Source organism: Mesorhizobium sp. M1342, assembly GCF_040317955.1.
Lineage (GTDB): Bacteria > Pseudomonadota > Alphaproteobacteria > Rhizobiales > Rhizobiaceae > Mesorhizobium.
Window position 1 is genome coordinate 139458 of record NZ_JAMYLI010000009.1, and the last position, 55134, is coordinate 194591.

General features: G+C 62.8%; 55 protein-coding genes, 1 pseudogene and 1 riboswitch (2 of these 57 running past the window's edge). Of the genes and pseudogenes, 30 read left to right on the forward strand and 26 right to left on the reverse strand.

Annotated elements, in window-relative coordinates; genetic code table 11:
• On the reverse strand, positions 1–293 hold the beginning of the coding sequence (locus tag NKH06_RS11540) for a hypothetical protein (RefSeq protein ID WP_352441719.1). The gene continues 727 nt to the left of window position 1, outside the view; only the first 293 of its 1020 coding nucleotides appear in the window; its start codon is at positions 291–293; its stop codon lies off the left edge, out of view.
• 90 nt (positions 294–383) lie between these two features.
• On the opposite strand from NKH06_RS11540, the gene NKH06_RS11545 reads away from it, so the two are divergent.
• The 5 genes from NKH06_RS11545 (at position 384) to NKH06_RS11565 (ending at position 6260) form a co-directional block, all read left to right on the forward strand.
• Positions 384–1037: a hypothetical protein gene (locus tag NKH06_RS11545; RefSeq protein WP_352441720.1), complete on the forward strand. Its 654-nt coding sequence runs from the start codon at positions 384–386 to the stop codon at positions 1035–1037.
• Positions 1034–2260 (forward strand): cytochrome P450, encoded by a 1227-nt coding sequence (locus NKH06_RS11550; RefSeq protein WP_352441721.1) that lies wholly within the window; start codon positions 1034–1036, stop codon positions 2258–2260. The genes NKH06_RS11545 and NKH06_RS11550 overlap by 4 nt, the downstream gene beginning before the upstream one ends.
• A gap of 158 nt (positions 2261–2418) precedes the next feature.
• Positions 2419–3426, forward strand: coding sequence for an iron ABC transporter substrate-binding protein (locus NKH06_RS11555; RefSeq protein WP_023811123.1), 1008 nt, complete (start codon positions 2419–2421; stop codon positions 3424–3426).
• Positions 3427–3600: 174 nt separating this feature from the next.
• Entirely contained in the window at positions 3601–5181 is a 1581-nt protein-coding gene (locus NKH06_RS11560; protein WP_352554458.1) for an ABC transporter permease, read from the forward strand.
• Positions 5178–6260, forward strand: coding sequence for an ABC transporter ATP-binding protein (locus NKH06_RS11565; protein ID WP_352893103.1), 1083 nt, complete (start codon positions 5178–5180; stop codon positions 6258–6260). The genes NKH06_RS11560 and NKH06_RS11565 overlap by 4 nt, the downstream gene beginning before the upstream one ends.
• A 13-nt stretch (positions 6261–6273) precedes the next feature.
• Here NKH06_RS11565 and NKH06_RS11570 read toward each other — a convergent pair whose 3' ends face one another.
• The 4 genes from NKH06_RS11570 to ugpB form a co-directional block, all read right to left on the reverse strand.
• Entirely contained in the window at positions 6274–7341 is a 1068-nt protein-coding gene (locus NKH06_RS11570; RefSeq protein WP_352554422.1) for a sn-glycerol-3-phosphate import ATP-binding protein UgpC, read from the reverse strand.
• Positions 7342–7348: 7 nt separating this feature from the next.
• Positions 7349–8197: a sn-glycerol-3-phosphate ABC transporter permease UgpE gene (gene ugpE, locus NKH06_RS11575; RefSeq protein WP_352893104.1), complete on the reverse strand. Its 849-nt coding sequence runs from the start codon at positions 8195–8197 to the stop codon at positions 7349–7351.
• A gap of 9 nt (positions 8198–8206) precedes the next feature.
• Positions 8207–9091 (reverse strand): sn-glycerol-3-phosphate ABC transporter permease UgpA, encoded by an 885-nt coding sequence (ugpA, locus tag NKH06_RS11580; protein ID WP_027038135.1) that lies wholly within the window; start codon positions 9089–9091, stop codon positions 8207–8209.
• A 194-nt stretch (positions 9092–9285) separates the two neighbouring features.
• Positions 9286–10596: a sn-glycerol-3-phosphate ABC transporter substrate-binding protein UgpB gene (ugpB, locus tag NKH06_RS11585; RefSeq protein ID WP_352893105.1), complete on the reverse strand. Its 1311-nt coding sequence runs from the start codon at positions 10594–10596 to the stop codon at positions 9286–9288.
• A gap of 360 nt (positions 10597–10956) precedes the next feature.
• Between ugpB and NKH06_RS11590 the strand changes: the two genes are divergently transcribed.
• The gene (locus NKH06_RS11590; protein ID WP_128304647.1) at positions 10957–13389 is read left to right on the forward strand and encodes a sensor domain-containing diguanylate cyclase; all 2433 of its coding nucleotides are present in this window, start codon (positions 10957–10959) and stop codon (positions 13387–13389) included.
• Here NKH06_RS11590 and tlpA read toward each other — a convergent pair.
• A complete protein-coding gene (gene tlpA, locus NKH06_RS11595) occupies positions 13386–14075 on the reverse strand; it encodes a thiol:disulfide interchange protein TlpA (protein ID WP_128304648.1) in 690 nt (229 codons plus the stop codon). The two genes, NKH06_RS11590 and tlpA, sit on opposite strands and share 4 nt — an antisense overlap.
• Before the next feature lie 35 nt (positions 14076–14110).
• Between tlpA and argH the strand changes: the two genes are divergently transcribed.
• The 6 genes from argH (at position 14111) to NKH06_RS11625 (ending at position 21461) form a co-directional block, all read left to right on the forward strand.
• On the forward strand, positions 14111–15511 hold the full coding sequence (argH, locus tag NKH06_RS11600; RefSeq protein ID WP_128304649.1) for an argininosuccinate lyase: 1401 nt from the start codon (positions 14111–14113) through the stop codon (positions 15509–15511).
• A gap of 118 nt (positions 15512–15629) precedes the next feature.
• Positions 15630–15836 carry an LPS translocon maturation chaperone LptM gene (gene lptM, locus NKH06_RS11605; protein WP_023811112.1) on the forward strand — a complete coding sequence of 69 codons (207 nt, stop codon included), beginning with the start codon at positions 15630–15632 and terminating at the stop codon, positions 15834–15836.
• A gap of 64 nt (positions 15837–15900) precedes the next feature.
• Entirely contained in the window at positions 15901–17169 is a 1269-nt protein-coding gene (lysA, locus tag NKH06_RS11610; protein WP_352893109.1) for a diaminopimelate decarboxylase, read from the forward strand.
• Positions 17170–17208: 39 nt separating this feature from the next.
• Positions 17209–18150 carry a threonine/serine dehydratase gene (locus tag NKH06_RS11615; RefSeq protein ID WP_128304651.1) on the forward strand — a complete coding sequence of 314 codons (942 nt, stop codon included), beginning with the start codon at positions 17209–17211 and terminating at the stop codon, positions 18148–18150.
• A gap of 238 nt (positions 18151–18388) precedes the next feature.
• The gene (locus tag NKH06_RS11620; RefSeq protein ID WP_352893110.1) at positions 18389–20977 is read left to right on the forward strand and encodes a TIGR02302 family protein; all 2589 of its coding nucleotides are present in this window, start codon (positions 18389–18391) and stop codon (positions 20975–20977) included.
• Between the two features lie 112 nt (positions 20978–21089).
• Positions 21090–21461, forward strand: a complete 372-nt coding sequence (locus tag NKH06_RS11625; RefSeq protein ID WP_023811108.1) for a glyoxalase superfamily protein — start codon at positions 21090–21092, stop codon at positions 21459–21461.
• Here NKH06_RS11625 and NKH06_RS11630 read toward each other — a convergent pair.
• A complete protein-coding gene (locus NKH06_RS11630; protein WP_127269182.1) occupies positions 21440–22321 on the reverse strand; it encodes a LysR family transcriptional regulator in 882 nt (293 codons plus the stop codon). The two genes, NKH06_RS11625 and NKH06_RS11630, sit on opposite strands and share 22 nt — an antisense overlap.
• 221 nt (positions 22322–22542) lie before the next feature.
• Here NKH06_RS11630 and NKH06_RS11635 point away from each other — a divergent pair, with 221 nt between their 5' ends.
• The gene (locus NKH06_RS11635; RefSeq protein WP_352893130.1) at positions 22543–23490 is read left to right on the forward strand and encodes a DMT family transporter; all 948 of its coding nucleotides are present in this window, start codon (positions 22543–22545) and stop codon (positions 23488–23490) included.
• On the opposite strand, the gene NKH06_RS11640 is transcribed toward NKH06_RS11635, so the two are convergent.
• The 3 genes from NKH06_RS11640 to NKH06_RS11650 all read right to left on the reverse strand — a co-directional run bounded on the left by NKH06_RS11640 (position 23491) and on the right by NKH06_RS11650 (position 25271).
• The gene (locus NKH06_RS11640; protein ID WP_164892982.1) at positions 23491–23862 is read right to left on the reverse strand and encodes a response regulator; all 372 of its coding nucleotides are present in this window, start codon (positions 23860–23862) and stop codon (positions 23491–23493) included.
• A gap of 198 nt (positions 23863–24060) precedes the next feature.
• Positions 24061–24603: a hypoxanthine phosphoribosyltransferase gene (gene hpt / locus NKH06_RS11645; protein ID WP_023811104.1), complete on the reverse strand. Its 543-nt coding sequence runs from the start codon at positions 24601–24603 to the stop codon at positions 24061–24063.
• 23 nt (positions 24604–24626) lie between these two features.
• Positions 24627–25271, reverse strand: a complete 645-nt coding sequence (locus tag NKH06_RS11650) for a hypothetical protein (RefSeq protein ID WP_128304656.1) — start codon at positions 25269–25271, stop codon at positions 24627–24629.
• A gap of 192 nt (positions 25272–25463) precedes the next feature.
• Between NKH06_RS11650 and ftsE the strand changes: the two genes are divergently transcribed.
• The 3 genes from ftsE (at position 25464) to NKH06_RS11665 (ending at position 27970) form a co-directional block, all read left to right on the forward strand.
• Positions 25464–26123 (forward strand): cell division ATP-binding protein FtsE, encoded by a 660-nt coding sequence (ftsE, locus tag NKH06_RS11655; protein WP_010911739.1) that lies wholly within the window; start codon positions 25464–25466, stop codon positions 26121–26123.
• Positions 26116–27111 carry a cell division protein FtsX gene (locus NKH06_RS11660; protein WP_352441733.1) on the forward strand — a complete coding sequence of 332 codons (996 nt, stop codon included), beginning with the start codon at positions 26116–26118 and terminating at the stop codon, positions 27109–27111. The genes ftsE and NKH06_RS11660 overlap by 8 nt, the downstream gene beginning before the upstream one ends.
• Positions 27112–27244: 133 nt before the next feature.
• On the forward strand, positions 27245–27970 hold the full coding sequence (locus NKH06_RS11665; RefSeq protein WP_128304658.1) for a YdcF family protein: 726 nt from the start codon (positions 27245–27247) through the stop codon (positions 27968–27970).
• Here NKH06_RS11665 and NKH06_RS11670 read toward each other — a convergent pair whose 3' ends face one another.
• Together NKH06_RS11670 and NKH06_RS11675 are read right to left on the reverse strand one after the other, a co-directional pair.
• Positions 27971–28603 (reverse strand): pyridoxamine 5'-phosphate oxidase family protein, encoded by a 633-nt coding sequence (locus NKH06_RS11670; protein WP_023811100.1) that lies wholly within the window; start codon positions 28601–28603, stop codon positions 27971–27973.
• Positions 28604–28627: 24 nt separating this feature from the next.
• A complete protein-coding gene (locus tag NKH06_RS11675) occupies positions 28628–29098 on the reverse strand; it encodes a nuclear transport factor 2 family protein (protein ID WP_352441734.1) in 471 nt (156 codons plus the stop codon).
• A gap of 116 nt (positions 29099–29214) precedes the next feature.
• Between NKH06_RS11675 and NKH06_RS11680 the strand changes: the two genes are divergently transcribed.
• Both NKH06_RS11680 and NKH06_RS11685 read left to right on the forward strand, forming a co-directional pair.
• On the forward strand, positions 29215–30117 hold the full coding sequence (locus tag NKH06_RS11680; protein WP_128304660.1) for a LysR family transcriptional regulator: 903 nt from the start codon (positions 29215–29217) through the stop codon (positions 30115–30117).
• Between the two features lie 119 nt (positions 30118–30236).
• Complete coding sequence (locus NKH06_RS11685) at positions 30237–31037, forward strand: lysophospholipid acyltransferase family protein (protein WP_352441735.1); 801 nt, start codon at positions 30237–30239, stop codon at positions 31035–31037.
• Between the two features lie 25 nt (positions 31038–31062).
• Here NKH06_RS11685 and NKH06_RS11690 read toward each other — a convergent pair whose 3' ends face one another.
• From NKH06_RS11690 to NKH06_RS11700, 3 genes are all read right to left on the reverse strand, one after another.
• Positions 31063–31686 carry a LysE family translocator gene (locus NKH06_RS11690; protein WP_352441736.1) on the reverse strand — a complete coding sequence of 208 codons (624 nt, stop codon included), beginning with the start codon at positions 31684–31686 and terminating at the stop codon, positions 31063–31065.
• Between the two features lie 90 nt (positions 31687–31776).
• Positions 31777–32724 (reverse strand): aldo/keto reductase, encoded by a 948-nt coding sequence (locus NKH06_RS11695; protein ID WP_023811096.1) that lies wholly within the window; start codon positions 32722–32724, stop codon positions 31777–31779.
• Positions 32725–32845: 121 nt separating this feature from the next.
• Complete coding sequence (locus tag NKH06_RS11700; RefSeq protein ID WP_352441738.1) at positions 32846–33367, reverse strand: gamma-glutamylcyclotransferase; 522 nt, start codon at positions 33365–33367, stop codon at positions 32846–32848.
• A 141-nt stretch (positions 33368–33508) separates the two neighbouring features.
• Between NKH06_RS11700 and NKH06_RS11705 the strand changes: the two genes are divergently transcribed.
• A complete protein-coding gene (locus tag NKH06_RS11705; RefSeq protein WP_352441739.1) occupies positions 33509–34507 on the forward strand; it encodes a DUF2125 domain-containing protein in 999 nt (332 codons plus the stop codon).
• 7 nt (positions 34508–34514) lie between these two features.
• Positions 34515–35438: a sugar kinase gene (locus tag NKH06_RS11710; protein ID WP_352441740.1), complete on the forward strand. Its 924-nt coding sequence runs from the start codon at positions 34515–34517 to the stop codon at positions 35436–35438.
• A gap of 7 nt (positions 35439–35445) precedes the next feature.
• Here NKH06_RS11710 and NKH06_RS11715 read toward each other — a convergent pair whose 3' ends face one another.
• On the reverse strand, positions 35446–36381 hold the full coding sequence (locus NKH06_RS11715) for a prephenate/arogenate dehydrogenase family protein (protein WP_023811092.1): 936 nt from the start codon (positions 36379–36381) through the stop codon (positions 35446–35448).
• A 6-nt stretch (positions 36382–36387) separates the two neighbouring features.
• Positions 36388–37497, reverse strand: coding sequence for a histidinol-phosphate transaminase (gene hisC / locus NKH06_RS11720; RefSeq protein ID WP_352441741.1), 1110 nt, complete (start codon positions 37495–37497; stop codon positions 36388–36390).
• A gap of 136 nt (positions 37498–37633) precedes the next feature.
• Positions 37634–37711, forward strand: a riboswitch (SAM riboswitch).
• Between the two features lie 114 nt (positions 37712–37825).
• Here hisC and metX point away from each other — a divergent pair.
• From metX to NKH06_RS11740, 4 genes are all read left to right on the forward strand, one after another.
• Positions 37826–38995, forward strand: a complete 1170-nt coding sequence (metX, locus tag NKH06_RS11725; protein ID WP_013529386.1) for a homoserine O-acetyltransferase MetX — start codon at positions 37826–37828, stop codon at positions 38993–38995.
• 58 nt (positions 38996–39053) lie between these two features.
• Positions 39054–39668 carry a methionine biosynthesis protein MetW gene (metW, locus tag NKH06_RS11730; protein ID WP_352441742.1) on the forward strand — a complete coding sequence of 205 codons (615 nt, stop codon included), beginning with the start codon at positions 39054–39056 and terminating at the stop codon, positions 39666–39668.
• On the forward strand, positions 39617–40471 hold the full coding sequence (locus NKH06_RS11735) for a Stf0 family sulfotransferase (protein WP_352723189.1): 855 nt from the start codon (positions 39617–39619) through the stop codon (positions 40469–40471). Before metW ends, NKH06_RS11735 begins: the two co-directional genes overlap by 52 nt.
• A gap of 163 nt (positions 40472–40634) precedes the next feature.
• On the forward strand, positions 40635–41642 hold the full coding sequence (locus tag NKH06_RS11740; RefSeq protein WP_245273210.1) for a glycosyltransferase family 2 protein: 1008 nt from the start codon (positions 40635–40637) through the stop codon (positions 41640–41642).
• 30 nt (positions 41643–41672) lie between these two features.
• Here NKH06_RS11740 and NKH06_RS11745 read toward each other — a convergent pair.
• Positions 41673–42022, reverse strand: a pseudogene (locus NKH06_RS11745) (DUF1330 domain-containing protein).
• 368 nt (positions 42023–42390) lie between these two features.
• Between NKH06_RS11745 and NKH06_RS11750 the strand changes: the two are divergent.
• On the forward strand, positions 42391–43326 hold the full coding sequence (locus NKH06_RS11750; RefSeq protein WP_352893114.1) for a glycosyltransferase family 2 protein: 936 nt from the start codon (positions 42391–42393) through the stop codon (positions 43324–43326).
• Positions 43327–43396: 70 nt separating this feature from the next.
• Here NKH06_RS11750 and NKH06_RS11755 read toward each other — a convergent pair whose 3' ends face one another.
• From NKH06_RS11755 to NKH06_RS11765, 3 genes are all read right to left on the reverse strand, one after another.
• Complete coding sequence (locus NKH06_RS11755; protein WP_352441745.1) at positions 43397–44200, reverse strand: DUF1194 domain-containing protein; 804 nt, start codon at positions 44198–44200, stop codon at positions 43397–43399.
• A gap of 86 nt (positions 44201–44286) precedes the next feature.
• Positions 44287–46113: an ABC transporter ATP-binding protein/permease gene (locus NKH06_RS11760; protein WP_352441746.1), complete on the reverse strand. Its 1827-nt coding sequence runs from the start codon at positions 46111–46113 to the stop codon at positions 44287–44289.
• Between the two features lie 132 nt (positions 46114–46245).
• Positions 46246–47028 (reverse strand): class I SAM-dependent methyltransferase, encoded by a 783-nt coding sequence (locus tag NKH06_RS11765; protein ID WP_352441747.1) that lies wholly within the window; start codon positions 47026–47028, stop codon positions 46246–46248.
• 195 nt (positions 47029–47223) lie between these two features.
• Here NKH06_RS11765 and gloB point away from each other — a divergent pair, with 195 nt between their 5' ends.
• Positions 47224–47991: a hydroxyacylglutathione hydrolase gene (gene gloB / locus NKH06_RS11770; protein ID WP_128304700.1), complete on the forward strand. Its 768-nt coding sequence runs from the start codon at positions 47224–47226 to the stop codon at positions 47989–47991.
• Between the two features lie 19 nt (positions 47992–48010).
• Entirely contained in the window at positions 48011–48451 is a 441-nt protein-coding gene (locus NKH06_RS11775; protein ID WP_128304672.1) for a cupin domain-containing protein, read from the forward strand.
• 13 nt (positions 48452–48464) lie between these two features.
• Here the strand turns inward: NKH06_RS11775 and NKH06_RS11780 are convergent, their stop codons facing one another.
• Genes NKH06_RS11780 through NKH06_RS11790 form a run of 3 tightly spaced genes read right to left on the reverse strand, consistent with a single transcriptional unit; the run spans position 48465 to position 50936 of the window.
• Positions 48465–49139: a lysoplasmalogenase family protein gene (locus tag NKH06_RS11780; protein WP_128304673.1), complete on the reverse strand. Its 675-nt coding sequence runs from the start codon at positions 49137–49139 to the stop codon at positions 48465–48467.
• Positions 49136–50113 carry an aromatic amino acid exporter YddG gene (yddG, locus tag NKH06_RS11785; RefSeq protein ID WP_352798706.1) on the reverse strand — a complete coding sequence of 326 codons (978 nt, stop codon included), beginning with the start codon at positions 50111–50113 and terminating at the stop codon, positions 49136–49138. Before yddG ends, NKH06_RS11780 begins: the two co-directional genes overlap by 4 nt.
• A 34-nt stretch (positions 50114–50147) precedes the next feature.
• The gene (locus tag NKH06_RS11790) at positions 50148–50936 is read right to left on the reverse strand and encodes a DUF3108 domain-containing protein (RefSeq protein ID WP_023811078.1); all 789 of its coding nucleotides are present in this window, start codon (positions 50934–50936) and stop codon (positions 50148–50150) included.
• Positions 50937–51208: 272 nt separating this feature from the next.
• Here NKH06_RS11790 and rpmB point away from each other — a divergent pair, with 272 nt between their 5' ends.
• From rpmB to NKH06_RS11805, 3 genes are all read left to right on the forward strand, one after another.
• The gene (gene rpmB, locus NKH06_RS11795; RefSeq protein ID WP_013529373.1) at positions 51209–51505 is read left to right on the forward strand and encodes a 50S ribosomal protein L28; all 297 of its coding nucleotides are present in this window, start codon (positions 51209–51211) and stop codon (positions 51503–51505) included.
• 183 nt (positions 51506–51688) lie between these two features.
• Positions 51689–52369 carry a queuosine precursor transporter gene (locus NKH06_RS11800; RefSeq protein WP_352441749.1) on the forward strand — a complete coding sequence of 227 codons (681 nt, stop codon included), beginning with the start codon at positions 51689–51691 and terminating at the stop codon, positions 52367–52369.
• Between the two features lie 59 nt (positions 52370–52428).
• A complete protein-coding gene (locus NKH06_RS11805; protein WP_352441750.1) occupies positions 52429–53100 on the forward strand; it encodes a spermidine synthase family protein in 672 nt (223 codons plus the stop codon).
• Here the strand turns inward: NKH06_RS11805 and NKH06_RS11810 are convergent.
• Together NKH06_RS11810 and cobT are read right to left on the reverse strand one after the other, a co-directional pair.
• Positions 53075–54139 (reverse strand): esterase-like activity of phytase family protein, encoded by a 1065-nt coding sequence (locus NKH06_RS11810; RefSeq protein WP_352441751.1) that lies wholly within the window; start codon positions 54137–54139, stop codon positions 53075–53077. The two genes, NKH06_RS11805 and NKH06_RS11810, sit on opposite strands and share 26 nt — an antisense overlap.
• Positions 54136–55134: the 3' portion of a cobaltochelatase subunit CobT gene (gene cobT, locus NKH06_RS11815; RefSeq protein ID WP_352441752.1), read on the reverse strand. Its footprint extends 903 nt past the window's final position; only the last 999 of its 1902 coding nucleotides appear in the window; its start codon lies off the right edge, out of view; it ends in the stop codon at positions 54136–54138. Before cobT ends, NKH06_RS11810 begins: the two co-directional genes overlap by 4 nt.

The following is a 55134-nucleotide window of genomic DNA, read 5'->3' on the forward strand; positions in this document are numbered from 1 at the left end:
AACAGCATACGCAATAGATCGAAACGCTGAAGGCTTTTTCGCGGATGGTTGAGTTGAAACAGATCAGGCTGCTGCGACTCCATTCGCTGGCTGAGATTGGAGCATGCTTCAATCTCTGCTTCGCTCAGTCGGTCCAAATCCGTCCAAAGAACGGTGCCTCTGGAAATCTCAAGCAGATGCGCCCGTTCGTCATAGGGGACAAAGCGCACAGAATCCTGCAAATCAGTTCGAAAATAGAGTAGCAGGCTTGCCAGGGTATAGGCATGCAAGCGATGGCAAACATAGAAGATCATGAGACAACCCGCCCCTACTCATGCACCCATCAACAGCTGGTATCAGAAAATTATCGATTCGATATCGCAACTACGAGCGGCCTTTCGACGATGAAGATGATCGTAGTTCAACAACTTGTGGCAGACGACGTTCCGGGCATGGCCGCGATGGAGGCCGCAGCCTGGGGACGACTCGGTGCCAGCGAAAAAACAATTCACCACCGGCTTTCGCTCGGGCATACAATGATCCTGGCCATGGTTGAGAACCTTGTTGCCGGCGCGATCTGCTTCGTGGAAACCAGCCAAGATCCGCACGATACGGGAAGGTTCCCCAAGACCTTCTCCGCCTACTCTTCGCTTGTCAGGAGCCAACCTGCACGGTCACTCTACGTTTACAATCTTGGTGTGCGACCCGAATTCCGCGGCACCGACATGGCACGCCGCCTGTTGTCGCAAATGTCTGACCATGGCCGGCAGGTCGGTGCGCGTTGGTTGGTCGGCGACGGACGTTGCCCGTCCTACGCGGGAGCACAGGACGAGTTGCCCGACAAGGTTCGGCCGGATCCGGAATTTCGTCGGACCATCGACGATTGGCACCGGACCGGTGTCATGCCTTCGGTGGAATCCATAACGAGGGATCCGCTACTGCGGTTCTATAACCGTGTTCTCCGGTGCGAATTTCTACATCTCGCGTCCGATTTTCTACCTGAAGACATGAGTTCCGGCGGATTTCGCGTTATCTTTGCTGTCGATCTTGCCCGATGACAGATCAAGCTGATCTATTTGACCCCATTGCCCATGGCAGCGATGCGTTTCCCGAATTCGCCCGTCGTCGGAGTTCAGGAGGCGCCAGTTGGGGCAAACCTCCTTATCCCGAGGTCGGTGAAGCCTTCTACGTGTTCAGCCATGCGCTTGTTTCCCAGGCCTTGAAACACCCGCTGTTGCTGCAGGCACCGCCGGGCGCCTATCAGGAGGTCAGGCAAAAGATCAGCGCCAATCCGGCCCTGGACCTGTTGACCCGTTCCATGCTGCTGTCCGACCCGCCGCGGCACATGCGCCTGCGCCGCCCATTGGCTGGTTCGCTAAGCTTTTCCTCCAGCAACGGGCTGTTCGACCGGCTTGCGGCCAAAGCGTCGGAACTTACGCAGGCAGCTGTACAAAAACCGGAGTTCGACGCGGTTCGTGATATAGGCCTGCCGCTATCGTTTTCAGGCCTGGAACAGATCCTTGGTATCGACATGGACGATCCCTGGCGGATTGGCGCCGACGCACAGCTTATGGCCAACGCCCTGGAAATAAGGGCCGGCGGCGTAGACGAAGACGCAAACGATGCCTGCCGCCGATTGGAGGCATGGGTATCCAGCGTGATAGAACACGGTACTGTGCGCCCAAACGGTATTTCAGCTCAGATGCTTGCCGAAGTCGAGGCTGGCCGCTGGCTGAGAGACGATGTCATTGCAAACATCGTATTCCTGCTCTTTGCCGGGCAGGCGACAGTCGTCGATACCTTCGGCAATGCGCTGGTCGCGCTTGCACGCTTCCCAGAACAGCTTTCGCTGCTTGAAGATGGGAAAGTCAGTTGGTTTTCAGCAGCCGAAGAGCTGCTCCGTTTTTGCGCTCCGGTTCACTATGCCGGAGCGCGTATCGCCGCGGAAGATTTGCAGTTTGGTGGCGCAACCATAAAAGCCGGGCAGGCCGTCGTACCCGTGCTGGCGAGCGCCAATCGAGACATTTCTGTTTTTCCGGCGGGCGACCGGTTGGATTTGGGTTCCGGCATTTCGTCGGCCCTTGCCTTTGGCACCGGACTGCATGCCTGTCTGGGTCAACACGTCGCCCGGTTAGAAATGGCTGTACTGCTGGAGGCCTTGTTCACGCAGGCCAAAGGCTGGTGCTTGGATCTTCCCAGGGTCGTCAGGCGGCATTCGGTGCTTTTCCACGGTCTGCAAGCCGCCCCATTCATCCGGTCGGCCTATCAACCATCGGGTTGAATTCGGCACGCCATTCGCGTCACTTCATCACTTGGAATTGTGAGCCCGATATCAAGCGTTTGTGCTTCAGCGGCCGATTGAAGCAGATCACCAATGTTGACTAAGGCTGTCAGGTATCGGTAGGTGAGCCGGTGCCAACCGAACTTTAGGACAATGACATGAAATACGCTCTTTCCACCCTCGCCGGCGCCACCGCGCTGGCAATCATGCTGATCGCCAGCCCGTCGATGGCGGAAGATGATGGCATCATTGTCTACAACGCCCAGCACGAAAGCCTGACCAAGGCGTGGGCCGAAGGCTTCACCAAGGAGACCGGCATCAAGGTCACCGTGCGCAATGGCGGCGACAGCGACTTCTCCAACCAGATCGTCGCTGAGGGCACTGCTTCGCCGGCCGACGTGTTCCTGACGGAAAACTCGCCGGCCATGGTGCTGGTCGAGACGGCCGGCCTGTTCGCGCCGGTCGACGCCGACACGTTGGCACAGGTTCCCCAGGACTATCAGCCGGCCAGCGGCAAATGGGTCGGCGTCGCAGCGCGCAGCACGGTCTTTGCCTATAACAAGACCAAGCTGACCGCCGACCAGTTGCCCAAGTCGATGCTCGACCTCGCCGATCCGAGCTGGAAGGGCCGTTGGGCCGCCTCCCCGTCAGGCGCCGATTTCCAGGCCATCGTCAGTGCCCTGCTCCAGCTCAAGGGCGAAGCCGCTACCGCCGACTGGCTGAAGGCGATGAAAACCAACTTCACCGCCTATAAGGGCAACAGCACGGTGATGAAGGCGGTCAATGCCGGCGAGATCGAAGGCGGCGTCATCTATCACTATTACTACTTCGGCGATCAGGCCAAGACCGGCGAAAACAGCAAGAATGTCGAGCTGCACTATTTCAAGAACCAGGATCCGGGCGCGTTCGTCTCGATCTCCGGCGGCGGTGTGCTGGCCTCGAGCAAGCATCCGAAGGAAGCCCAGGCCTTCCTGAAATGGCTGACAGGCAAGGGCGGCCAGGACGTGCTGAAGACCGGCGATTCCTTCGAATACGCGGTCGGCAAGGGTGCGGAGTCCAACCCGAAGCTGGTGCCGCTCGTCGATCTGCAGGCACCAAAGGTCGACGCCACGACGCTGAACTCCAAGAAGGTCACCGACCTGATGACGGCAGCCGGCTTGCTTTAGTTGCCATTCGTCCTAAAAGGACACCCGACCACGCTCCCGCGGGAATTCGCCTTCCGCGGGAGTGATTTTGTTTTTCGAGATGGCATTCGTCGATGACGACACGCTGTGTTCCCGACCGTGATCGCGGTCCTTCAATTGCTGCCGCTGGACGGCAGCGGCACGGCGTCTGACCTGATGCAGTCCGCGGTCGATCTCGCGCGTTCGGGCCTGCCTTCGGGCACAGGCCGAAGGGCCCGGCGACGCGCACCGCTTTGGCTGGTCCTCGCCGCCATCTTCGTTGCGCTGCTGGCGCTGGTGCCGCTCGCCTTCATCATCTGGATCGCGGTGCAGACCGGCTGGGAAACCGTCTCGGCGCTGGTCTTCCGGCCGCGTGTCGGCGAGCTTCTGGTCAACACTGTCCTGCTGGTCGCGCTCTCCGTGCCGATCACCATCGTGCTGTCGGTTGCGCTGGCCTGGCTGACCGAACGCAGCGACCTGCCGGGCGCCCGGCTCTGGGCCTGGCTATGCGTGGCGCCGCTCGCCATCCCGGCTTTCGTGCACAGCTATGCCTGGATCACCATGGTGCCGGGACTGCACGGCCTGTGGGCCGGCGTGCTGGTTTCCGTGATCGCCTATTTCCCGTTCCTGTATCTGCCGGTGTCGGCGGCATTGCGCCGTCTCGATCCCGCCCTCGAGGACGCCGCCGCCGCACTCGGCCTTGGGCCCCGGCGCGTGTTCTGGCGGGTCGTGCTGCCGCAATTGCGGCTCGCCATCTGCGGCGGCTCGCTGCTGGTCGGCCTGCATCTGCTGGCCGAGTACGGCCTCTATGTCTTCATCCGCTTCGACACCTTCACCACGGCGATCGTCGACCAGTTCCAGTCGACCTTCAACGGACCGGCCGCCAACATGCTGGCCGGCGTGCTGGTCAGTTGCTGCTTCGTGCTGCTCGGCCTCGAAGTGCTGGTGCGCGGTGAGGAGCGCTATGCCCGCGTCGGCTCAGGTGCGGCGCGCCATCAGCAACGCACGAGCCTCGGACGCGCCACCATCCCTAGCCTGCTCTTGCTTGTCGTCACCACGCTTTTGGCGCTCGGCGTGCCGTTCGTCACCATCGGTGGCTGGCTTGCCGCCGGCGGCGCCGCTGTCTGGCGCTTGGACGAAATCGGCCTGGCGCTTGGGCAGACGCTGTTCCTGGCGCTCGCCGGCGCCTTGCTGGCCACCGTCGCCGCCATGCCGATGGCCTGGATCTCGATCCGCGCGCCGGGGCCATTGCAGCGCCTGCTGGAGGGCTGCAACTACATTGTCGGCTCGTTGCCCGGCGTCGTCATTGCGCTGGCGCTGGTCACCATCACCGTGCGCATCGCGCTGCCGCTCTACCAGACCCTGTTCACGATCCTGGTGGCCTATGCGCTGATGTTCCTGCCGCGCGCGCTGGTCAGCCTGCGGGCGTCGATCGCGCAGGCGCCGGTCGAACTCGAACGCGCCGCTTCCAGCCTCGGCCGGCCGCCGCTGCAGGCGCTGTGGTCGACGACGATCCGCCTGTCGGCGCCTGGTGCCGCGGCCGGCATGGCGCTGGTGGCGCTCGGCATCATGAACGAACTGACCGCCACCCAGATGCTGGCGCCCAACGGTACCCGCACGCTGGCGATGGCGTTCTGGTCCTACAGTGGTGAGATTGATTATGCCTCCGCGGCACCTTACGCCTTCATCATGGTGGCGATGTCGCTGCCCTTGACCTGGCTGCTCTATGTCCAGTCGAAACGGATGGCCGGACGATGAGCTTTCTCGAAATCAGCGGCCTGCACAAGCAGTACGGCCCGGTGTCGGCCCTTGCCGGCGTCGACATGAACGTCGCCAGCGGCAGCCGCACGGCGATTGTCGGTCCTTCCGGCTGCGGCAAGACGACCCTGCTGCGGCTGATTGCCGGCTTCGAGGCGCCGGACCAGGGGCACATCACGCTCGACGGTACGATATTGGCCAGTGGCGGCGCTGCGGTGCCGGCATATCGGCGAGGCATCGGCGTGGTGGCGCAGGATGGTGCCCTGTTTCCGCATCTGACCATTGGCGACAATATCGGTTTCGGTATGGGCCGCAGCGAGGACAAGCGCGCTGAGCGCATTGTCGAGCTCGCCTATATAGTCGGGCTCGACAAGGCGATCCTCAAACGTCGCCCGCACGAGCTTTCCGGCGGCCAGCAGCAGCGTGTGGCACTCGCCCGCGCCATGGCGATGAAGCCTCGGCTGATGCTGCTCGACGAGCCGTTCTCGGCGCTCGATACCGGCCTGCGGGCCTCGATGCGCAAGGCGGTGGCCGAGCTGCTGGAGGCCGCCGGCATCACCACCATCCTGGTGACGCACGACCAGGCCGAGGCGCTGTCCTTTGCCAGCCAGGTCGCGGTGATGCGCGACGGCAAGTTCTCGCAAATCGGCACGCCGCGCGAGCTCTATCTCAAGCCGAAGGACAGGATGATCGCCGAATTCCTCGGCGACGCCATCATCCTGCCGGCCAAGATATCAGATGGATTCGCCAACTCGCCGCTCGGCCGCATCGCGGTCGACACCAATGACAGCCGCGATATCGCCCGCATCATGCTTCGCCCGGAGCAGATCGCGCTGAAGAGAACCTCGCGCGAGGGCATGTCCGGCACCTCGGACATGCTGTTCGGAGAAGTGACGGAATCCGAATTCGCCGGCTCGATGTGCACGGTCGCGGTGCGGCTCTTGAACAATGCCGATCCGCCCGATGCGGCCGCGATCGGCAACACGCCGCTGGTCCTGCGCAAACCGGGCATGGACGCGCCGGCGGTCGGCGAGATCGTCCGGCTGACCGTATCGGGAAAGGCGCATGTCTTCGCCTGAACGCCGTATGCGGTTAACCGACGCGCTTTCCTGCCTGATCGAACCAGTGCAGCTTTTCTGCCTTGGCAACCACGCGCAATTGGTTGCCAACCGTGGCGGTGGCGCGACCCGCGACACGCACGACGATGCGGTTGCCGCCTGCCGCACAGTGAAGGAAACTTTCAGCGCCTACCGGTTCGACTGCCTCGACCAGCGCCGGCAGGACGAGCGCGCCGGACGGCGCCTCCGCATTGAAGGTGACGTCGGCATCCTCGGGCCGAAAACCGAGGGTCGCAGCTCTTGCCTCCCGAGGTGCGAAAGCGATCGCCGTGCCGTCTGCGAGCACCGCGCCCGACGCGCCTTCGGTCAGTGCCAGGAGATTCATCGGCGGCGCGCCGATAAAGGAAGCGACGAAGGTCGAGGCCGGTCTTTCGTAGACGTCGAGCGGCGCCCCCATCTGCTCGACCAGTCCGGCATTCATGACGACGAGAATGTCGGCCAACGTCATCGCCTCGAGCTGGTCATGCGTGACATAGACCGACGTGACGCCAAGCGAGCGTTGCAGGTTCTTTATCTCGACGCGCATCTGGCCACGCAATTTGGCATCGAGATTGGAGAGCGGCTCGTCGAACAGGAAAACCCTCGGGTTGCGCACAATGGCACGACCCATGGCGACACGCTGGCGCTGGCCGCCGGAAAGCTCCCGCGGGCGGCGGTCGAGCAGCGCCGAAAGTTCCAGTATTTTCGCCGTCGCGCGGACCCGGCTGTCGATCTCGTCTTTCGGCGTGCCGCGGTTGCGCAGCCCATAGGCCATGTTGTCGTAGACTTTCATATGCGGATAGAGCGCGTAGTTCTGGAACACCATGGCGATGTCACGCTCGGTTGGACCGATTGAGTTTACGATCTTGCCGTCGATCGCAACTGTTCCCGAGGAGATGGTTTCGAGCCCGGCGATCATCCTGAGCAGCGTGGACTTACCGCAACCCGATGGGCCGACGAGCACGCAAAGCTGCCTGTCGGGAACTGCGATTGAAACGCCCTTCACGGCCTCGAAACCGCTGGGGTAGACCTTCTTCACATCCTTCAGATCGACGGTCGCCATCAGCTTCTCACTTTTCGGAATCGACCAGGCCGCGAACGAACCAGCGTTGCATCAGCACCACGATCAGGATCGGCGGCACGATGGCCAGCATCGCTGTAACCATGACCAGGTGCCATTGCGTATCGGCATCGGCGAAGGAGACCATCTTTCTGAGCGCGATGACGATCGTGTTCATGTTGCTGCTGTTGGTGACGAGCAGCGGCCACAGATACTGCGTCCAGCCATAAATGAAGAGGATGACGAACAGCGCCGCGATGTTTGTCCGCGACAGCGGCAACAGGATATCGAAGAAAAAGCGCCATGGCCCCGCACCGTCGACACGCGCCGCCTCAACCAGCTCACCTGGAATGGTCATGAAAAACTGTCGAAACAGCAATGTGGCGGTGGCCGAGGCGATCAGCGGGATGATCAAGCCGGCATAGGTGTCGATCATGCCGAGATCGACCATCACCTTGTAGGTCGGCAGGATGCGCACCTCAACGGGAAGCATCAGGGTGATGAAGATCAGCCAGAAGAAGACCATGCGCAGCGGAAAACGGAAGAACACGATCGCATAGGCCGACAGGATCGAGATGAAAATCTTCCCCACCGCGATGCCGAGCGCCATGACCGTGGTGTTGAGCAGCAATCGACCGACGCTGACGCCGCCGATGCGACCGACACCGCCGAACAGCGCCTCGGTGTAATTGTTCCAGAACTGATCGCCGGGCAGGAGCGGCAACGGCGGCCTGAGGATCGTTTGCAGCGGCTGCGTCGAGGCAACGAACGTGTAGTAGATCGGGAAGGCAACGATCAATATGCCGAGGATCAGCACGGCGTGGGCGATGACGGTGCGGAGCGGTGACTGGCCGATCATCGCTCGCCCTCAGCCGTAATGGACTTTGCGTTCCACATAGCGGAACTGGATGGCCGTGAGCGAGATGACGATGACCATCAGGATGACCGACTGCGCCGCCGAGTCACCGAGGATCAGATTGACGAAGCCGTCATTGTATACCTTGTAGACCAGCGTCTCAGTCGTCTTGCCCGGACCGCCTCCGGTGACGGCATGGACGATGCCGAACGTGTCGAACAGGGCATAGACGGTGTTGACGACCAGCAGGAAGAAGGTCGTCGGCGCAAGCAGCGGGAAGACGATGGTCCAGAATCGCTTGGTCTCGCCGGCGCCGTCCATGGCCGCCGCCTCGATCAAGGCTTTCGGCACCGCCTGCAGGCCGGCGACGAAGAACAGGAAATTGTAGCTGATCTGCTTCCAGGCAGCGGCGGACACCAGCAGGATCATGGCGTGGGTGCCGTTGAGAAGTGGATCCCAGGCGATGCCGAAACTCCTCAGCATGTAGGCCAGCGACCCGATCGACGGGTTGAAGAGGAACAGCCACAGCATACCGGCGATCGCCGGCGCCACTGCGTAGGGCCAGATCAAGAGCGTGCGGTAAAGACCTTTGCCGCGCACCACCTTCTCTGCCATGACCGCAAGCAGGAGCGCCACGCACATGGCGACGATAGCGGTCGCAAGGGAAAACACCACCGTGACCTTGATCGAGTTCAGGTAGGCCGGATCGGCAAGCACTTTCCTGAAATTGGCGAACCAGACGAACTTGGTCCTCAGTCCGAACGGGTCCTGCCTGAGCATGGATTGGTAGAACGCCTGACCGGCCGGCCAGTAGAAAAAAACGAGCGTGATGGCCAGTTGCGGCGCCACAAGCAGGTAGGGAAGGACCTTGTTGGGAAACACGACGCGAGGGGTCATGGAGCCACTCCGAGGTGATGAGGCGGGCGGCACCATGTGGCACCCCTCTTCGCCAAGATGGCTTTGATGAGCGTTTCGGCGTTGGCGTCATCGAGCATTGGCGAAATCGCAAGGGACGGCAAAACTCCCCTCGCCGAGGGGAGACGCCTGGCAGGACAGGTGGGTGCGCCGTAGAGCAAGGACCTGCGCTCGCTCTAATTCCCCAGCGCTTCCTTGATCGCCGCATTGCCACGCGTAACCGCATTGTCGAGCGCCTGCTGTGCGGTTTGCTGGCCGGCGAGCATCTTCTCGAACTCCTCGTTCTGGATATCGCGCACCTGCGGCAGGTTCGGCAGACGTACGCCCTTGGAATTGTCGGTCGGCGCCTTACCCGTCATCTGCAGGATCGGGGTCTCGCGACCGACGTTCTTGTCATAGAAACCGGACTTCTTGGTCGCTTCATAAGCCGCCAGCGTCACCGGCAGGTAACCCGACTTCTGGTGCAGGTATTCTTGCACCTCGGTCTTCGACAGGTAGGCGAAGAAGGCCGCGACGCCCTTGTATTCCTCGTCGGATTTATCAGCGAAAACCCACAGGCTGGCGCCACCCGGCGTCGTGTTCTGCGGCGCGCCCTTGGCGTCGCTGTCATAGGGCAATTGGCCGATGCCGTAATTCATGCCGGACTTGACGATATCGCCAAGTCCGCCGGAGGATTCGGTCATGATCCCGCATTCGCCCGCAAGGAATATCTGCTTGGCTTCCGAGGTGCGGCCGCCATATTTGAAGGTGCCGTCCTTGGCGAGGTCTGCGAGCGCTTGGAAATGGTTGACGAAAATCGGCGCATTGATCTTGAGCTCGACATCGCCGCCGGCCAGACCGTTCTGCTGGGTGGCCCATGACACGTCATTCCAGGCCGCGAAATTCTCCAGATGGATCCAGGTCAGCCAGGTCGAGGTGTAGCCGCAGGCGGCTGCGCCGCTCGCCTTGATCTTCTTGGCGTCTTCCCACACCTCATTCCAGGTCTTGGGTGAGCTGTCGACGTCGAGACCAGCCTTCTTGAAGATATCCTTGTTGTAATAAAGGATCGGCGAGGAGGAGTTGTAGGGGAAGGAGAGCATGGTGCCGTCCGGCTTCGAATAATAGCCGACTATGCCTGGCAGATACTGGCTCTTGTCGAAGGTCATTCCAGCGCTGGTCAACACATCGGCTGCCGGCTTGATTGCGCCTTCGGCTGCCATCATCACGCCGGTACCGACGTCGAACACCTGCATGATATCGGGCGCCTGGCCCGCGCGGTAGGCGGCGATGCCGGCATTCAGCGTCTCGGGATACGTGCCTTTGAACACCGGAACGAGTTCATAGTCGCTCTGGCTGGCATTGAAATCTTTGGAGATCTTGTCGACAACTTCGGCATTGGCGCCAGTCATGGCGTGCCACCAACTGATCTGCGTGACAGCAAAAGCGGAGGTTGAGGAAAGCAGCATAAAGGTGGCGGCAACACCGGCCGCGAAGCCGAAGGACTTCATGTTTCATCTCCCGTTTGTCATTGGCGAAAGGGGCACTCCCGCAAAGGCAATATGTGTCGCTCGTGACAATCAGACAACGGTTTTGTTGCAGATCGACGAACTTCACCCTTTACCTCACGCCACCCTCGCCTCCGCTTTGAGACATGGAAAGCCACACGGTTAGCCGGCTTAGCGCGACGACAAGCGCGCCAGGAACTACCATCGGAACTGCCAAGCTGGCTTCGGCGTGTCAGCCCTGATTGCAGCCGCCGCAACCCGAAGAGACACGCCAAGGTTGCAGGCGACTTTATCGATCCCTCAACGGCAACGCGCTACTCAATCCTGCTGCCCTGTTTATTTCCAAAGATCAGGTGAAATAAAATGCTGACGGTCTACAATTGTATCGTCAACGAACACGATCTGAGACTGGTCGCACTTGCCGCGCTGATCTGCGGAATTTCCTGTTTCTCTGCCGTCAACCTGCTTCATCACATAAGCCGCTCCACCGATCGGAACCGGCTTGCCTGGCTGATGATCGCGGCCACTTCGACCGGCTTCGGCATCTGGGCAACGCACTTCATCGCCATGCTCGCATTCACACCGGGCATACCCAGTGCTTACGATCCCGCACTCTCCGTGCTTTCGCTCGCTGCTTCGGTCACTCTGACGGCAGCCGGCATGTGGATCGCCACCTTGCGGAATGAGTTCGATTATCATCTCGTCGGCGGCGCCGTGCTGGGCGGCGGTATCGCGGCCATGCACTACATTGGTATGGCGGCGTTCGAGGTTCAGGGCCGCATCGAGTGGAACCTGTTGCTTGTCGCCGTTTCCCTTCTGGCCGGCGTAACGCTCGCGGCGCTGGCGCTGCGTGTCGTGCAGCGCCGCCCCTCCCTGAAGGCGACATCCGGCGGCGCGGTGCTGCTGACGCTGGCAATCTGCACCCTGCATTTCATCGGCATGGGTGCCGTCTCGATCTTCCCCGATCCCTCGATCGTCATATCCGAATACACGATCGAGCCGACCTCGCAGGCTTTCGCCGCCGCCGCCGCCACATTGGTGATTCTGGTCCTGTCGGCATCGGCGCTGTGGATCGATTTGCGCTTCCGTCGCCAGAAGCTCGAGGTCGACCGCATGCACGGCCTGGCCAATGCCGCCGTGGAGGGGCTGATCGTCTGCGACGGCAACCGCATCATCAGTGCCAATGACAGCATGGCGACATTGACGGGCATCGCAACAGCGACGCTGAACGGAATGCAGCTTGGCGATCTCTTCGGATCCGACATGTCAGGCTTCGGCGAACAGCCGCAGGAGGCCGAATTGAGCGGCCGCGATGGCACGAGCATTCCTGTCGAGCTGATCGCCAGGAGCATCGACTACTGTGGCAAACCGCACAACGTGGTCGCGGTCCGCGACATTCGCGAGCGCAAGAAGGCGGAACAGGAGATCCTGCGGCTTGCCCATTTCGATCCATTGACCGGACTGGCCAATCGCCGCAGCTTTTCCGGCCGGCTGGAGACGGAAATTGCTGCGATGGGCCGGACCAGGAAAGGCGGCCAGCTTGCGCTTCTGCTGCTCGATCTCGACCGGTTCAAGGAGGTCAACGACCTGTATGGGCACGGCGCGGGCGACGCCATGCTGCAGAAGGTTGCGCATTGCGTTACCGGCATTCTTCGCCAAGGACAGATGGTGGCGCGACTGGGCGGCGATGAGTTCGCCATCATCGCGCCGAACCTGACCGACCCGTTGGAGGCGGGCCGTATCGCCGACGCGGTGCTGACCGCCATGCGCGAGGAAAACCGGCTTTCTGTCGGCGGCGGCCTTGTGTCGGCCAGCATCGGCATAGCGCTGTATCCATCGGATGCCGAGAACCAGGCCAGCCTGATAAGCCACGCCGATACGGCACTCTACCGGGCCAAGACCGAAGGCAAGGACACCTACCGTTATTTCGAAGCTTCGATGGGGGCCGAGGCCCGCGACAAGCGCGTGATGGAGCACGAGCTGCGCCAGGCGGTCGCACGCCAGGAGTTCTACCTCGTCTACCAGCCGCAGAAAGAGATCAGCAGCGGAAAGATGGTCGGCTTCGAAGCGCTGGTCCGCTGGCGGCATCCGACGCGCGGCGACGTGTCGCCGAGCATATTCATCCCGGTGGCCGAAGACAGCGGAGCCATTGGCCAGATTGGCGAATGGGTGCTGACGGCTGCCTGCGAGGAAGCCGCCCGCTGGGGAAATCCGCTGACGGTGGCCGTCAACGTTTCGGCGGTGCAGCTCCACAACACGAATTTCAGCCGCAAGGTCCACGAAACCTTGCTGAATTCCGGCCTGGCGCCCGGCAGGCTCGAGCTTGAGATCACCGAGACGGCGCTTGTTAAGGACATGCCGCGGGCACTGGCCACCTTGCGGCAGGTCAAGGCGCTGGGCGTGCGCGTCGCCATGGACGATTTTGGAACAGGCTATTCCTCGCTCTCCAACCTTCGCGCCTTCCCCTTCGACAAGATCAAGATCGATGGCTCCTTCATCAAGTCCGTCGACAAGAACGGCCAGGTCGCGGCGATCGTGCGCGCCGTCCTGGGACTTGGACGCGGTCTCGGCCTGCCGGTTCTGGCGGAAGGTGTCGAGACGCTCGGCGAACTGAAATTCCTGGACGCCGAAGCCTGCGAGATCGGCCAGGGCTATTACATCGGCAGGCCAGCTCTCATCGAGGAATTCGGCGAGCTGACCGGTGTCGTCGCACCCGCTGTCGGCAGCAAACCCGCCACCTTGCGCGACAGAAGCGTTCTGGCCTTCGCACCCGCGCCTGTCCTCAATAGGGCTTAAAAACTCTCGGGCTTGAGTGCCGTCTCGATCAGCCGCCTGGCGTCCGGCCCCGACCATTCGGCCGGGCCGTTCATATGGGCGATCAGGCAGCCTTCGCCGTCGATCAGCATGGTAACGGGAAGGCCTAGCGCCAGGCCGCGCTTCTTGAGGTCGTTGAACAGCGCCATCGTCGAATCCCGGTAATAATCGAGCGTCGTGACGCCGGTATCGCTGAGGAACTTCTTCGGCTTCACATCGTCGCCGGCATCGACATTGACGGCGACCACTTCAAAGGAGTCGCTGCCCTTTTCCTTCTGCAGCGCATCGAGCGCCGGCATTTCGGCACGGCACGGCGCGCACCATGTCGCCCACAGATTGAGCAGCACCGTCTTGCCGGCATGATCGGCAAGCGTCATCGGCTTGCCGTCCGGGCCATTGAAGGCAAGGCTCTTCAGGGATTGTGGCGGATCGGCCGGCAAAAGTGCCGCAACCTCACCGGTGGCCGACGCCGCGATTTTCTTGGCGCGGTCGCTCTTGGCCGCGCAGGCGACATCGTCCTTGCTCTCATCCACGGCAGCTTGTGCCGGTGCATTGTTGCCAGACCGGCTCTCGCTGACATATACCGCGACCGCGCCCGCCAGCGCGCCCGCCACCAAGGCGGCGAGGATCAGGCGCGGGGCCGGGAAGAATCTACTACCGTCTGCCATTTTTTCAAAACTGCTCCGAAGCACGGGTTATAGCCATGAGCGACAAGAAAACCAGCAACCAGATGTGGGGCGGACGTTTTGCCTCGGGTCCGGCCGCGATCATGGAAGCGATCAACGCGTCTATCTCCTTCGACCGCAAACTCTATGCGCAGGACATCAAAGGCTCGATCGCCCACAGCGAGATGCTGGCGCAAACGGGCATTATTTCGGCGGCCGACCAAGAAAAAATTGCTGACGGGCTGAACACGATCCTGAAAGAGATCGAGGCCGGCAGCTTCGAGTTTTCGACACGGCTCGAAGACATCCACATGAACATCGAGGCGCGCCTCGCCGATCTGATCGGCCCGGCGGCCGGCCGGCTGCACACCGCCCGCTCGCGCAATGATCAAGTCGCAGTCGATTTGAGGCTGTGGGTCAAGGATGAGTGCTTTCGCGTCGCCGAGGCGTTGAAAGGGCTGATCGAGGCGCTGCTGGAGCGGGCCGAGGAGCATGCCGCGACCGTGATGCCGGGCTTTACCCATATGCAGGCGGCACAACCGGTGACCTTCGGCCATCACTGCATGGCCTATGTCGAGATGTTTTCGCGCGACCTGTCGCGTGTGCGCGATGCGATCGAGCGGATGGACGAAAGCCCGCTCGGTGCCGCGGCCCTCGCCGGCACCAGCTTCCCGATCGACCGTCACCGGACCGCCAAGGCGCTCGGCTTCCGGGAGCCGATGCGCAATTCGCTCGACAGCGTCTCGGATCGCGATTTCGCGCTTGAGTTCCTCGCTCTTGCCGCGATCTGCGCCACGCATCTGTCACGGCTGGCCGAAGAGATCATCATCTGGTCGACGCCGCAGTTCGGCTTCGTCAGGCTGTCGGACTCGTTTTCCACCGGCTCCTCGATCATGCCGCAGAAGAAGAACCCCGATGCCGCCGAACTGGTGCGCGGCAAGACCGGCCGCGTCACCGGTCATCTGGTCGGCCTGCTAACGGTGATGAAGGGCATGCCTTTGACCTATGGCAAGGATATGCAGGAAGACAAGGAATCGGTGTTCGACGCCGCCGAGACGCTCGACCTGATGCTGGCGGCGATGACCGGCATGGTCTCGGACATGACGGTCAACGCTGCCGCGATGAAGAAGGCCGCCGGCTCCGGCCACGCGACAGCAACCGACCTTGCCGACTGGCTGGTGCGCACGCTCGGCCTGCCGTTCCGCGAAGCGCATCATGTCACCGGCCGGGCGGTGGCGCTGGCCGAAGACAAGAAGGTGGGGCTGGAGAGGCTTTCACTGGAGGATTTGCAGTCGATCAATTCCGGCATCACGGCCGACATATTTTCGGTGCTGGCGGTGCAGAACTCGGTCAAGAGCCGCATCAGTTTCGGCGGCACCGCGCCGTCGGAAGTGAGGAAGCAGATCCGCGCCTGGAAAAAGCGGCTGGCGAAGGCGTAATGCCGGATATTGCGAGCAGTAATATCCCGGATATTTCGACGAGCAATATCTCGGGGTGCAATGCGCCGAGAACTCGGCTAAAAGCGGCGGCTGACAAACGTTTCGGACGGATGGATCGATGACCGGAAGCAGGATTTTGGTGACGCTGACGCTGCTGGTTGCGATCGCGGCCGTTTCGGCCTGCGGCAGGAGGGGCGCTCTCGACACGCCCTATGAGGCGGCCGTGCAGGCGCGCAAGGATGCCTCGAAGGCCCACCAGCCCGTGCCGCCGGAGCCGGAAAAACCGGTCAAGGACAAGAAATTCATCCTCGACCCGCTGATCTAGAGCCGACGAGAGCGGGGCCTTCCAACCCGATCTCATCGAGCCCCAACTTTCCGGAACCACTCTCGTGAACCATTTCGACTACCGCGACGGCGTGCTCCATGCGGAGGACGTGGCGATACCAGATATCGCCGCACAGATCGGCACGCCATTCTACTGCTATTCGACGGCCACCCTGACCAGGCACTACCGGGTGTTTGCCCAGTCCTTTGCCGGGCTCGACGCGCTGGTCTGCTACGCCATGAAGGCCAATTCCAACCAGGCCGTCCTGCGGACGCTGGCCAAGCTCGGCGCCGGCGCCGACGTGGTTTCGGAAGGTGAATTGCGCCGGGCGCTGGCCGCCGGCATTCCGGCCGGCAAGATCCTGTTTTCGGGCGTCGGCAAGACCGCGCGCGAAATGGACTTTGCCCTTGCCGCCGGCATCCTTTGCTTCAACGTCGAGTCCGAGCCTGAACTCGAGCTGTTGTCGGCGCGGGCCACTGCCCTTGGCAAGGTGGCGCCGATCTCGCTGCGCATCAATCCCGACGTCGACGCCAAGACCCACAAGAAGATCTCCACCGGCAAGGCCGAGAACAAGTTCGGCATCCCGTGGCAGCGGGCGCGGCAGGTTTATGCCCGCGCGGCAAAGCTTCCCGGCATCAGGATCACCGGCATCGATACCCATATCGGCAGCCAGATCACCGAGCTGCAGCCCTTCGACGATGCCTTCGCCCTGCTTGTCGATCTCGTCGGCGCGCTACGGGCGGACGGCCATGCCATCGAGCATATCGATGTCGGCGGCGGGCTCGGCATTCCCTACCGCATCGACAACAACCCGCCGCCGCTGCCCGACGCCTATGCCCAGATCGTCAGGAAGCATGTCACCAAGCTCGGGCTAAAGGTGATGTTCGAGCCTGGCCGGCTGATATCAGGCAATGCCGGCATCCTCGTCTCGGAAGTGATCTTCGTGAAGGAAGGCGACGCCAAGAACTTCCTCGTCGTCGACGCCGCAATGAACGATCTCATCCGGCCGACGCTCTACGACGCCTTCCACGACATCCGTCCGGTCGTGCAGCCGCCGGCCGACACGCCGCGCATGATGGTCGACGTGGTCGGCCCGGTCTGCGAGACCGGCGACTATATCGGCCTGGACCGCGATCTGCCCAGGCTGAAGGCCGGCGGCCTGATTGCCGTCTCCACCGCCGGCGCCTATGGCGCGGTACAGGCCGGCACCTACAACACGCGTCTGCTGGTTCCGGAAGTGCTGGTCGACGGCGACCGGTTCCACGTCGTGCGCCCACGCCTGACCTATGACGACCTGATCGGGCTGGATTCCATGCCCGACTGGCTTGCATAGAAGCGCCGGAAACACACCTACCCGTCACAGGGAGCAATCATGACGAACGGCATCACCGTCACACGCGAGCGCATTGCCGCAATGGAACCGCGCATCCGCCCCTATATCAGGCTCACGCCAGTGCTGCGCGTCGACATGGCCGACTTCGACCGGCCGCCGCTGGCCGTCGACCTGAAGCTCGAATGCCTGCAGCATTCCGGCTCGTTCAAGGCGCGCGGCGCTTTCACCAATCTCCTGGAGCGGCCGGTTCCCGACGCCGGTGTCGTCGCGGCATCGGGCGGCAACCATGGCGCGGCCGTCGCCTATGCCGCCATGCGGCTGGGCCATAAGGCGACCATCTTCGTTCCCGAGGTGAGCCCGGCGGCCAAGCTGGAACGGATCCGCAGCTACGGCGCCGAGCTGATCGTCGGCGGCGCCCGCTATGCCGAGGCGTTGGCGGCCAGCGAACGTTTCGCCGAGAAAACCGGCGCCTTGCAGATTCATGCCTTCAACCAGGAGGAAACGCTCGTCGGCCAAGGCACGCTCGGGCTCGAAATCGAGAGCGATTTGCCTAAGATCGACACGCTGCTGGTCGCTGTCGGCGGCGGCGGCCTGATCGGCGGCATCGCTGCCTGGTTTGCCGGCCGCATCCGCATCATCGCCGTCGAGCCGGAAGGAGCGCCGACGCTGCATCGCGCCTTCGAGGCCGGACACCCCGTCGACGCACCGGCCGAGGGCATCGCCGCCGATTCGCTGGCGCCAAAGCGCGTCGGCGAAATGATGTTCCCGATCGCCGAGGCCTTTGTCGAACGCTCGATCCTGGTCAGTGACGACGACATCATCGCCGCGCAGAAGGCGCTGTGGAACCGGGCTCGCATCATCTCCGAGCCGGGAGGTGCGGCCGCCTTTGCCGCGGTCCTGTCCGGCCGCTATGCGCCGGCGGCGGGCGAACGGGTCGCCGTACTGGTCTGCGGGGCGAATGCAGACCCCGCTACCTTCTAAAGGGGCCCACCAACTTCTGAAGGGTATGCAGGATGGAACGATAACGGCCACTTCACGTTTTTCCGAACTGCCTCGCCTTTGCCGTGTTTGCTGGTATTCTTTGAGTCGTGAGGCGTCGGGCTATCCTGCCCGCTCCACAGCATGATCCCGAAAAGTGAAATCCCTTTCGGAACAGATCATGCTCATAGGGATAGGGCCGCATCCCGGTTTCCGGGATAGGCTCAAGGAAGGGCGGCCGATGACGCAACGACCCACCTTCAGCAGCAATCGCGGCCTCGCCGGGCGGCTGGCCGTGAGCCGGCTGGCGACGCGGGTCTCGATGATGGTCGAGCGCGGCTGGCCGTTGCTGCTTCCGCTCGTCATCGTCGCCAGCCTGTTCCTCAGCATCTCCTGGCTCGGGCTGTTCTCCCGGCTGCCGGATATGGCGCGCATCGGCCTCGTCGCTGCTTTTGCCATAGCGGCACTGGCCACGCTCTATCCGCTGCGCTTCTTCCGCCTGCCGGGCGCCGGCGAAATCGACCGCCGCATCGAGGCCGCCAATCAATTGTTGCACAGCCCGGTGCTGGTGCAGACCGACCGGCCCAGCGGCAGGGAAAGCAGCTTCTCGCAGGCGTTGTGGCGTGAACACCAGAAGCGCATGGCCGGAAAGCTCGACAACCTTGGCGCCGACCTGCCGCGCACGCGCGTGCCGGAGCGCGACCCCTGGGGGCTGCGCGCGGTGGCGGCCCTTTTGCTCGTTACCGCCTTCGCCTTCTCCTTCGGACCGACGGGCGGCAGGATCAGCGACGGCTTCAATGCCCATGGGACGCGCGATATCGTGCCTCCGCGCATCGATGCATGGGTGACGCCACCCGCCTATACCGGCAAGCCGCCGATCTTCCTGACCGCCGATGCAAACCAGGCGATCCCGACCTTTACGGTTCCCGAAGGCAGTGACGTTTCGCTGCGCGTGACGGGCGGCTCGGGTGAGGAAACGCTCGGCTATGCCGACAAGAATGGCAACGCCCGCGTCATCGACCCCGCTGCGCCGCAGGCCGCCGCCAAGCCGGCTGCAAGCCCGGCGCCGCCGTCCAAGGTGCGCCAGTTCACCAGCAAGCTGACCGGCGACGGCACGCTGACGCTGACGTCGGGCGAGGACCAGCTCGGCCGCTGGGCCTTCGCGGTCGTATCGGACAAGCCGCCGCAGATCCGCTTCGTCGGCGAGCCCAAGCGCGCCGCCAACGGCGCCTTCGAGCTAAACTACCAGATCGACGACGACTATGGCGCCGCCACCGCCAGGGCGGTGTTCGCGCTCGCCGATCCGCAGGCGCCGAATGCGCGTCCGCTGTACGGTGCACCTGAAATGCCGCTGACGCTGCCGCGCCGCGGCGGCAAGTCGAACGCCGCCAGGACCTCCAAGGACCTGACCGAGCATGTCTGGGCCGGCAGCAGCATCAAGCTGACGCTGGTCGCCACCGACGATGGCGGGCACACCGCATCGAGCCAAACCAAGACGCTGCTGATGCCGGAGCGGCCTTTCGCCAATCCGCTGGCACGCGCCGTGATCGAACAGCGCCGCCTGCTGGCGCTCGACGCCAACGCCAAGCCGCGCGTGCTCGACCTGATGGACGCCATCACGCTGCGGCCGGAAGACACGTTCGACAACATGTCCCACTACCTTGCCATCATGAGCGCCCGCACCCGGCTGAAGATGGCCGAGAGCGACGATCAATTGCGCAGCGAAGTCTCCTATCTCTGGGAAATCGCGCTCGGCATCGAGGAAGGCAATCTTTCGGCCGCCGAAAAACGGCTGCGTCAGGCGCAACAGGCGCTGCAGGACGCCATCAAGAATGGCGCAAGCGACGCTGAAATCGAAAAGGCGATGAAGGAACTGCGCGAGGCGATGAACCAGTTCCTGCAGGAATTCGCGGAGCGCGCCAAGCAGAATCCCAACGCCCCGCAGATGCAGCAGAACGGCCAGGAACTGCGCCAGAGCGACATCGATCGCATGATGGACCAGATCGAAAACCTGGCCAAGTCCGGTGATCGCGACAAGGCCCAGCAACTGCTGTCGCAACTGCAGGACATGATGAACAATCTGCAAGCCGGCCGTCAGCAGCAAGGCGGCCAGCAGGACAGCGAGATGCGCCAACAGATGGACAAGCTGGGCGAGATCCTGCGACGTCAGCAGGAGATGATGAACGACACCTTCCGCATGGATCAGATGCAGCGCGGCGAGCGCCAGCGCGGGCAGAACCGTGACGAGCAGCTCGGCGAAGGCGGCCAGGATGAGGACAGACCCGGCGTCGGCGAAGACCGCGATCCGCTCGCCCGGCAAAAGCCGATGACGCCCCAGGAATTCGCCGATGCGCTGAAACAGCTGCAGCAGGGCCAGGGCCAGTTGCAAAGCGACCTCGAGCAGCTGAAGAAGGGCCTCGAAGGCATGGGTATGGAGCCCAATGAAGGATTTGGCGAGGCCGGCAAGTCCATGGGCAATGCCGAACAGGCACTCGGCGAGGGCGAAGGCGATGCGGCCGTCGGTCATCAGGGCCGGGCGCTGGAAGCGCTGCGCAAGGGCGCCAAGGACATGATGAAGCAGATGCAGGCCATGCAAGGCGACCAGGGCGGCGGCGAGGAAGGCGGCCGCCAGCAGAACGCCGATCGTGATCCGCTCGGCCGGCCACGCGCCAGCACGGGTCCCGACTTCGGCGATTCGGTGAAGGTGCCCGACGAGATCGACGTGCAGCGTGCCCGCCAGATACTGGAAGCGATCCGCAAGCGGCTCGGCAATGCGCTCAGCCCTGATATCGAACGCAGCTATCTGGAACGGCTGCTCGAGCTGAAATAGAGCAATTCCAGGAAAAGTGTGAAGCGGTTTTCCGTCCGGAATTGCGAAAAAACATAGGATTGCCGCCCGCGTCCGTCCCACCTGAAAAATCCTCTCGCACGGTTGCACCACCATGCCCAGACTTGGCGCCGTCACACCCATCCTGCGCATCTTCGACATTGCCAAGGCGCGTGAATTCTATGTCGGCTTCCTCGGCTTCGAGGTGCAGTGGGAACATCGCTTCGCGGACGACGCGCCGCTTTACATGGCGGTCGGCCGCGACGGCTGCGTTCTGCATCTCAGCGAACATCATGGCGACGGTGCACCCGGCATCGCCCTGCGCATCGAGGTCGAGGACATCACGGCTCTTCATGGCGAACTGATCGGCAAAAACTACCGCTTCGCCCGGCCAGGCGTGGAAGAGACGCCTTGGAAGACCCGCGAGATATCGGTCGCCGATCCGTTCGGCAACAGGCTGCATTTCTACGAGGATGCCGCCGGCTGACTGAGCCTGTTGACGAAGGCTTCGCGGATAGCATCCTGCATGCCGTCGATCGCCTCGCCTGACGCATTCGGGTTGCGGTGCATCACCACGTTCGAGGAATCGATGGCGCCGAATCCGTCTGCCGTGGTCAGTTCACGACAGCCGTCCGGAATGTTGCTTCGCGAAATCGGCGCGATCGCCAGTCCGGAGGTGACGGCGAGCTTGAGGCCGCCGGTGGTGTCGCTGGTATAGGCGACACGATAGGCAAGATCGCGCTGCTCCAGTGATTTGATGGCAAAGTCCTTGCACCAGCCGGCCCGGTTGTAGAGCGCGATCGGCACCGGCTGTTCCTCATGCATGTGATGCAGGGTCGACGTCACCCACACGGTCGGGTCGTGCATCAGCACTTCGCCGCCGGCAGGATCCTGCCATTCGAACACCACGCACAGATCGAGCTCGCCGGCGGCGAGCGCCGCCATCTGTGCCCCGGAATGGGCATAGCGCACAGTGACTTCGACCTGCGTATGACGCTTCGAGAAGGCGCCGAGAGCGCGCGACAGGATGGCGTGGCCATATTCCTCCGGAATGCCGATGCGAACCGGACCGCCAAGCGGCGCTGCCGCCATCGATGCCGACGTCTCGTCGAGCAGCGAGACAATGCGGCGGGCGTTGACGATGAGTTCGCCGCCGCGCCGCGTCAACGCGACGCCGCGCGAACCGCGCTCGAACAGGCTGGCGCCGATCAGCTCTTCGAGCTTCTTCATCTGCATCGACACCGCGGATTGGGTGCGGCCGGCCTGCTCCGCCGCCTTGGTGAAATTGCCGGTCTCGGCAATCGCCACGAAGGTGCGCAGGAGGTCGCTGTCGAGGGTCGGCCGCATGAAACCCCCCATAAGAGAATTTGATTGCTGGCATCATTCCAATTCGTTTGCAACATGTCAAACGGCGGACGATAGTGGCCTCACCCATTGGATATGCGGCTGCGAAATCAGCCGCGGACCAATCAAGAGTCCTCACTCGTGCCCGCTGCCCGAAACGGTGGCGGGTTCTTTTTACCCGCAAGCGGCAGCTTCGGATCGTACGCGCAGGAGCCTGGATGCAGATGCAGAATCGGATGGTGGGCGGCATCCTGAGCCTGTGCCTCGGCGTGCTGGTCTTTTCGCTGCAGGATCCGCTCGTCAAAGCCGTGTCGAGCGGCTATCCAGTGACCGAGGTGATGGCGATCCGCTCGATCGTCGCCCTGCCGATCCTGATCGTTCTGGTCCATGCCGATGTCGGCTTGCGGGCGATCCTGTCGAAGCGATTCGGCATGCTGACGGTGCGCGCCTTCATTCAGTTCACCTCCTATACGATGTACTACCTGGCCATCGCTGCCTTGCCGCTTGCCGATGCCGTGGCGCTTTATTTCATGGCGCCGCTGTTCATCATGGTGCTGGCCGGGCCGTATCTTGGCGAGCGCGTCTCCTGGCAGACACTGGCAACCGTGCTGATCGGCTTGTTCGGCGTCCTCGTGATGCTGCGTCCGGGCGCAGGGCTGTTCGACTGGGCTGCGCTGCTGTCGCTGGGCTCGGCGGCGCTCTATGGTTTTTCGCAGCTGATGGCCCGCAAGATCGGCGATACCGAATCCTCCACCGTCATGGCCTTCTATCAGAACGGCGCCTATCTGGTCGGCGCCGCCGTGGTTGCCGGGGCGTTTCACCTGGCCGGCATCACCCACGCCGTCCACCCGAGTCTGGAATTCCTGGTAAGGCCATGGCTTTGGCCGACGCTGCCGGATTTTCTCAAGATGGCCGCCTGCGGTTTCGTTGCCTCCGCCGGCATGATCCTGCTGTCGCAGGCCTACCGGATGGCGCCGGCCAACCGCGTTGCCACCTTCGAATACACCGGCATCCTGTGGTCGCCGCTGTGGGGTTTCCTGTTCTTCGCCGAAGTACCGCGGTCGACAACCGTCATCGGGGCCGTCTTGATCATCGGCGCCGGCCTGTTGGCGCTCAACACCGAACGGCGCAAGAGCGTTCCACCCGTGCTCCCTGCTGCCGATCCAGCCTGATCAGACGAAGCAGATCAGCGCCCGCTCGACGCGCGAGCGGATTTCGGCCAGCGTGAAGGGCTTCTGCACGACATCGAGGATGATGCCGTTCAATTCCTCGGCGCGCTCGCGCTGGTCGGCATAGCCGGTCATCAGCACGATCTTCATCGCCGGAAACAGTGCCGCCGCCGCGATCGCCATCTCGATGCCGTCCATCTCCGGCATGCGGATATCGGAGACGACGAGATCGTAGCCGCCACGCGCTGCCTGGATCAGCGAAAGTCCCTGCGCGCCATCCGCCGCGATGTCGATTGTGTGCCCGGCGCGTTCAAGCGCGCGGGCGGCCAGGGTGCGGACGGACTCATCGTCCTCGACGATCAGAAGCTTTGCCATGGCCGGCATATTTGGCCGCCAAAAGTTGACTTTTCCTGAAAGCCCCCGAGCAATTCAGGAAAAGTGTGAGACGGTTTTCCGGGAAAAGCGCATAGCGCTTTCCCTTGGGAATTGCGTCAAAACAAAAAACTAGAGCGGTTCGGCGTTTTCGTGAAGCGGCGAACCGCTCTAAGCATCAGCAAACCTTTTTGATGCCGCTCAGACATCCCCTTTGACGACACCGACAAACGGCAACTCGCGAAAAGCATGCGCGACATCCATGCCGTAGCCGACAACGAAATAGTCGGGGCAGTCGAAGCCGACATAATCGGCATTGAGCTCGGTCTGGCGGCGCATGCGCTTGTCGAGGAGCACGGCGATCGAACAGCTCTTGGCGCCCCGCGACAACATCAGCTCGCGGGTAAAGCTCAGCGTCTTCCCCGATTCGAGAATGTCGTCGATCAGCAGCACGTCGCGGCCAGCGACCTCATTGTCGATGTCGCGCAGCACCCTCACCTCGCCGCTGCTGGTGCCGGCGCCATAGCTGGAGATGAAGATGAATTCGACCTCCGGCGACAGGCCGACATCATGCATGGCGCGGATGAGATCTGCGGCGAAGATGAACGAGCCCTTCAGGACCGAGATCACCAGCAGATCGTGATAGTCGTGGCCGGCAATCTCCTTGGCGAGTTCCAGATTGCGCCGCGCGATCGCCGATGCTGAAAACAGAACCTCGATGTCCTTGCCGCGTACGATGGGCATTGATGGTCTTCCCCGGTGATCGCCTATTCGGCGAAAGTGACCGACACGGTCTTCACACCGTTTCTAGGCACGTCGAGCCGGCTGGCAAAGCCGAATCTTTCGCCAGAGGCCAGCGAGCGGCCGGATGTCCCCAACGTATAGCGGGTGGTCTGCCCGTCATTGCCAGTCACCCGGATTTCAAGCGGCGGCAACTGCGTCGGTTTCGCACCGTCATTGACGGCCTCGCCATCGACGAACAGTGCGGCGTTCGGCCCGGTAGCGTCGACGCGTGACGTGACGCCCGAAATGCTGAGCGCCGACGCCTGCGCGCTGGACAGGAACGGCGCCTGGCGCACCAGCGCGTGCCCGCCGGAGACCCAGAACGCGGCCAAGGCAGCGCCGATACCAGCGACCCAGAAGATCGGTCCGCCGCGCGAGGCCGGTAGCCGCTCCGGTGAGGCTTCGGGCTTGCGCAGCATGTCCATGCCTTCGATGGGCGGCGTGACGATCGCGCGCGGCAGCGGCGAAACGCTTTCCACCGCAGGCGCAAGGCGCGGCATCACCACGTAGTCGGCATCGACGATGTCGGCGGCCGAACCACGCATGAACCTGTCCGCTGCGGCAATTGCCGCCGGATCGGTCATGATTTCGCCGGAAACCGGGCGCGCGGTTCGATCGTCAGCTATCATGGCCCCAGCATTGCAGCACGTGTTCGCTTTTCGTTTCTTTTGCGTAAACACAAATGGTTAACGCTTCCCCACCGGAGCCCTCGTGACGAGCCGAAACAGCCCAGAAATTAACCGCCGGTTAACCATGCCGGCCGATGGTCTTTACCCAGAACAGGCCGGCTCGCCGCCGTGCCGAAATTCAGGTCGTCGAAATTGATTCGTTTCGAAAATGTCGGCCTCCGCTATGGCATGGGTCCGGAAATCCTCCGCGACATCTCCCTGCACATCCCGGAGCGCTCCTTCCAGTTCCTCAGCGGGCCTTCGGGCGCCGGCAAGACGACCTTGCTGCGCTTGCTGTTCATGTCGCTGAAGCCGACGCGCGGGCTGATCACCATCTTTGGCAAGGACCGTTCGCGCATCTCGCGCACCGAATTGCCGCATCTGCGCCGCCGCATCGGCGTGGTCTTCCAGGATTTTCGCCTGCTCGACCACATGACCACCTACGAGAACGTCGCGCTGCCGCTGCGCGTGCGCGGGCGCGAGGAGGCGAGCTACCGCACCGATGTCACCGAGTTGTTGAAGTGGGTCGGGCTGGGCGAACGGATGCATGTGCTGCCGCCGGTTCTGTCCGGCGGCGAGAAGCAGCGCGCGGCGATCGCGCGGGCGCTGATCGAGCAGCCGGAAATCCTGCTCGCCGACGAACCGACCGGCAATGTCGATCCGCCTCTGGCGCGACGGCTGCTGCGGCTGTTTATCGAGCTCAACCGCCTCGGCACCGCGGTGGTGATCGCCACCCACGACCTTGGCCTGATGGAACAGGTCGACGCGCGCCGCATGATCCTGGCCGGCGGAAGGCTGGACATCTATGACTGAACTGTCCGCCGAACATTTTGTGGAACGGGAGCAGGACGCCGAGGCGACCGAGGCAAAGCCGCGCGCCCAGCGCAGGATGGCGCCGATCGTGCCGGCGCAGAACATCGCCGGCCGGGCACTGGTACTGGTTATCGCCATCATGACCTTCCTGTCCTGCCTGACTTTCGGCGCGGTGACGCTGGTGCGCGACACGGCGTCCGTCTGGGAGAACCAGATTTCACGCGAGGCAACGATCCAGATCAAGCCGGTCGACGGCCTCGACATGGAGGCGGCCCTGACCCAGGCCTCGCAGATCGCCGGCGAATTTCCCGGCGTGAAGGGGACCCGGATCATCGACCGCGAGGCGACCGCGAGGCTCCTGGAGCCCTGGCTGGGCTCGGGCCTCAACATCGACGAATTGCCGGTGCCGCGACTGATCATCGTCACCATCGACGAGAACAGCCCGCCCGATTTCGCCGCCATGCGCGCCGCGATCACGCCGAAACTGCCGAGCGCATCGCTAGACGATCACCGCACCTGGGTTGACCGGCTGGTGGCGATGGCCCGCACGACGGTGACCATCGGCATTGCCGTGCTGGCGCTGATGCTGTCGGCGACCGTGCTGACCGTGGTGTTCGCGACGCGCGGAGCCATGGCCGGCAACGGTCACATCATCGAGGTGCTGCATTTCGTCGGCGCCGAGGCACGCTTCATCGCGCGCGAATTCCGCCGGCATTTCCTGGTCACCGGCATGAAGGGAGCAGCGGCTGGCGGTGCCGCCGCAGTGCTCGTGTTCATCGTCTTTTCCTGGTGGTCGTCGCGCAATATGGCGACGCCGCAGGCCGACCAGGCGACCGCCCTGTTCGGCAATTTCGCCATCGGTTCGGCAGGCTATCTCGGTGTCGTGTTGATGGTGCTGGTGATCGGCGGACTGACGGCTGCCACGTCCCACGCCACCGTGGTTGCCTATCTCAGCGACATCGATGTCCGCCAACCGGATGCAGGCTAATTCATGTCGCCCAAAAGTGGGAACCGGTTTTGGGACAACGCCATGGATAAAACAGGGTGATCACGGATGGAGAATTCACGTAACGCAAAGTGCGTCTTTTACCTACCCAAAGCCGCATTTCAGGATTAACCATATGGCGATGGACGCGCGGGATTCGACCGGTACGGCTGGGCAGATGCCAGTGGTGGTTGCCCGTTCGCATGACCGCCGCGCTGTGAGCCGTCTAAGAGCCGCGTTGCGCCTCTCGGCTCTGTCTCTGCTCATCCTCGCTACGTTGTTTGCCGGCGGTTTCGGCTGGTTCGCCAACAAGGTAAGCCATCTGACGACGCCCGCCAATCCGGCCAGGGCGGACGCGATCATTGTCTTGACCGGCGGCCAGTCCCGCCTCGATGCGGCGATGGATCTGCTGGCGTCCGGCAAGGGCGAACGGCTGCTGATCAGCGGCGTGCACCCTTCGGCCAGCCGTCGCCAGCTGCAGGCAGCGACCGGCGGCGACAAGAAGCTGTTTTCCTGTTGCGTCGACATCGACCGCGCCGCGCTCGATACGATCGGCAATGCGGAGGAAAGCGCCAAATGGGTCGAGAGCCACGCCTATGGCACGGTGATCCTCGTCACCAACAATTATCACATGCCCCGCAGCCTGCTGGAAATGGGCAGGCTGCTGCATGGCGCCAAGCTCGAGCCCTATCCGGTGGTCAATTCCAACCTCGACAATGGCGGCTGGCTGACCAAGCCGCGGGCATTGCGCGTGCTGTTCACCGAATACAACAAATATCTGCTGGCGCTGGCGCGCGGCATCGTGCCGGTCAAGCCGACGCCTAACGGCATCGCACTGGCCGAAACCGCGGCCGGCGGCTGATTATTCCCCTGCGGCCGCGCCCGAATTTCCCCTGAGCCGTGCGATCTCCTGCTCAAGGCGTTCGATACGCTTGTCCCGCTCTTCGAGTGCCGCCGCCACGTCGGCCGCCTCGAACCGTTGCGGGATATGCTGCGGGCAATTGGCATCCCAGGCCGAGACCGTGAACAGGATGACCTGCTCGGGGCGCGCCTTGTAGTCTTGCGGCATCAGTTTCGCCATCAACTCGGCGTCACTCTCGACGACCCGCGCCGTGCCCCAGATCTTGATGCGCTGGCGGTGCATATAGTCGATCAGGAACAGGAACGCCCTTGGATTGTCGGCCAGATTGCCCTGCGTGATGAACTGCCGGTTGCCGGCAAAATCCGCGAAGCCGATCGTGTGTTCATCCAGCACCTTGAGGAAGCCGGCGGGCCCGCCGCGATGCTGGATGTAGGGCTGGCCATCGCCATTGGCCGTCGACAGGAAAACGCTGGTCTGCATCTCGACGAAGGCGGCAAGGTCCGGGGTGATGCCGGCCTGCCAGCCGCCACGCTCCTCGACGCGGGCATAGGACTGACGTGAGCCCTTGCGGGCCTGGATCGCCTTGACGGTCGGCGTGAAGGCAACGTCGCTGGTGAAAGCATGCGCGTTCATTGAAAGCTTCCTTGCGGCAAGATGCTAAAGTCCGAGCTCCGACAGTGTCGGGTGGTCGTCCGGCCGCCGGCCGAGCGGCCAGTGATACTTGCGATCGGCCTCGCCGATCGGCAGGTCGTTGATGCTGGCGATGCGCAGGCGCATCAGTCCATGTTCGTCGAATTCCCAGTTCTCGTTGCCGTAGCTGCGGAACCATGAACCGCTGTCGTCGTGCCATTCATAGGCGAAGCGCACGGCGATGCGGTTGCCGTGGAAGGCCCAGACCTCCTTGATCAGACGATAGTCAAGCTCGCGGCTCCATTTGCGTGTCAGGAACGCCTGGATGGCATCGCGCCCTTGCAGGAATTCGGCCCGGTTGCGCCAGCGACTGTCCATTGTGTAGGCAAGCGCGACCCGTGCCGGATCACGGGAGTTCCAGGCGTCCTCGGCCATGCGCGCCTTTTGCGCTGATGTCTCTGCGGTGAAGAGCGGCAGTGGCGGCCGGGCTTCGGACATGGCAACTCCTTTGCGAGGCCATGCTGCAGGCAGGCCGACACCCAATATAAAGCCTTCCATCCTTCCAATGCAGATGGCATATTTGCAACTCATCCTTCCATTTTCCGGAAGAAGCTATGGATCGTCTCGAAGCCATGTCGCTCTTTGTCGCCGCGGTGGAGGCCGGCAGCCTTTCCGCAGCCAGCCGCCGTTTCGGCATTCCGCTGGCGACGGTCAGCCGCAAGGTTTCCGATCTGGAACGCCATCTGAACACACGCCTTTTGAACCGCTCCACGCGCAGGCTGACGCCGACCGATGCCGGCCAGGCCTATCTTGCCGCCTGCCGCCGCATCCTCGACGACGTCGGTGAGGCCGAACGCACGGCTGCCGGAGAGTACAGCGCTCCAACCGGCGAACTGGCCATCACCGCGCCGGTCGTCTTTGGCCGCCTGCACGTGCTGCCGGTCGTCACCGGCTTTCTCGCAGCCTATCCCGACGTGGACATCCGCCTGATATTGGCAGACCGCATAACCCAGCTGGTCGAGGACCATTTCGACCTCGCCATCCGCATCGGCCGGTTGCCCGATTCGAGCCTGGTCGCCATGGGCGTCGGCGCGATCCGCCGCGTCGTTTGCGCCAGCCCCGCCTATCTGGCTGAACACGGCACGCCGATCACCCCGGAAGATCTGGAAACACACGATTGCATCACCTTTGAGGGACTTGCTTCCGCCGCCACCTGGAGCTTCATCAAGGGCAAGGCAGAAATCCCGGTTCAGGTCCATTCACGGCTTCAGGTCAACACCGCCGAAGCTGCCATCGATGCGGCGATTGCCGGCGTCGGGCTCACAAAAGTGCTCTCCTACCAGATCGAGGCCGCGCTGCGGTCCGGCATGCTGCGCGTCCTGCTGGAGGAGTTCGAGCCAAATCCATGGCCGGTAAGCCTGGTGCATGCGGGCCATGGCCTGCTGCCGGTGAAGCTGCGTGCCTTCCTCGATTTTGCCGGCCCGCGCCTGAAGGAGCGGCTGGCGCGGCTGAAGTAGCGGAACCGGGTCTCCCCAATCGGCGACCGCTTTCTTCGTCGGTCAAGGCGCCCTGCGGCCATTTCCTTTTTACCCGCGCTTGGTGTAACCAACGCTCACCTCCTCACCGGGCCTCCCCCATGCTCTATGCCAGATCGCTGACGTTCAATTTCGTCTTCTACGTCAACCTGATCGTCCAGATGATCCTCTGGACCCCCTATTATTTCCTGTCGCCCCGTCACCGCGCCTGGTTCGTGCCGAAATTCTGGTCGCGCACCTCGATGTGGCTTTACGACAAGATCGCCGGAACGAAGAACGAGATCACCGGCCGGGAAAACCTTCCCGAAGGCTCCTTCATCCTGGCCCCCAAACACCAGTCGTTCTGGGATGCGATCGCCTTCTTCCCCTTTCTTCACGACCCTCTCTACATCCTGAAGCGTGAGCTCACCTGGATCCCGTTCTTCGGCTGGTACATCATGAAGATGCGCATGATCCCGGTTCATCGCGGCAGCCGCTCGAAGGCGCTGAAGGCCGTGGTCGCCGCGACCAAGGAGGAGATGGCGCGCAATCCTCGCCAGCTCATCATCTACCCCGAAGGGACAAGACGCGCGCCGGGCGACGAGCCGGCCTACAAATACGGCATCGTCGAAATCTATGCACAGCTTGGCGTTCCGGTGGTGCCGGTTGCCCATGTCGCCGGCCTTTATTGGCCGCGTCGGAAATTCCTGCGCTATCCCGGCACCATCAAGGCGCGTTTCCTGCCGCCGATTCCACCGGGACTGACCAAGGACGAATTCATGGCCCGGCTGATCGGCGAGACCGAGGCTGCCTGCGACCAATTCCTGATTGATGTGGCGCGCGGTCCGAACCCGCCTGCCTTGCCTCCGACAGCGGTGAAAAGGCTGCAAGAGCTGGACGCGGCTGAAAGAACCAAAGCCTGAACCGGAAGTCTCCGGCCGACAGTTCTCAGCCGAACATCGCCAGCGCGGTGGTCAACACCAGCGTCGCGGCAAAGACCAGATTGATGATCCGCGAGGCCGCCGGTCGGCGCAGGAAGCGCGCGAACCCAGCCCCCGCGACAAGCCACAGAGCGTGGATGGCAACGATCATCAGGGCGAGAGCCGTCAGCTTCAGCCATGGACCAAGCTCAGTGGTGCCCTGTTTGGACGAAGCACCGGCGAACACGGCGGCGATCGCCACATAGGCCTTTGGATTGGCGACCGCGAGAAGGAATCCAGCTAGCCATGTTGGACACGAAGCCTCGGCGCCGCGTGCTGCCATGGGCGGCGCCGTGGCGATCTTGAAGGCGAGATAGAGGATGTAGGCCGCGGAGGCGAAAGCCAGCAACGGCGCCAGCCTCGGCATCGCGGTGAGCACCATGACGCCGGTCGCGACAACCAAAAGCACGGCGATCGTGCCCAGTATGATTCCCCAAGCATAACCCAGCGAGCGGCGCAAACCGAAGGCAGCGCCGACGGCGGTAACGCTTATCGTCGCCGGTCCCGGGCTGCCCATGATCACCAGGGCGGCAAACATCAGCGCAAGAAGTTGTCCCCAAAAATCCGGCTGCGAAAGAAGCGGCTCAGCCATTTTCTCCTCTGTCCTGCCTTGCGCGAAGAGACGGTATGACAGGACCAGAGGGGCGTCTTGGACGTTCGTGCGAGGCGTCGCGACTGAGCTTCAGCCGCTCGCCTTGTCGAGTTCGGTCATGTCGGCGGCGGTCAGTTTCAGCGACGCCGCCCTGATCAGGCTGTCCATCTGTTCAGGCTTGGTGGCGCTGGCGATCGGCGCGGTGACGCCCGGCCGAGCGATAACCCAGGCAAGCGCCACTTCCGCCTGCTTGGCCGAATGCCTTGATGAAACCGCGTCGAGTGCCGCAAGGATGCGCATGCCGCGCGCATTGAGATAGTCCTTCACCCCGCCGCCACGCGGGCTTTGACCGAGATCGGCCTCGCTGCGGTATTTGCCGCTGAGGAAACCCTTGGCCAGGCTGAAATAGGTGATGACGCCGATGTCCTCGGCCACGCATAGATCGCGCAACGGCCCGTCGAAGGACGAGCGATCGTAAAGATTGTATTCCGGCTGCAGCACCTCGTAGCGCGGCAGGCTGCGCAAGCTCGCCACATCGAGTGCGGCACGCAACTGGCCGGCGTCGAGATTCGAACAGCCGGCATAGCGGATTTTGCCCTTGGCGAGCAGCTTCTCGTAGGCGCCAAGCGTTTCTTCATAGGGCGTTGCAGGGTCCGGCCAATGCGACAGATAGAGATCGATAAACTCGGTCTGCAGCCGCTTCAGCGATGCATCGACGGCCTTTTCGATGTATGCGGCGGACAGGTCCTTGTGCCCCTGCCCCATATCCGAACCGACCTTGGTGATCACCACGACTTTGTCGCGATTGCCACGGTCTTTCATCCATTTGCCGATGATGTTTTCCGATTCACCGCCTTTGTGGCCGGGAACCCAGCGCGAATAGGCATCCGCCGTATCGATGGCGTTGAGGCCGGCGCCGACGAAGCGGTCGAGCAGGTCGAACGAGGTTTTCTCGTCGGCGGTCCAGCCGAAGACGTTGCCGCCCAGAACCAGCGGCGCGATGGACAGGTCGGTGCGACCGAGACGACGTTTCTGCAAGGCGGATCTCCGGGATGATTGGGGCGGGCAAATGGCGCCCGCGGGCTGAGGGTCGGAGCCTAACCTAGGTCTTGCCTGAACGAGGTCAAAGGCCTGGCCGCCTTTTTCCGCAGAGCCAGCTTCACAAAGGCGCGACCTGCCTGGCGACATCCTCCAGCCAGTGGTCGCTTATGCCCAACGCCTCGAGATGCTCAAGCGTGCTCAGCACATAGTCCTCGTTGTTGCCGGATTGGCCGACCGAGCCGCGCACCACGGCCGCCGCATCCGCCGCGTCGAGCGCTCCGGCATATTGCTCGTGGTGGCGGTCGACAATGTAGACCACCGCGTCGACCGTACCGCCCCCGTCGAGGCGAACCTTGAGCATGCGCTCCAGATAGACATTGGTGACCAGTTCGCGCTCGCGAAGATAGGCCATGACCTCGTCGCGCAAGTCGCCGGGGACGCGGAATGCGAGGCCGACGCAGGACCCGCCGCGGTCGAGGCCGAGCACCAGCCCCGGCCGCTCGCGCGTGCCGCGATGCACGAAGGAATAGACGCAGAGCGAGCGCCGGTAGCCATGCAGGCGGGCACGCTGTGTTTCGACATGCGCGAATCCCGGCCGCCAGATCAGCGAGCCATAGCCAAACACCCAAAAATCGCCCATATCGCCGCGCCTGATTGCAAAAGATGCCAACACCGAACCGGACCGGTGTTTTTTCCGCCCGTCCCGTCTAACTATTCGTCTGTCTACCTGGCGGAATCGCCTACCCGTCCGCAACACCCATGCGTTAACGAGAGCCAAAGCATGACGTCAAGTGACGAACGCCAGCCGAACAAACGTCGCCGTGTGGTCTGGCTTGCAGCATTCATCGTCGTGCTGTTCGCCCTCTACAGCGGCGGCTGGTTCTATCTGGCTGACCGCGTCAGGAGCGAAGCCGACAAGGCGGTTGCCACGCTCAACAAGAATGGCGTCGAGGCCGGCTGCGGCAATCTCCAGGTCAGCGGCTATCCCTTGAGCTTTACCGTCTCCTGCGACAACCTCGCCTATGAGGACGATGCCAAGAACATTGCGGCTTCAGCCGGCAGTTTCAACGCAGCCGCCCAGATCATCCAGCCTCTGTCGCCGGTTGCCAATCTGCGCGGCCCGCTCAGGACCTCCGTTCCGGACATGGTGCCGCTGTGGATAGACTGGGACAATCTGCAGGCCAATTTCAAATTGTGGTGGCCGCTGCCGCAGCGGATTTCGCTGGAGGCAGAGGGCCTTTCCGGCCAGACCGACCCGGCCGACGACACCGATCCGGTGCAACTGTTCAGCGCCGGCAAGGCATCGGGTCAGTTGCAGCCCAACGGTGAGGATATCGACTATCTCGGCAGTTTCGGCGATCTCGAGATCGACCCCGACGCAATTGGCGGGCGCGTGCTTCCGGCGCTCGATGCCAGTGGCGACGTCACGCTGAAGAACGGTGTCGCGTTGATCGGCACGCAGGTGAAGAGCCTTCGTGGCCAGGCGATCGAAATCCGCAACCTCGACCTGTCGTCGGGGACGGCGCGCATCACCGTTTCGGGACCGCTCTCGGTCGATGCCGAGGGCCTGATCAACGCCGATCTGATGATCAGGCTGAAGGACCCGAAGGCGGTGGCGGCCATTCTCGGCGCCGCCATACCCGAGCAGAAAAGCCAGATCGAGCAGGGCTTTGCTGCCCTGGCGGTGCTCGGCAACGAACCGTCGATGCCGCTGAAGGTGGTCAGGGGCAAGGCCTCGCTCGGCTTCATTCCGCTGGGCAAGATCAAGCCGGTGGAATAGCGCTGCGATGGCAAGACCCGTGAAGCTGCTGAGCGTTGGCGCTTTGACGCTGGACACCATCCTGCGCGTCGAGACGCTGCCCGTGCATCAAGGCAAGTTCATTGCCTCCGACGGCGTCCAGATCGCCTCGGGCATGGCCACGAGTGCTGCCTGCGCCGCGCATCGCCTGGGGGCCGAGGTATCGCTGTGGGCGAGCGCGGGTGACGATGCCGTCGCCGACCAGCTCATCGCCGGCATCAAGGCCGAAGGCGTCGATTGCACCTTTGTGCGCCGCGTCAGAGGCGCCCGCTCGGCGCTGGCCTCGATCCTGGTCGACGCGTATGGCGAGCGCATCATCGTGCCGTTCTATGACGGGCTTGCCCAGGCCGATCCCGAAGCCTTGCCGGTCGCCGACCTCACGGCATTCGACGCCGTACTGGTCGATGTCCGCTGGCCAGGTGCGGCAGCCCTTGCCCTGAGAGCGGCGCGCGCCCTCGGCCGGCCGGCAATCCTCGATGCCGATACCGCACCGTTGCAGATCCTGGAACAGCTGTTGCCGCTCGCCACGCACATCGTCGCTTCGGAAACGGCGGCGCGCATTGTCTGCGGCCAGGCGCTCGATCCGGAAACGGCTTGCGCCGATCTCGCCAGCCGCACCGACGCTTTTGTCGCAGTGACAGGCGGCGCGGCGGGCAGTTGGTGGCACGACCGTCGCGCAGGCTGCGTGCGCCATGTCGCGGCACCGAAGATCAAGGCGATCGACACATTGGCCGCCGGCGATGTCTTTCACGGCGCCTTCGCCGTCGGGCTGGCGGAAGCCATGCCGGTCGAGCAGGCTTTGCGCTTTGCCAGTGCGGCCGCCGCGCTCAAATGCCTGCGCTTCGGCGGCAGGCTTGGTGCGCCGAACCGGGCCGAGACGCTGGCCATGGTTGCGCAGACCTGGCCAGCCTGAAACTGACTTAGCCCTTCGCGGGATGCTCGACGGCCTGGCGACCGAAATCGGGCACGTCGATGTCCTGGCCGGCCTCGATGATCGAGCGGCGCACAGCGCGGGTGCGGGTGAACAGGTCGAAGAGTTTTTCGCCGTCCCCCCAGCGGATCGCGCGTTGCAGGGACGCCAGATCTTCCGAGAACCGCGCCAGCATTTCGAGGATAGCGTCCTTGTTGTGCAGGCACACATCCCGCCACATGGTCGGATCGGAAGCGGCAAGACGCGTGAAGTCGCGGAAGCCGGAAGCCGAATATTTGATCACTTCGGACTTGGTCACCGACTGCAGATCGTCGGCGGTGCCGACGATGTTGTAGGCGATGATGTGCGGCAGGTGCGAGACGATGGCCAGCGTCATGTCGTGATGCTGCGGGTCCATGGTATCGATGTTGGCGCCGCAGCGGCGCCAGAACTCCGACAGCCGCTCCAGCGCGTCCGCGTCGGTATCGGGCAGCGGCGTGAAGATGCACCAGCGATTGTCGAACAGGTCGGCGAAGCCGGCGTCGGGGCCGGATTTTTCCGTGCCCGCCAGCGGGTGGCCGGGAATGAAATGGACGCCTTCAGGGACATAAGGCTGCATCTGCGCGATGACAGACGCCTTGGTCGAGCCGACATCGGTGAGGATCGCGCCCTTCTTCAGCGCCGGCGCGATTTCCTCGGCCACCGCGCCGGATGAGCCGACCGGCACCGAAATGACGACTAGGTCGGCATCGCGGACCGCCTCTTTCGCATCGGTGGTATAGCTATCGCCGAGCCCGAGTTCCTCGGCTCGCGCCAGCGTCGCCGCACTGCGCGTTGATATGGCCACGTGACGGGCCAGCCCCTCGCGGCGGATGACGCGGGCCAGCGACGAGCCGATCAGGCCGATGCCGACCAGCGCGATCTTTTCAAACATCGGTGATGTCATGGCGTTCTAGCTTTTCAGAAATGTCGTGAGAGCGGCGACAACGCCGCGATTGGCTTCTTCGGTGCCGACGGTCATGCGCAACGCGTTGGGAAAGCCATAGCCCGAAACGCGCCGCAATATATAGCCGCGCGCCGTCAGATAGTCGTCCGCCGCCGCCGCCGAATGCTTCTGATCGTCAGGAAAATGAACGAGGACGAAATTGCCGACGCTCGGCGTTACCCGCAGCCCGAGCTTTGTGAATTCCTCGCTCAGCCAGGCCAGCCAGGTCTCGTTGTGCGCCACGCTGCGCTCGACATGGGCGCGGTCGCGGATGGCTGCGATACCGGCCTCGATCGCCGTCGCATTGACGTTGAAGGGACCCCGCACGCGGTTGATGGCGTCGACGATATGCATCGGCGCATACATCCAGCCGATCCGCGCTCCGCCGAGGCCGATCTTGGAGAAGGTACGGGTCATCACCACGTTCTGGGCAGCACCGACCAGCTCGATGCCGGCCTCATAGTCGTTGCGGCGGACATATTCGGCATAGGCCGCGTCTAGCACCAGAAGCACGTGCCTGGGCAGGCCGCCATGCAGGCGGCGCACCTCCTGGAAAGGCACATAGGTGCCGGTCGGATTGTTGGGATTGGCCAGGAACACGATCTTGGTGCGCGGCGTGACGGCTGCGAGGATGGCGTCGATATCGGCGCGCTCGTCTCTTTCCTTGATCGTCACCGGAACGGCACCTGCCGACTGGATGTAGATCTTGTAGACCATGAAGGCGTGTTCGGTGATGACAGCCTCGTCGCCGGGCGCCAGATAAGTCTGCGCCAGCAGGCCGAGGATCTCGTCGGAGCCGTTGGAGCAAATGATGTTCTGCGGGTTGAGACCATGCACCTCGGCGATCGCTTCGCGCAGCCGCCTGGCGGTGCCATCTGGATAGACGTCGAGCTTTCCGGCAATCTCGCGCGCGGCTTCGATCGCTTTCGGCGAGGGCCCTAGCGGATTCTCGTTCGAGGACAGCTTGTGAACCTTGGCGACGCCCGCGGGCGCCGTGCTCTTGCCCGGCACATAGGCGTCTATGTCCATGATGCCCGCGCGCGGGGTTGGACGTGCCTGGTCCGGTGTCTGGCTCATGTCGCAAAATCCGTCGAGAACGCTTCCTGAGGGAAGCCGCAGCGGAAATACAAGCCGTGGCCTGCAATGTCGAGAGGCGACAGCCACCGCCCAAGGCTGGTCGTTGACGCCGGCGCGCCACAGCCCTAGAAGGGGTGCGAACTTCCGTGGTGATTTGGCCGGTCGGCTTGCAGCCACGTTAAACAACTTGCTAAAGGGCCGTTTGCATCCTGTAACCGGCTTTGCGACCGCAATGCCGGTTTTTTGTTGTCCGCGCCGGCCGGACACCCGGATCGGCATCGACTTTCGACAAGCGCGATGCGTGGGCTCAAAGTGTGAGATGGATGTCATGGCCGTTCTGCGTGCCCGCAAAACCAACAACGAGGTCGACCAACCGTCGAGCCCGGTTTTGCGTTTTGGATCCGACAAGCCGCTCAAGCTGGACGCCGGCACGCTGCTGTCACCGTTCCAGATCGCCTACCAGACCTACGGCACGCTGAACGATGCCCGCTCCAACGCCATCCTCGTCTGCCATGCACTGACCGGAGACCAGCACGTCGCCAGCACCAATCCGGTGACCGGCAAGCCTGGCTGGTGGGAAGTGCTGATCGGCCCCGGCAAGATCATCGACACCAATCGCTTCTTCGTCATCTGCTCCAACGTCATCGGCGGTTGCCTTGGGTCCACCGGTCCGGCCTCGACCAATCCCGCCACCGGCAAGCCCTATGGGCTCGACCTGCCCATCATCACCATTCGCGACATGGTGCGGGCGCAGCAGATGCTGATCGACCATTTCGGCATCGAAAAGCTGTTCTGCGTGCTCGGCGGCTCTATGGGCGGCATGCAGGTGCTGGAATGGGCATCGAGCTATCCGGAGCGGGTCTTCTCGGCGCTGCCGATCGCCACCGGCGCGCGCCATTCCTCGCAGAACATCGCCTTTCATGAGGTTGGCCGCCAGGCTGTCATGGCCGATCCGGACTGGCATGGCGGCAAATATTTCGAGCACGGCAAACGCCCGGAAAAAGGCCTGGCGGTGGCGCGCATGGCCGCCCACATCACTTACCTGTCGGAAGCCGCCCTGCACCGCAAGTTCGGCCGCAATCTGCAGGATCGCGAGGCGCTGACCTTCGGCTTCGACGCCGACTTCCAGATCGAAAGCTATCTGCGCCACCAGGGCATGACCTTCGTCGATCGCTTCGACGCCAATTCCTACCTCTACATGACGCGGTCGATGGACTATTTCGACCTTGCCGCCGACCATGGCGGCCGGTTGGCCGATGCCTTCGCCGGAACGAAAACCCGCTTCTGCCTGGTGTCTTTCACCTCGGACTGGCTGTTTCCGACCGAGGAGAGCCGCTCGATCGTGCATGCGCTCAACGCCGCCGGCGCATCGGTATCCTTCGTCGAGATCGAAACCGACCGCGGCCACGACGCATTCCTGCTCGACGAGCCGGAACTGTTTGCCGCCATAAACGGCTTCATCGGCTCGGCGGCCCGGGCGAGAGGGCTCAGCGCATGACCCCGAAAAATTGCAGGCTTTTCGGATCGGGATCGTGCGCCAGGCAGGGGGCGAAGCCATGAGCGTCAACCGCGACCAGCGCGTCGACCTCGAGGTCGTCGCCAACCTCATCCCGCCACAGTCGCGCGTGCTCGATGTCGGCTCGGGCGACGGCTCGCTGCTCGAATTGCTGCAGGACACCAAGCAGGTCGACGGCCGTGGGCTCGAGCTGTCGCAGCGCGGCGTCAACGAATGCGTGGCGCGCGGCCTCTCGGTCATCCAGGGCGATGCCGACAAGGATCTCGAATTCTATCCCGACAAGGGCTTTGACTTCGTCGTCCTGTCACAGACGCTGCAGGCCACCCGCAACCCGAAGCTGGTGCTCGACGAACTGCTCAGGATCGGCAACCGCGCCATCGTCTCCTTCCCCAATTTCGGCCATTGGCGGGTGCGCCTGTCGCTGTTCGTCAACGGCCGCATGCCGGTGACCAAGGACCTGCCCTATTCCTGGTACGACACGCCCAACATCCACTTCTGCACCATCCGCGATTTCGTCAATCTGTGCGACGAACTCGGCGCGACAGTCGAGAAGGCAACCGCCCTCGACGCTGCCGGGCAGAAGATCGGCCTGTCGATGCCGTGGTGGTTCTGGAACTTCTTCGGCCAGCAGGCAGTGTTCTTGCTGAAACGGTAATATTGATCGCCATGTATCTCTTTCGTAGGCGCCCTCTGCCAGTTGAAATCCCACCGGACATGCGGGCTGGGTTGAAAGCCGGAATTCTCATCTGCACCTCACCGCGCAGCGGCAGCAACCACCTAGCCGGATTGATGGCAGCCACCGGGCTTGGCAACCCACTCGAGTGGTTCGGGGGCCGCCGTGTTCTAGAAATGCCGAACTATCCCCGCGACCCCCGTGCCCAGGTTTTGCGTGCACTGAAGGACGGGCGGTCTCCCTCCGGGATTTACGCGGTCAAACTGTTTGCCAGCCAGTTTTCACAGGTTGCCAAAACCGTGGATCTCCCCGCAAGCCTTCCAAAGCTGCGCTATATGCGGTTGACGCGTGGGGACCTCGTTGGTCAAGCAGTTTCGTGGACCCGCGCTCGTCAGAGTGGTCGGTTCCGCTCTACCGAGGCCGATCAGAAGAGACCATGCTACGACGGCAAAGCAATCGCGGACTCGCTTGAAAAAATCATCCTGGAAAATCTGGCCTGGGATGTCTGGTTTGCAAAAAACGGATTGTCCTTCCTATCACTGACATACGAAGAACTCCTTGAACATCCACGGACCTGCCTTGAAAGGGCTGCATCTCTGGTCGACGCCAAGCTTGTCTTGAAACCCGGGTCTGATCTCGATTCGGGCCTCGATATTCAACGAGACACCATCAATGAGGAGTGGAGAGAGCGGTTCTTGGCGGAATATTCTGACACGTCGAACTTCCATGCCAACAATTGCCGTCGCGGTTTTCTTAAAAAGAGGAGCTCAAGGTTCTCGATCTGATCGAACGGCATTGTACGAGAACACGAAGCATCCAGGGGCGCCAGAGATGCGATGTTATTGATCAAAGCGCATCGCCGTCCATGGCGATCACGAGCACAAATTCTTATTGCACGCTGGTTTGACAGCCCGCCGAGAGCGTTATAGCCACATCGGCACTAATAACTTGATCGGTTCAGATATGGCTCAAGAGCGTCCAACGTATTCACTCGTCGTCGAAATGGAGAATGCAAAATCGATCGACTGGGACGAGATCGGCGTTGGGATGAAGGCCTTGGCTCGGGAAATCACATCGGTTTCAGCAACCGGTTTAGTGCGACCAAGGATCGTTATTTCTCACGGGGGAGCAGAGTCGGACGAGGATGCGTTGCGTCGTGAGATTTCGAATGAGGCCCCGCAGCTCGGTCAGGTTGCCGAACTCGTCTTCACGGCTTTCCCTGGCGGCCGATATTACGACCTGAAGAACAACGGCATGCTGGCATCGGACGGAGATATCGTCATCTTTATGGATTCCGACGTGGTCGCGGAACCAGGATGGCTACCAGGACTGCTTGAGCCCTTTGAAAACTCTGAAGTTATCTGCGCAAACGGATATACATACCTCTCATACGACGATTTCTTTTCAAGAACGTTTGCGTTGATCTGGTTTTTCCCGATGGCCCGTGGAGACGGGCGATTTGCCTCGAAGCGAGCGATCAACGCTAACAATGTAGCGTTTCGACGCGAGTGGATCGTCAGCCATCCTTTTCCAAAACATAACGGCTTCAAGGTTTCCTGCACTTTGCTGATGCGCGAACTGCTGCGGGAGGGCCACAAAATTCATAATGTCGACGCACGCGTTTATCACTATTCGCCGCGGGGCTGGCGGTTCTTTTACTGGCGCGCCCTGGTTACAGGTCGCGACGCCGACCGGAAGTTCGTTGCGCTCAATTCGCCGAGCCGCGCGCGACGGATAGTCAAGTCTTTCAGCCGGTGGCTCACCATGTCATGGCGCACGACACGACGGATCGTAGGCCATGCCCGGGAAACGGGGATGCCGCTTTGGCAGGTTCCCTTTTCTCTGATTGTCGGTCAGGCATTTTATGGTTTGGCGTTTTGGGGCCAGTTCAGTTTTGCGACTGGCATGGTTCGTGACAAAATTGAAACTGTGCCCGACTATGTTGGGCACAGCTAGACGCTTTACCGCCCTTCCTTGAACCGCGGTTCAGCGTCCAATTGATCCTTGACCCGTCGATTGTTCCAGAACATCCGTGGCCTTGTGCGGATGTTCGACGCCGTCGACGAACACGACATCCGCCTCCGAATTGTCCGTGCGCAGCGCCAGTATCGCCCGGTAGGCGGGCGAATTGTACCAGCCACGCACATGCTGCCTGTCGGGAATTCTATGATGATCAGATGGCCAGGCCAGTCGTTCTCGATCACCTCCACATCGCCGCCATGAACCAGAAAACGGCCGCCGAAAGGTTCCAGCGTGGCATCGATCTTGTGCAGATATTCGACGATCTGCGGACCCATTGCGGCTTGGCGCATATGGGCGACGGCGTAAGCGGCCATGACTGGACTCCCTTGTCATCGAAGCCGAGTTGCCGGCCTCGCATGGGCAATCTGACCAAACGCCGAGCGCTAAGCGATTACGTCTGAGGTAATGAGATGTATGCTACCTGTCATGATGGGTTGCTTCCATGGTGATTCGCAATGCTATGTGCGGCGGTGCTGTTGCAATTGGAACGCTAGCAGCGGGGATTCGTTGTCTCGCGCGGATTGAGTACCGGCACGGTGGGTGACAGGGGCAGTCGTTTTTTGTAGCGTCGCGCCGACTGTGATGCGGTGTAGAGGAAGGGAAGTCCAATCCATTCGACCGTTCTGAAAATCGAAAAGTCCTGGACAGACGCGCAACCCTGCGCAGGAAACAGCTGACAGACATGGCAGCCGGGATCCAACCAACACCTCTCATCACGGTCATTACGCCGACCCACAACCGACGCGAAACGGTGTTGCGCGCCGTGGAAAGCGTACTCTCCCAGAGCATGTCGAGGCTTGAGCACATTGTCGTCGACGATGGTTCGGCTGATGGAACCGAAGCGGCGCTGGCCCGTATCCAGGACCCGCGGCTGATCTATGTCGGGGCGAAATGGCGAGGCGCCAACGCTGCCAGGAATGCCGGCATCGAGCGCGCGCGGGCACCGTTGGTGACGTTCCTCGATTCCGACGACATCTACATGCCGCACCGGCTTGAACGAACCCTGACCTGGTTCGATGAGAATCCTGCACTGCAAGTGCTGATCAGTTCGTTCGTGTCCCTGAAAGGCAATCGCATCACAAACTGCGTCAACCCCGAGGCGTTCGTGAGCCCCGCAATGCTGGAGCGGACGCTGGTTGGGCAGACCATCTTCATTGCCGGCTCCGCGATCACCGCTCGCCGCGAAGCCTTGCTGGCCATCGGCGGCTACGACAGCGACATCACCCGCATGCAGGATCGCGAATTGCTGCTGCGCCTTGCCCGGCGCTTCGGTGCGCAGTTGTCCAGGGATCTGGACTGGACGAAATACAATTCGGAGAACTCGATTTCCGGCCGCCGTGACGGCTATGTCGAGGCCTATGCGAACCTGATGGGCAAACATCCGCATATTGCCCATGCCTACCCGCACATTCCGCCTTACATGATCTCGCGGCAGCTCATCGCCGACATCCTGCGAGGCAGGATACCGGAGGCATTTCAGGGCTACATGGCCAACCGTTCATCCAAAACGCTTGGCTATTCGCTGCCGGAATTGATGCAAGGCTATGTCCATGGCCGGCGCTGGCGCCGCGATCTCTCCAACGAGTTTCGCAATCAATTTGGTGCCCGGCCCGCTTAAACCGATAGGGATTCCGGGAAATTGTGGAATGGTTTTTCCTCCGGATCGCGTTAACCCCTCTGTCGAGAGCTCAACGGTCAAGTTCGGGAAAATACGGATCCGATAGAAACCGCCTGTCCCGTTCGCCTTGCAGGCAGTCTATCGGCGTCGCCGCGTCGACGGGGACACTTCTCACCTCGTCCTGAATGCCGCTCACTTCCAGGAGCAGCTTCCGCCGGATGGCTGTCGAAAACTCGGCGGCGGCATAGATAGGCAGCACGAAGGAACCGGGTCCGCCGATCACGCACTGCGCATAATACTGGTCGAGATGGCTGAAGGTGGGCGACGGGCTGATCAGGATCGGCAGGCCGTTGACGATGATGCCTTTGGCAGTCGCCGCATCACGCGTCGCGGTGACCGGCGGCCCGATATTGTTCGGTCCGTCGCCCGAAATGTCGATGACGCTGCGTTCGCCCTGGAAAGACGTGCGGTCGAAAAGCTCGGTGCCGAAGGCCAGCGCGCCGGAAATCGAAGTGCCGCGAAAGCTGCGGAACGGACGAGCCGCGACCTTGTCGGCAAAGCTGTTCGCGCTCTCGGCACTATCGATAATCTGCCAGCCGATAACCGCGTCGTCGCGCACCGTGCCGGCCCATTCGAAATAGGTCAGCGCTATGCGGCCCTTGGCGCCGGCGCGGACAGCCTTGATGAAGTCGGGATGCCGCAGCGCCTCGACATAACCGGCCCGCTGCAGGGCGAACTCCTTCTCGTCCATCGACAGCGAGATGTCGACCGCCAGCACCAGCTCGACGTCGACGGCGAGCGCATCCGGCGGCGAGGCGGCCGGGGCAGCCTGGGCGCAGGCAAGACAGGCAAGCAGGCGCAGAGCATCAAGCATGGCCGTCGCCAAGATTGTTTCTCCCGAGGAGCTTCCCTCGCGATCGCGGCAAAATAAAGCTCTGCTTCCCTCGCCCGGAAATCAGCTCATTTCTTGCGACGAGCGGCGGCTGGCGGCGGTTCGATCGCGCCGGCCCTGACGCGGGCGGGCTTCAGGGCTGGCGCACCGGAATCCTTGACGATCGTCAACGCGCGGGGGAAGAAGTGGTTGTTGTGCTGGCCGCGCCCGATGTTGAGGATCGCTGTCCCCGGCAAACGCTTCTCGAGCATCGACAGCACGCGTCTTAGCGATGGGCCGTCGAACGCATCCAGCGCCTCATCGATGATCACCCATTTCGGCTGCCGCAACGCGAGCCTGGCGAAGGCCAGCGAGCGTTGTTCGTCATCGCCCAACTCATGGTCCCAACGCCCGGCGCGGTCGAGCGACGAGGATAGCCGTCCCAGGCCGACCTCGGCCAGCACCGCCGAAATGTCGGCATCGTTCGCCGGCGCGGGCCCGTTCGGGTGATCGAGGACTTCGCGCAACGTGCCGACCGGAAAATAAGGCACGCGCGGCACGAATATGGGGGTTTCTCCCGCCGGCAGGCCGATCCGGCCGCTTCCCCATGGCCACAGGCCGGCAATGGCACGAAAGAACAGCGTCTTGCCCGCACCGGGGTCGCCGGTGATCATGACGCGCTCGCCGGGGCGGATTTCGACATGCGGGTCGGCGAGTCTGGTGCAACCCTCCGGCGAGGTCACTTCGAGCTTCTCGAAAGTCAGGCTGCCATTGACGTTTTGGCCGAAGGCGATGCGCTTTTCGGTGTCGTGCAGCGCATCGGTTTCATCGAGCGCGATGCGGAAATCGGCCACGCGCATCAGCGTGGCGCGCCAATCGGCGATACTGCCGATGTTGTTGATGAACCAGCGCAAGGAGGAGTGGACCTGGTTGAAGGCGCCGACCGCCATCATCAGCCCGCCAAAGCTGATATCACCTGAGAAATAGACCGGCGAAGCGACCAGTATGGGCGCCACGACGGTGATCCAGCCATAGGTATCGGTCACCCAGGACAGGTTGATCTGGGCGGTGTAGATGCGCCGCATGGCGCCCAGCACCGTGCCGAGATCGAGTTCGAGCCGCCGCCTGGCGTCGGCCTCGCCATGATACAACGCAATGGCATCGACATTCTCGTTGACGCGCACCATCGAGGAGCGCAGCTCGGCTTCGCGTGTATAGCGGTCGCTGTTCAGGCGGATGAGCGGGCGCCCGACCAGCCAGCTCAGCCAGGAGGCGATGCCGGCGTAAAGGATGGCGGCCCAGACCATGTAGCCCGGTATGGCCAGCGAGGTCCCGCCGATGTGGAACACGAAGCCCGAGGACAGCTCCCACAGCACCCCGACGAAGGACACCAGCAGGATGCACGACTGCAGCAGGCCGACGCCGAGATCGGTTGACAGGTCGGACAGATGCGCGGCGTCCTGCTGCATGCGCTGGTCGGGATTGACGCCGATGGCGCCGGCATTGGCCAACCGGAAGGCGCGCGCCGGCCGCATCCACTGATCGATCAGATCCAGCGTCAGCGCCTCGCGCAGTTTGAGCCTGATCATCTGGTTGAGCCAGGTCTGGCCGATATTGAGCACCAGCAGCCCGCCGGCGATCATCGCGAAGACGAGGAGCTGGTGCAGGAAGGCCGCCATGTCGCGGCGCGCAAGCGCATCGTAGAAAGGCTGGTTCCAGCGGTTGAGCAGAACCTGGCCGATCGACGTTGCAATGATCACGGCCATGATGCCGACCGATGTCCACTGCAACCATTTGCGAACCGGCGATCCCGCCAGCGCCCGCCGGATCGTCATCACCTGATCGCGCAGGCTGCTGGCTTCGACCGCCACGGCAACCGGCTGAACGGCGGCGGCATTGTCCGGTTGATCAGCCATGGCCGAGGTCCTTGCGTCAGTGCTGAAACCGGATGGAGAAACTTGACAGGCGTTCGTATGGGCTGCCGGATGGGCTGTCGGTCCGCTTGCGACAGATAGGCAGGGAAACGACGTCAGGCACGCTTGCCGTGATCACGAAGCCGTCACCCGCGCAGCCGAGGGCTCGGCACCGGCTTTGTGACGGCCAAGCCGGGTGGCGCCATGCGGCGACAGCACCGGCACGAAGACGCGGCGCGAGGCGCGCTGGACGACGGGCACGCCTTGATAGAGCCGTTTCTGCGCCTCGACGACGATGACGCCGGAAAAGATCGGCCACAGCCGCCGGCCGGCGCGCTCCAGCACATTGTGGAAGCGCATCATGAAACGGCGCCTCGACGGCGGAAAGAACAGCGCATCGGACCAGGCGGCGGGCGTAAAATTCGCCTCGCGCAGCAATTCGGTTAGCTGGCCGCGCGAAAAGGGCCGGCCATTGCCGAATGGGGTGTGCTCGAAGCGCGCCCAGACACCGCGCCGGTTGGGCACGACGATGACGACCCGGCCAGCCGGCGACAGCACGCGCCAGATCTCGTTCAGCGTCTCACGTGGGTTCTCGACATGTTCGAGCGAATGGACGAGCAGCATGCGGTCGATGCAGGAATCGACCAGCGGCAGTTCCTCGTCGAAGACCAGTGCCGTCGCCGTCGGCCCTGTCGCCGGCCACACCACCGCGCCCTGCGTCGCCGGCATGAAGGCGAAGACCCGCTCGGCGTCGGTGCCGAACCGCTCCAACCACGGCAAGGTGTAGCCCAGACCAACCAGCCGCTCGTTGGGCACGACCGCCCATATCGACGACAACGCCATGGTGATCGAACGCTCGGCGAAACGGCCGAGTGTTGTCGAATAGAAGGAGCGAAGATCGACGATGTCGGAATGCATGGCAGGGATGTAGCCGCGATATCGGCGGGTTTCAACAACAGGCCGCGACGACCTGGCATTCCGGGAATGTCACTAGACATTGCGGGATGTTGTTCAACGTCCCGGAATGTTGCTCACATCCAGGATGTCTTCAACATCCAGGATGACATCCACGCGCCGGCGCCCTATGTCTGCGGCCATAAACGGAGAGATGCGATGCCGGTCGAAATCGAACAGTTCATGTGCCGCAGCGACAATTTCGGCGTGCTGGTGCATGATCCCAAAAGCGGCCAGACCGCGATCATCGACGCGCCCGAGGAAGCGCCTATCCTGGCCGCGATAAAGCGCACCGGCTGGACGCCGACGATGATCCTGACCACGCATCATCACATGGATCACGTCGAGGCCAATCTTGCGTTGAAGGAGCGCTTCAAGCTGCGCATCGTCGGCCCGGAAGCGGAAAAGGCCAATATCCCCGGCATCGACGAAACCGTCGAAGACGGCTCGGTCCTCCATCTTGGCGATGAAAAGATCGAAGTCATCGCCACGCCCGGCCACACCGCCGGCCACGTTTCCTACTATTTGCCGGCTTCGGGTGTGGCGTTCACCGCCGACACGCTGTTTGCGCTGGGTTGCGGACGGCTGTTCGAATGCAAGCCGCCGGTGATGTACGATTCGCTGAAGAAGCTGGCCGCGCTTCCGGCCGAAACGATTATTTATTGCGGTCATGAATACACGCTCGCCAACGCCCGTTTCGCGCTGACCGTCGACCCGACGAATTCGGCATTGAAGGAACGCGCCGCCAAGATCGAAAAGCTGCGCGCCGACAATAAGCCGACGCTGCCGACGACGATCGGCGAGGAGCTGTCGACCAATCCCTTCCTGCGCTGGCACGATCCGGCGATCCGCAAGCATCTGGGGCTGGAGAAAGCTTCGGACGCCGAGGTCTTTGCCGAAATCCGCAAGCGCAAGGACAATTTCTAGGCCCGGTGGTATCGTCGCCATGACCAGCTCCGCAGAAATTATCGCGACGCTCGGGCTGAAGCCGCATCCGGAAGGCGGCTGGTATGCCGAGACCTTTCGCGATGGCACCGGCGGCGCGCGCGGCCATTCGACTGCCATCTATTTCCTGCTTGAGGAGCATCAGGTTTCGGCCTGGCACCGGGTCAAGGATGCCGCCGAGGTCTGGCATTTCCATGCCGGCGCCCCGCTGGCGCTGTCGATGTGGGAAGAAGGCAGCCCGAAGGTTGATCAGGTCATAGAACAAGTCCTCGGTATCGATCTCGCAGCCGGTGAGCGGCCGCAGATCGTCGTGCCCGCAGGCTGGTGGCAATCGGCGCGCAGCCTGGGCGAATGGACGCTGGTCGGCTGCACCGTCGCGCCGGGCTTCGAGTTTGCGGCCTTTGAACTGGCGGCACCCGGCTGGCAGCCTGGACAATCCTAACTTGGCAAGAACCCTAATTTAGCAGGAAGCCTAGCGTGGTCGCGAGCTGGGCGGCGTAGTACAGCGCCCAGACGGCGAAGCGCATCCAGGCGCGGTGGGGCGAGATGGCGGCGACCAGGAATTTCTCCGTGGCGAGCAGCCCGTCCGATGCCATGAACAGCACGGCGCCACCGATCACCCACATATTGCTTGTTGTCAGCGCCGAGATGCCCATTGCCAGGATCGCGGCGATATAGACGGTGATCGGGATACGCAGGCTGGGACCGACACGACGCCACAGCGCCGCCAGCACGATGACCACGAACACCGCCATGGCGAGCGCGATCGCTCCGCGCCACGGCTCGGCGCCAAGCACTCCCAACCCGCCACCGCTGCGCAGGAACAGCGCGACATAGACGATGTGAGCGACAAGAAAACTGGCCAGCCCGCCGAGAAAGGCCTTTTCGCCGTCGCGTGACAGGAAGGCGTCGCCAACGGCGCTGAGTGCGAGCGCGGCGACCAGCAGCAGCGGGCCGCCTTGCAGCCCCGCCAGCACGGCAAGCATCGCTACGGCAAGCGTCTTTGCGGCCGAGCGGGCCAGCGTCGGCGGCATGCCAAGCGTGAAGGCGTAGATGACCGCCGCCGCCAGCGAAAAAATCAGTGTCGCATTGGCATTGGCGTCGATGCCGCCCGCAAACGGCATCGTCATGCCTTGGCTCCGCCTTCGGATGCCCGGGCACCGTCTTCGGATGCCCGGGCTCCGTCTTCGGATGCCCCGGCTCCGCTTTCGGATGCCTCGGCTCCGCTCTCGACCGCAGCCGGCTTGCGCAGGAACAGGGATTTTGCGGCGAGCACCGCGCCGCCGGTGATGAGCACGCAGGCGGCGAGGATGCGCAGCGACGGCTCGGCGACGCCGGCCGCGATCAGCACCAGCGTCGACAACAGCGGCGCCGCATAGCTTGCAGCACCCAGCACCTGGATGTTGCCGCGCTTGACGCCGATGTCCCAGGCATAGAAGGCGGCACCCACCGGCATCAGGCCAAGGCCGAGCACGGCCAGCCACTGGCCGACACCGTCAGGCAGAATCGTCTGTTCCAGCGCCAGGTGGCAGGCGAGCGACAGCACCGCGGTCGCCGCGCAGAACCAGGTGACGATGCTGGTCGGCACCGACGGGAAACGCCGCGACAACAACGAGTAGGCCGACCACAGGACGGCGCAGACGGCAGCCATGGCATAGCCGAAGGAATAGCGGGCGTCGAAGGCCAGCCCACCGCCCTTGGTGACGATCAGCACGGTGCCGGCAAGGCCGAGCAGCGCACCGACGACATGGTTCCAGGCCAGTTTTTCGCCCGGCATCAGCGCCGAGCCGAGCACGATCAGCAGCGGCCACAGATAGGCGATCAGGCTCGCCTCCACCGCCGGCGCATTGCGCAGCGCGGTGAAATAGAAAAAGTGATAGCCGAACAGGCCGGCAATGCCGATCAGCCACACCTGCGGCGGTATCTTCTGGCTCTTGTCGGGTGCCGGCATGAACAGCCGCGCGACCAGCCCGACGCCGGTGCCGATCGAGAAGGTGATCGCCGACAGCAAGAACGGCGGCACCTGGCCCGACGCATCGGTGAGCAGTGCGAGCAACGCCCACATGGCGACCGCCGAAAAGCCGATCAGTGTTGCGCGCCCCATTCTGTCTCCAGTGGCGCGCCAATTCCGCGCCTGGCTATTGTACGGCTTCGAAACGCCCGGCGCTGATGGTCAAGGTGCCGATCTGCGTGCCAACCGTGGCACGGATCGGCGCATATACGCCGGTTTGGCCGAGCGGTGCAAACGTCACCATCATGCGGCTTTTGTTCTTGAGATAGTTGAGCGCCTTGCGGCCCTTGCGATAACCCGCCACCGGCTCGAAGCCCATCTGGCAGGTGACGGTGTCGCCCTTGTAGCCCGGGACCGAGATCGTGCCTTTCGACGCGTAGGTCAACGTCAGGTCGGCACGCATCTCGCCGTCATAGAACTTCACCGTGCGGCCGCAGACCTGGTCGAGACTGTCGGCATGAATGACGGTGGCGGCCATGGGATCGAGCACCGATGCCAGGTCGCCGGCACCGAGCGGTACCCAGTTCTTGGGGTCGCGTTTGCCTGGTGCCGGTACGACCTTCGTCGAAGTGACCCTGCCATTGGCAAAGCGGATATCGACCACCGATGCCTTCTTGCCGGAGGTGTAGTCGGCGCGGAATGCCTGCGGCACCATCTTTTTGCCCGCAATCGTGCCTTTGGACGAGATCGTGCCGCGCGTGTCGTCGAACAGCTTGGCGAGACCGGCCGCGGTGACACTGCCTTGGATCGCGTAGGCGCCGTTCTCATAGCGGCTGGAAAACGTTGATTTCGCTATCGAAAGACCAAGAAACGACACCGTGTACTCGCCCTTGAACGACTGCGGCGAGGCAGCAGACGCGGCGGACGGCAAAGCTATGGCAAGCATGGCAACAAGGGCATGTGGCGAACGAAGCATGGCGGGATCGGGTCCTTGATTTTGGGCCGGAGGCGGGCAACTCCGGTCTGGCATGTCCCTATGGAACCGCTTATAGGATGAATTCCGGCCTTAATATGAAAATGCCGGGCGCGCCGTGGGCAATGCAGGGGCTGGGCAAGCCGGAGCTTGACGCCTCGGCGAAATGCAACTATGGAACGCCAACTTTTTCCATAAGGCCGCCTGACCAGAACCGCGCGCCACCCGGCGTGGGCTTGAGTGTTTGGCAGACCCGAGAACTGAAGGTTAGAACAATGTCCCGCACCTGCGAACTCACTGCCAAGGCAGTCATGTCCGGCAACAATGTGAGCCACGCCAACAACAAGACCAAGCGTCGCTTCCTGCCGAACCTCGTCAATGTGACGCTGATTTCGGAAGCGCTGAACCAGAACGTGCGCCTGCGCATTTCGGCCAACGCGCTGCGTTCGGTCGAACATCGCGGCGGCCTCGACGCCTTCCTGGCCAAGGCAGACGTCAAGGAATTGTCGCAGCGCGCCCGTTTGCTGAAAAAGCAGATCGCCAAGAAGACCGCCGAGCAGGCTGCCGCTTAAAACAGTTCAAAGGCGGGGGACGACCGCCCTGGCCGACCTCTTGTTGGCCTCTGGCCAACATCTTGTTGGCCTGAGCATCGGATCGAAGCCGCAAGGTTTTGGCAATCCGGTGCCCACATACGAAGGCAAGCATCGCCCGCATGGGCATGGTGCTTGGCTGGTTCCATTACCCAGGATAAAAAAATGACTTCCTTCTCGCGGTATTTGCCATTCGTGGCCGCCATGGCGCTTGTCGTCGTGGCATCGAACATTCTCGTGCAATTCCCGATGCAGGGTCAGATCGGCGGCCTCTCGCTGGCCGATCTTCTGACCTGGGGGGCCTTCACCTATCCCTTCTCGTTCCTGGTCACCGACCTCGCCAACCGCCGCTACGGACCCACTGCGGCGCGCCGGATCGTCTTTGTCGGCTTCATGACGGCGGTGATCTGCTCGATCCTTGTCCCGCCCTTCCTGTTCCGCCACGGCCTGATCGAACTCGAGACCGCCGCCGACCGGCTGGTGCGTATCGCGGCCGCGTCCGGAGCGGCGTTCCTCAGCGCGCAACTGCTCGATGTCACCGTCTTCAACCGGCTGCGCCGGCAGAGCTGGTGGCGCGCGCCGATCATCGGCACGCTGGTCGGGTCGGTGTTCGACACCGCCGTGTTTTTCACCGTCGCGTTCTCGGCCGCCTTCGCCTTCGCTGGTCCCAACGACGGCTTTGCGTTGGAAAACGCACCCTTGATGGGCATCTTCCATGTCGACGCGATGCGTTGGATCTCCTGGGCGCTGGGCGACCTCAGCGTGAAGCTGATCATCGCCGTGGTGGCGTTGATCCCCTACCGTCTGCTCGCGGCCCGTTGGAGCCAGCCGGCGGTAGCGGCTTAAACCATGATCCCGAAAAGTGGGACCCGGTTTTCGGAAAAGATCATCGTCGGACAAAGATCATGATCCCGTGGGTCCAGCTCGATTCGGCCAAGATCCCGGATGGCGCACAAGAACTTCGCCTCAAGCGGCGCGGCACCGAATTCTCGATCATGCTGGGCACCAACGAACTGATGAACAGCCGCCTCAGCGGTTCCGAGGAAGCGCTGGCAAAACTGTCCTGCGAGCGGATTGCCGGCCAGAGCCGGCCCACAATCCTGATCGGTGGGCTTGGCATGGGTTTTACCTTGCGCGCCGCACTCACAGAATTGGCCAATGATGCCGGAATAGTCGTCGCCGAACTGGTGCCCGCCGTCGTCGCCTGGGCACGTGGCCCGATGGCCGAAATCTTTGACGGCTGTCTCGACGATCCTCGCGTCACCATCCAGGAAACCGATGTCGGGCAGTTGATCCGGTCGCGGCCCGCGGCCTGGGACGCCATTCTGCTCGATGTCGACAACGGCCCGGAAGGCATCGTCCACAAATCCAACGACGCACTTTACAGCGTGCACGGCCTCGCAGCCGCACGCAGCGCCCTGAAACCCGGCGGCGTGCTGGCAGTGTGGTCGCAAGGCCCCGACATCGGCTTCACGCGGCGGCTGAAGCAGGCAGGCTTCGGGGTCGAAGAGGTCAGTACGCGCGCCAACGGCAAGCGTGGCGCCCGCCATGTCATCTGGATCGCCACCAGGACGTAAAGCCGGCGGGCTCATCCTGGTGGAGAATGAATTCCAGATAGAGGTTGCGCTGCAGGATCGAGTGGTTGTCGTCGGAGATCAGCGACACCATCAGCGCGCCGTCGCCGCGGGTCCAGACGTCGAGCCCTTCCATATTGTCGATCTGGTAGCCCATGTCGGCCTCCAGCAGCACCGGCCCGTCGGCGACCGCGCCCTTCTCGACGCTTTCGCCATAGATGCGCCGCAGCCGCATCTTGACGCCGCTGGCCATCGAGAAACTGCGCTCCAGAAGCAATAGGTCGCCATCCGGCAGGAAGGCCCCGTCGGTAATGTCGAAATCGCCATTGCGCTTGACGGTAAAGACGCCCTTGTGCGGTCCTTCGATGATGGCGGCATAGATGTTGCCGGCCTTGTCCAGGCTCTTCTCGGAGACCACGACTAGGCCGCCCTCATGCTGGCCGTTGGCATTGGCGTGGGTGACGGTCTCGAAGCCGCGATTCTGACGCAGCTCGCGGGCCGGAACGGCGAAATCCAGCGGCTTGAAGGGTGCCTTCATGTCGTTGGAGTCGATCTTGAACTGGGCGACGCGGTGGCTGCGCTCGAAGCCGACGGTGGCGATGCCGTCCTTGACCGCGAGACCTTCCGCATCGACCTCCCATTTCCTGTCGATCGGCCGGCCGGTCTGGTCGACCATCTGCTGCATGCGGAAATTCTGGATGCCGGAGGGTCGCTTTTCCGCGTCGCGGACCACCGTGCCGAAGAACCAGAAGCCGGTGTCGGCAACGCCGATGAAGTCACCGCCGGCTTTCAGGAAGCGGAAGGCCGACAGCGCGCCGAAATCGCGTGTCGGCGAGGTCATCTCCAGCCCGCCGACGAATTCGAACGGGCCGAACTGCTTGCCGGCACGGCCAATGTGGAATTCGGTGATCGGGCGGGCCGAGATTTCGACCGGTTCGACAGAACTAGAGTCGGCCGAACCGGCTGCCGCCGAAGCCACGCCGGAAAGCAGGGCGACGGCGGCGAAAAGCGTCTGCTGAAAGCCGCAGCGCCTGGAAATCATCCGGCGCGCCGCATACCACCGCCGCGTCGCGTATCCTTCGCGCTTTCCTCGGCGAACAGCGAAGCCAACTGCTCGGTCATGGCGCCGGCCAGTTCCTCGGCATCGACGATGGTGACAGCCCGGCGGTAGTAGCGCGTGACGTCGTGGCCGATGCCGATGGCCAGCAGTTCCACCGGCGAACGCGTCTCGATCAGCTCGATGACGGCGCGCAGATGGCGCTCGAGATAATTGCCCGGATTGACCGACAGCGTCGAATCGTCGACCGGCGCCCCGTCCGAGATCATCATCAGGATCTTGCGCTGCTCGGGCCGGGCGATCAGCCGGTTGTGCGCCCACAGCAGCGCCTCGCCGTCGATATTTTCCTTGAGCAGGCCTTCGCGCATCATCAGGCCGAGATTGCGCCGTGCCCGCCGCCACGGATGGTCGGCGGACTTGTAGATGATGTGGCGCAGATCGTTGAGCCGGCCAGGATTCGGCGGCTTGCCGTCCTTCAGCCATTTCTCGCGCGCCTGCCCGCCCTTCCAGGCCCGCGTGGTGAAACCGAGGATCTCGACCGAGACGCCGCAACGCTCCAGCGTGCGGGCCAATATGTCGGCGCAGGTTGCCGCGACCGTGATCGGCCGGCCGCGCATCGAGCCGGAATTGTCGAGCACCAGCGTCACCACCGTGTCGCGAAATTTGGTGTCGCGCTCCTGCTTGAACGACAGCGGCTGCATCGGGTCGATGACGACCCGCACCAGCCTTGCCGGGTCGAGGTAACCTTCTTCCAGGTCGAAATCCCAGGAGCGGTTCTGTTGTGCCATCAGGCGACGCTGCAGCCGGTTGGCCAACCGCCCGACGACGCCGGACAGATTGGCCAGCTGCTTGTCGAGGAAGGCGCGCAGCCGGTCGAGCTCTTCTTCTTCGCACAGCTCCTCGGCCCCGACCGTCTCGTCGAAAGCCGTGGTGAAGACCTTGTAGTCGATCTCCTTCGGCAGATTGGTGAAGGGATTGTC

What these genes read in the sequence shown, in the direction of transcription:
- hpt (WP_023811104.1), bottom strand. Translation starts at nt 24,603, where the DNA reads ATGCCCATCGTACGCGGCAAGGACATCGAGGTTCTGTTTTCAGCATCG.
- NKH06_RS11555 (WP_023811123.1), top strand. Translation starts at nt 2,419, where the DNA reads ATGAAATACGCTCTTTCCACCCTCGCCGGCGCCACCGCGCTGGCAATC.
- rpmB (WP_013529373.1), top strand. Translation starts at nt 51,209, where the DNA reads ATGTCCCGCACCTGCGAACTCACTGCCAAGGCAGTCATGTCCGGCAAC.
- NKH06_RS11570 (WP_352554422.1), bottom strand. Translation starts at nt 7,341, where the DNA reads ATGGCGACCGTCGATCTGAAGGATGTGAAGAAGGTCTACCCCAGCGGT.
- NKH06_RS11650 (WP_128304656.1), bottom strand. Translation starts at nt 25,271, where the DNA reads ATGATAGCTGACGATCGAACCGCGCGCCCGGTTTCCGGCGAAATCATG.
- NKH06_RS11560 (WP_352554458.1), top strand. Translation starts at nt 3,601, where the DNA reads ATGCAGTCCGCGGTCGATCTCGCGCGTTCGGGCCTGCCTTCGGGCACA.
- NKH06_RS11635 (WP_352893130.1), top strand. Translation starts at nt 22,543, where the DNA reads ATGCAGAATCGGATGGTGGGCGGCATCCTGAGCCTGTGCCTCGGCGTG.
- hisC (WP_352441741.1), bottom strand. Translation starts at nt 37,497, where the DNA reads ATGAGCCAGACACCGGACCAGGCACGTCCAACCCCGCGCGCGGGCATC.
- NKH06_RS11710 (WP_352441740.1), top strand. Translation starts at nt 34,515, where the DNA reads ATGGCAAGACCCGTGAAGCTGCTGAGCGTTGGCGCTTTGACGCTGGAC.
- ugpB (WP_352893105.1), bottom strand. Translation starts at nt 10,596, where the DNA reads ATGAAGTCCTTCGGCTTCGCGGCCGGTGTTGCCGCCACCTTTATGCTG.
- NKH06_RS11775 (WP_128304672.1), top strand. Translation starts at nt 48,011, where the DNA reads ATGACCAGCTCCGCAGAAATTATCGCGACGCTCGGGCTGAAGCCGCAT.
- NKH06_RS11565 (WP_352893103.1), top strand. Translation starts at nt 5,178, where the DNA reads ATGAGCTTTCTCGAAATCAGCGGCCTGCACAAGCAGTACGGCCCGGTG.
- NKH06_RS11675 (WP_352441734.1), bottom strand. Translation starts at nt 29,098, where the DNA reads ATGTCCGAAGCCCGGCCGCCACTGCCGCTCTTCACCGCAGAGACATCA.
- NKH06_RS11625 (WP_023811108.1), top strand. Translation starts at nt 21,090, where the DNA reads ATGCCCAGACTTGGCGCCGTCACACCCATCCTGCGCATCTTCGACATT.
- NKH06_RS11750 (WP_352893114.1), top strand. Translation starts at nt 42,391, where the DNA reads ATGGCAGCCGGGATCCAACCAACACCTCTCATCACGGTCATTACGCCG.
- NKH06_RS11680 (WP_128304660.1), top strand. Translation starts at nt 29,215, where the DNA reads ATGGATCGTCTCGAAGCCATGTCGCTCTTTGTCGCCGCGGTGGAGGCC.
- NKH06_RS11630 (WP_127269182.1), bottom strand. Translation starts at nt 22,321, where the DNA reads ATGCGGCCGACCCTCGACAGCGACCTCCTGCGCACCTTCGTGGCGATT.
- NKH06_RS11550 (WP_352441721.1), top strand. Translation starts at nt 1,034, where the DNA reads ATGACAGATCAAGCTGATCTATTTGACCCCATTGCCCATGGCAGCGAT.
- NKH06_RS11660 (WP_352441733.1), top strand. Translation starts at nt 26,116, where the DNA reads ATGACTGAACTGTCCGCCGAACATTTTGTGGAACGGGAGCAGGACGCC.
- NKH06_RS11755 (WP_352441745.1), bottom strand. Translation starts at nt 44,200, where the DNA reads ATGCTTGATGCTCTGCGCCTGCTTGCCTGTCTTGCCTGCGCCCAGGCT.
- argH (WP_128304649.1), top strand. Translation starts at nt 14,111, where the DNA reads ATGAGCGACAAGAAAACCAGCAACCAGATGTGGGGCGGACGTTTTGCC.
- NKH06_RS11685 (WP_352441735.1), top strand. Translation starts at nt 30,237, where the DNA reads ATGCTCTATGCCAGATCGCTGACGTTCAATTTCGTCTTCTACGTCAAC.
- metX (WP_013529386.1), top strand. Translation starts at nt 37,826, where the DNA reads ATGGCCGTTCTGCGTGCCCGCAAAACCAACAACGAGGTCGACCAACCG.
- gloB (WP_128304700.1), top strand. Translation starts at nt 47,224, where the DNA reads ATGCCGGTCGAAATCGAACAGTTCATGTGCCGCAGCGACAATTTCGGC.
- NKH06_RS11760 (WP_352441746.1), bottom strand. Translation starts at nt 46,113, where the DNA reads ATGGCTGATCAACCGGACAATGCCGCCGCCGTTCAGCCGGTTGCCGTG.
- NKH06_RS11615 (WP_128304651.1), top strand. Translation starts at nt 17,209, where the DNA reads ATGACGAACGGCATCACCGTCACACGCGAGCGCATTGCCGCAATGGAA.
- NKH06_RS11780 (WP_128304673.1), bottom strand. Translation starts at nt 49,139, where the DNA reads ATGACGATGCCGTTTGCGGGCGGCATCGACGCCAATGCCAATGCGACA.
- NKH06_RS11640 (WP_164892982.1), bottom strand. Translation starts at nt 23,862, where the DNA reads ATGGCAAAGCTTCTGATCGTCGAGGACGATGAGTCCGTCCGCACCCTG.
- NKH06_RS11810 (WP_352441751.1), bottom strand. Translation starts at nt 54,139, where the DNA reads ATGATTTCCAGGCGCTGCGGCTTTCAGCAGACGCTTTTCGCCGCCGTC.
- yddG (WP_352798706.1), bottom strand. Translation starts at nt 50,113, where the DNA reads ATGGGGCGCGCAACACTGATCGGCTTTTCGGCGGTCGCCATGTGGGCG.
- NKH06_RS11700 (WP_352441738.1), bottom strand. Translation starts at nt 33,367, where the DNA reads ATGGGCGATTTTTGGGTGTTTGGCTATGGCTCGCTGATCTGGCGGCCG.
- metW (WP_352441742.1), top strand. Translation starts at nt 39,054, where the DNA reads ATGAGCGTCAACCGCGACCAGCGCGTCGACCTCGAGGTCGTCGCCAAC.
- NKH06_RS11670 (WP_023811100.1), bottom strand. Translation starts at nt 28,603, where the DNA reads ATGAACGCGCATGCTTTCACCAGCGACGTTGCCTTCACGCCGACCGTC.
- lptM (WP_023811112.1), top strand. Translation starts at nt 15,630, where the DNA reads ATGACCGGAAGCAGGATTTTGGTGACGCTGACGCTGCTGGTTGCGATC.
- NKH06_RS11665 (WP_128304658.1), top strand. Translation starts at nt 27,245, where the DNA reads ATGGCGATGGACGCGCGGGATTCGACCGGTACGGCTGGGCAGATGCCA.
- tlpA (WP_128304648.1), bottom strand. Translation starts at nt 14,075, where the DNA reads ATGGCAGACGGTAGTAGATTCTTCCCGGCCCCGCGCCTGATCCTCGCC.
- ugpE (WP_352893104.1), bottom strand. Translation starts at nt 8,197, where the DNA reads ATGATCGGCCAGTCACCGCTCCGCACCGTCATCGCCCACGCCGTGCTG.
- NKH06_RS11590 (WP_128304647.1), top strand. Translation starts at nt 10,957, where the DNA reads ATGCTGACGGTCTACAATTGTATCGTCAACGAACACGATCTGAGACTG.
- NKH06_RS11715 (WP_023811092.1), bottom strand. Translation starts at nt 36,381, where the DNA reads ATGACATCACCGATGTTTGAAAAGATCGCGCTGGTCGGCATCGGCCTG.
- NKH06_RS11805 (WP_352441750.1), top strand. Translation starts at nt 52,429, where the DNA reads ATGATCCCGTGGGTCCAGCTCGATTCGGCCAAGATCCCGGATGGCGCA.
- NKH06_RS11705 (WP_352441739.1), top strand. Translation starts at nt 33,509, where the DNA reads ATGACGTCAAGTGACGAACGCCAGCCGAACAAACGTCGCCGTGTGGTC.
- NKH06_RS11690 (WP_352441736.1), bottom strand. Translation starts at nt 31,686, where the DNA reads ATGGCTGAGCCGCTTCTTTCGCAGCCGGATTTTTGGGGACAACTTCTT.
- NKH06_RS11545 (WP_352441720.1), top strand. Translation starts at nt 384, where the DNA reads ATGAAGATGATCGTAGTTCAACAACTTGTGGCAGACGACGTTCCGGGC.
- NKH06_RS11765 (WP_352441747.1), bottom strand. Translation starts at nt 47,028, where the DNA reads ATGCATTCCGACATCGTCGATCTTCGCTCCTTCTATTCGACAACACTC.
- NKH06_RS11800 (WP_352441749.1), top strand. Translation starts at nt 51,689, where the DNA reads ATGACTTCCTTCTCGCGGTATTTGCCATTCGTGGCCGCCATGGCGCTT.
- NKH06_RS11790 (WP_023811078.1), bottom strand. Translation starts at nt 50,936, where the DNA reads ATGCTTCGTTCGCCACATGCCCTTGTTGCCATGCTTGCCATAGCTTTG.
- ugpA (WP_027038135.1), bottom strand. Translation starts at nt 9,091, where the DNA reads ATGACCCCTCGCGTCGTGTTTCCCAACAAGGTCCTTCCCTACCTGCTT.
- NKH06_RS11620 (WP_352893110.1), top strand. Translation starts at nt 18,389, where the DNA reads ATGACGCAACGACCCACCTTCAGCAGCAATCGCGGCCTCGCCGGGCGG.